The sequence below is a fragment of the Pirellulales bacterium genome, from assembly GCA_036490175.1.
Lineage (GTDB): Bacteria > Planctomycetota > Planctomycetia > Pirellulales > JACPPG01 > JACPPG01.
Genome location: DASXEJ010000272.1, coordinates 1 through 57,671, shown reverse-complemented (window position 1 = coordinate 57,671; position 57,671 = coordinate 1). Strand labels below are relative to the sequence as shown.

The window sequence follows — 57,671 nt, the reverse complement described above, 5'->3', positions numbered from 1 at the left end:
CGTACCCATGCGGCTGGAAGGTCGATGGACGCCATTGCACGGGATGTTCCCGTCGCGTCCCGCTCCGCGCGGCAACCACACGCACCAAGCTGTGGAAGTTAAAGGAGAAACACATGCGTCGTCGACCGTCGTCTGAGTTGTCACGTGGAGGGTTTACCCTCGTCGAGTTGGCCGTGGTCATCGTGATCATCGGCGTTTTGGCATCGTTCGGCGTGCCGCGCTTCCTGAAGTCGGTCGAGCGTTCGAAGGCCGCGGAAGCGTTCAACTACCTGTCGGCCGTTCGCGACTCGCAGGAACGCTACCAATCGCAAAACGGCACCTATGCCAGCGCGATTCTCAACCTCGACATCAGCTTTCCCGCCCCCCAATATTTCACCGTTGCCGATCCCGTTGCGGGCAGCACGGGCAGCCTCGAGAACTCGTGGAGCTCGACCTTGACGCGTAGCGGTTCATCGTCGGGTTACGGCGCCTACACGGTGATCTTCACCGAGTCGGGTTTCGACACCACGAACAGCACCATCCCGAATGACATCAATCCGAGCGGTGCCACCATTTCCGGTAGCGGCAGTGGCAGCGGCAGCGGGAGCTAGTCCTGCTGTGCATTGCTTAGTTTGAGTCGACGGCTCCGAGGGCGGCTGATTCGTCAGCCGCCCTCTTTTTTCGCCCACGTGACAGTCGGTTGAGTTTCAGATGCTGGAATTCAAAGCACATACCTTGCCTTACGCGAGAGTGGTCTGTGAAAGCGCTGCTGGCCAAATTCATGCCCTACAAGGGCCTCGGCCTGTATGTCGGCGAGGATGAAGTCTTCGTCAGCAAGGTGGTCAGCACACCGCTGGGCCTGGTAGAACTTGCGCGTCACAGCCAGAAGTATGCGGCCGATCAACTAGACGACGTTGTCGCGCAACTTCTCAAGCCACTGGTCGATCCCAAGAAGCGCGGTGTTCCTGTGGCCGTCGGCGTGCCGACGCGGCGGGTTTTCTTCTCGACGCGACCGCTAAGCGCCAGCGGAGCAGCCAATTCGGCGCAAACCGTCCTGCGAGAGATGCTGCAATCCCCCAATGTCTGTATCGACGAGCTGTCGGTGCAAGTCGTCAAGGGCGAGTTTGGCAAACGCAAGTTGGCCAGCGTGGTCTCCTGCCGCCGCGAGTATCTGTTCGATCTATTGCAGACGCTGCGCGAAAGCAACGTGCAGCCCTTCCGGACAGAGCCGGCGCCGTTTGCTTTGCTGCGGGTGGCGATCACGAAACGTCGCGTGCGCAGGTCCAAGCCGGCGCTGCGTTTGTTTTTGGGCCAGCGCGAGGCGCTGGCCGTGGTCACCGCCGGCACGATGTGCGTGCTGTGGAAACCGTTCAAATTGGTCAGCGGCAACGAGCTACCGGCCCTCTGCTCGGCAATCCGCTCCTGCCAGACGTTGGTCAGCCATTTTGGCATCGATGCGCCGCTTGATATCGTCGTCGTACACGGCCGCGCCGATCTGCGCGGCGAGCTCACGCGCGACGAATTCGCGCAGAAGGTCGGAGCTACGGTCTCATGGTGCGAGGGGCCCGAGCTGACCGGCGAAGCCGTGGCCTATGGACTGGCTGTGGGCTGCCTGGGTGAGCAATCCAGCGAAGTGGTCGACCTGTCGCAATCGCTGACGCCCAGCCCTTCGTTGTGGCAGATATTTCCCCTGGGCGAATGTGCCGTGCAGGTCGCGCTGGTGCTGTGCATGGCGTTGTTCATGCTAGGTCGATCGCACCACGCGCGCAAAGAAGTCGCGCCGCTGCGCGCCGAGCTCGCTAAACGATCGTGGGCCGTTCCGAAGCAGCAGGCGGACCTGCTCAAGGAACAACGCGATCTGACGCAGAAGGTCGACGCGATTCAGAAATTCGTCGGCAGTCGCGTGTTGTGGACCAGGTACACGTACGACATCGCCGGCCGGCTGCCCGAGAACGCCACGCTGACCATGTTCCAGGGGGTGTGCGAACTCGACGATCCCACGAAGGGCAAGACCAAGAAATCGTTCAGCGTGCGGGCCGAAGCGCCCATCGGCGACGACGGCGCCACGCCGAAGGAGATCGATGGTTTTTTAACCGCGCTGCGCGGCCACCCGATGTTGCAGCAGGACTTTCCCTTGGTCGAGCTGGCAGACATTAAATGCACCCAGCCGAACACCAAGGATAAAAAACCTACCGCCATGTTTACGGTCGTGTGCCTGCCGAAAGCCACCACAGGCGGACCCGCGGCGCCGAAGCCGGCCGGCAAGGAGGCGCACAAGTGAGCGTTTCCCCGCGCAAGCGTCGTCCTTCGGACAAAAAGAAGAGCGGCCGCCGCATCCAGAATGCCAACCAGTTGCGCGTGCTGTTAACCGGTGCCGTACTGGCCGTGGCCTATATGGGAATTTACGGACCGCTGAGCGCCCAGATCGACAAGAGCCGCGAGAACCTGGCCGTGGAACGAAAGCGGCTCGACGTCGTCCGCGATATCGACAAGCTGCGCGAACAATATAAGAGCTTCAAGGATCGTTTGCCGGCCAAGTCAGACACCAACGAATGGGTTCAATACGTGCTGGGTGGCGTGCGCAAGTTTCCCTTGAAGCTGCTGACGCTCGACCCCGACAAGGTGCGTGATGTCGGCCCCTACAAGGCCGTGGTTCTGCGAATCGATCTGGAAGGGGCCTTGCGCGACATCAACGACTTCTTGAAGTGGCTGGAAACCAACGACCGTTTCATCCGGATCGACTCGGTCAGCATTCAACCCGTCCGTAACGGAAAGGGAATGCTGATGGTGAGTCTGACCGTGGTGGGGATCATGGGTTGATATGTCAACAAGAGTCGCCAAGTTGGTGCCGATTGGCGTCGTGGCAGGCGCGATGGGTTATTTCTGCTGGTCGCACTTCGATGCGCCAGCGGTGATGGCGCCGCCGGCGAAAGCGGCCGCCAAGACGCCTGAGTTGACCGCGGCGCTGCTTTCGCCCCCCGCGGCGCCGGATCTCGAGCGCGATCCTTTCGCGCCGCCCACCGTCGAGATGCCGCCCGAGCCGGCGCCGCGCGCACCTGACAAGCAAGCGAAGGCCACGACCGCGCCAGGAGCGCCCGCAACGGCCGCGCAGGGCAACAAGCCGCGGCAACCAGGGGCGCCGGTACAGCGCATCGAAGGGCTGGTGCTGAGTGGAACGTACGTTCGCGGCAAACGCCGCATGGCCGTGATCAACGGCTTGCTGTACAGCGAAGGAGAGCAGATTACCCCGGCAGGGCCAACGGCCGTGGCGGCTTCCGTCGCGCGGGTGGAGGTCGATCGGGTGATTGTGAGCATCGACGGTCGCCACGCGGAACTGGCCTATGCCAGCCACGAGTCGCCGACCAAAGATACTCCGGCGCGGGCCTCGATCAAGGCCCACGCTCCGGCAGTGCATCCAGGCGGTGATCCGCCCGCAGTCAAGCACGAAGCCCCGGTCGAGAAGCACAGAATTGCCGCTGAGGAGCCGCCGCAGGAAACCGAGTCCGACGTCCACGCGCCCGCCTCGGGCGAGAAGCGAAAAGCGGCGGCGGATCGCGCCCGCGAACTCTTGGAAGCGACGCACTAAGGTGCACCATGCCCATAGCAGAACTTAATGACTCCTTGCCCACAGTCGTGCAGTTGTTGCTCGACAAGGGATTGCTCAGCCCGGAGCAGTCGGAGGAATTGCGCAACGCTCAGCCCGGCGAAGGGGGGACCGTCGAAACGTTGCTGGTCGAGAAGGGGCTGGCCACAGAGCAAGACGTGGCCGAGGTCTATTCCGAATACCTGGGCGCGCCGATCTTCGCGCTGCCGGAAGACGTGACGACGATCGATCGCACCGTGGCGCGGCAGCTGCCCGAGAAGCTGTGCCGCGACCAAATGATCGCGCCGATCGCGGTCGACGCGGAAACGATCGAGGTCGCCTTCGTCAATCCCGACGGTCTATTGATCGTCGACGAGATCGAGTTTCTGACGGGTCTGGTGGTGAGGCCGGTGATAACCGCGCGCACGGCGCTCGAGACGCTGATCGAGATTTACTTCTCAGCGAACAGTACGCACAAGGCGAAGAAGCGAACGATCAAGCATGACGCGGCGCCGGGCAAGCAGGCGGCCAAGCTCGGCCGGCCGATGGCGCCTGACGAGGTCGACGACGATGAGGATGAGTTTGCGGATGACGAAGAGGTCCTGAACCTGGATCAGTCTCTGCCGCCTGGCCCCGAGGGTCGCGTGATCCAGATCGTCAACGACATTCTCGAACAGGCGTTGAAACAGGGGGCCAGCGATATCCATATCGAGCCGTTCGAGGAAACGTGCCGCGTCCGCATCCGGGTCGACGGCGTGCTGCACGAATTGATTTCCCCGCCGCAGTCGGTCTATTTGCCAGTCGTTTCGCGTTTCAAGATTCTTGCCAAGATGGACATCGCCGAAAAGCGGGTTCCTCAAGACGGCGCCATCGGTCTGAGAACGGCGGAGAAGCGCATCGACTTGCGCGTCAGCACGGTGCCAACCGTGTGGGGCGAGAAGATCGTCATGCGTATTTTGGACAAAGCCGCCATTCCAGTGCAGCTTACCGGGCTGGGATTCGACGAGCGCCAATCCAAAGACCTGACCGAGTCGATCGAGTCGCCGCACGGCTTGATGCTGGTAACCGGTCCGACCGGTAGCGGGAAAAGCACCACGCTCTACGCCTGCCTGAACTTTCGCAACCAGCCCGACGTTAACATCTGCACGGTCGAAGATCCGGTCGAATACAAGTTCGACGGCATGAACCAAATCCAGGTGAAATCGCAGGTCGGCCTGACGTTTGCCAGCGTGCTACGCGCTCTGTTGCGGCAAGATCCCGACGTGATCATGGTCGGCGAGGTGCGCGATCAGGAAACGGCGCAAATTTGTCTGCGGGCCGCGCTGACCGGGCACTTCGTGCTGTCGACGATTCATACCAACGATTCGTTGTCGGCCGTCAGTCGTTTGCAAGACATGGGCATCGAACCGTTTCTGCTGGCCGCCACGCTGCGCGTGCTGGAAGCACAGCGATTGATTCGTCGGCTGTGCAAGGACTGCAAACAGCCTGACGAGTGCGATGAAGCGACCAGCCGCCTGTATGGATTCGACTCAGGACACGAAATCTTTCGCGCCAAAGGTTGCGACAAGTGCCGCGGTACAGGCTACCGCGGCCGCGTGGGCGTTTTCGAGGTGGTCCGCATCACCAGCAACATGGGCGAATTGATTCAAAAGCGCACGCCCCTGCCCGAGCTGCGCGAAGCCGCGCGCGGCGAAGGGATGAAGATGCTGGGGGACAGCGCATTGGACAAAGCGCGCCAAGGAATAACAAGCCTGGAAGAAGCCCTCTCGATCGCGATGGCCAAGGAATGATGGAAAACGAGCAACCGTGAAAACGGGACGTCTGGGAAGTGAAGCATTGCTACGACGTTGAAAGCGACAAAGTGTTTCTAGAGGTGAGATGTCGCCATGAACGAACGAAGACGTTTTGAAAGAGTGCCGTTCTTTTGCGATGTGTCGCTGACGGCATTGCCGGACGGTCCGACCTTCGAGGCGCACTCGTTCGACATCAGCCTGGCGGGCGTGGGGCTGGCCGCACCGCGGGCCCTGGCGCCAGGGTGCATGGTGACGTTGTCTTTCACGCTTCGCGATGGGTCGGGAAAAGAAACCGTGAACAAAGTCAGTGGCCGGGTCGCTCGTTGCGACGCAGACGCCGATGTCAATCGCTTGGGGGTGGAGTTTCTGGAACCCCTCAGTGCCTCGGCCAGCCCGCAACTGATGCGCCGCATCATGAAGATCTAGCAGCAGGAACGACAGCATATGGCATTTGAAGATTGGTTTATCGCCCGAGCGCGAGTGTCGAGCAAACCGCACAAAAAGATCAAGCTCGACGACAAGATGACGTTCTTTCAGCAGCTTTCCACGCTGGTCAATTCCGGCACGCCGCTGATGCAGGCTATTCGCATCTCGGCCGAGCAAAATCCCAGCTTGAAAATGCGGCAGGTTCTGGAGGAGATCGCCTCGAGCATTGCCGCCGGCAGCACGCTCAATGCCGCGGCCGAGCGCCACGGCGAGGTTTTCGAGCACCATTGGATCGGCGTGATTCGCACCGGCGAGATCACGGGTCAAATGGGTTCGGTGTTGTTGGAGTTGAACAAGCAGATTCGCGAATCGCGCGACACGCGCAAGAAGGTCGTCGGCTCGCTGATGTATCCGATGATCCTCATCGGCGTTGCCATCACCGCTGTGACCGTGCTGTTGTGGCTGGTCGTGCCGACGTTCGCCAAGATGTTTTCCGACATGGGGGCCGAGCTGCCCGGCATGACGCAATTCGTCGTCGACGCGTCGGGCTTTATCGTGGCTTACGGCCTGTACATCGTGCTGGCCGTCGGCGCCGCGATCTTTGGCATCCGGCAATATCTGAAAACCGAACAAGGACGCCGCCAGTTTTTGGGAGTGGGGTTAGGGCTGCCCATGGTCGGCGAATTGATCGTGCAAATGGCGATGTACCGCTTTGCCTCGAACATTGCCTTGCTGCTGAAAAGCGGCATTCCCATGTTAGAGACCATGTCGGTGCTGTCGGGAGTATTTCACGCCAACCCGATCTATCGCGACGGATTGGACCGGGCCCGGGCGCGCGTCGCCGGCGGTCGGCCGTTGGCCGTGGCGCTGGAAGAAACCGGCCTGTTCACCTCGATGATCACCGACATGGTGCGGATCGGCGAAGAATCAGGGCAACTCTTTCAAGTTATGGATCAGCTGGCTCCATTCTACAAGGAAAAGATGGAAGGTTTGATTTCCAAGGTCACCAAGCTGCTGGAGCCGATCATCATTGCCGGAATGGGTGTCACGATTGCCGCGCTGATGCTGTCGATTTACATGCCGATGTTCGAAATGGCCGGCAAGGTGCACTAATGCGAGATGGTTTCACAATCCAACGGCGCTGCCGGCGACTTGGCGTACAGCCACGGCGGGGCATCTCGCTGATCGAGATCGTGATGGTCACGGTGATCATCGGCATCCTGGCCTCGTTGACGGTCCCCTCGTTTCATCAGGCGTTGGAACAATCGCGGGCCGATATTGCGTCCGCCAATCTGCGCGCCATTTGGTCGGCGCAGCGGCTGTATTGGCTTGAGAATCGCACTTATGCGGTCGATCTGGCAACCTTGCAATCGCTGGACCTGCTTGATTCTTCCATTTCCGATCAGAACTTTTACACCTACGAAGTCGATTACGCTACTTCGACAACGTTCTCGGCCTCTGCGATGCGCGTGGCGAACCAGACCTGGAATGGCGCCTTCTGCATCGATCAGAGTGGATCGATGTCCGGCGTCCTGTCGGGTTCCGGGGTGACGAATATTGTTCTCAGCTATTAACGCAATGCGCTCGACCATGAATCGCAACACAGCATCTGCGACGATTGCCGCCAGCGCGCGACGGCACCAGCCGCACGCGCGATGGTGCCGCGCGCGCCGGTGGCGCAGTCAGGCCGGCTTCTCGATGGTCGAGGTCCAGGTGGCTCTGGTGCTGTTTGGCATTGCGCTGGCTGGGCTGGGCCCGTACATGGTTATGTATACGAAGCAGTTGAGAAATCTGCAGCAAAGATTTAGTCCACAGTCGGTCTACTACCTTGTTCCCACGGCCGATATTTGGACGCGCAAGCTGGGCGCGGCCGCGGCGCTGGCCGACCAGGATCCGGGAACGATACTGCCGGCCGACACGCAAACCCTGACCCAAAATACCGTGCAGATTCAGTCTCTCGAACGGTCGCTGACCAACCAGACCATCACAGCCTTCATCACGATACAAACGACGCAGCCATGACCAAGAGATACGGCCGCCATCGCCACCGGCGGGCATTCAGCATGGTCGAAGTCACGATCAGCACCGGTCTGGTGGTGCTGCTCTCGATGTTGCTGTCGAATGCCTGGATCGGTCTGGGGCGCCCGTTGCTGCAAAATGCCGCTCGTTGTCACATCGCGCAAGAGGCAGACCTGGCGCTGGCTTGCCTGTCGCTCGACCTGGGAGGTTGCTTGCCCGAAGGGACGGCCGGCGTGAAGCTGGCGAATCAGTTTGTCGGCTGGACTTACCCAGACAATGTCGAGCTTATGCTGTGCTTCGACTCGGCCACGGATCCCAACCTCGTGGCCGATTGGACTCTGCCGGACACGGTGGTTGTCTATGCCGTCGTCGGCGATACGCTGGTCCGATCGAATCAGGCGACCGGTGTGGAATATGTCGCTGCGCAGAATGTCTCGGGTCTGACCGTGGAAGACCAAAGCGGCGATCTGCGAATCATGCTGTCGTTTTTCTATCGGGGTATTTCGCAGACTTACACCATGATCGCCAAAAGACCATGAAGCGCAAACCGCACAGGCCCGGTTACGCGATGCTCTTGGTGCTCGCGTTCCTGGTTATGTTCTTCTCAGTATTGGCGTTGGCCTACAGCCAGCTCGGATCTTTGATTCGCGCCGAGACGGCACGCGCGCAAACGGTCACACGCGACGCGGGCTGCGTTCCGGCGTTGGCCCAAGCGTTGGAACTTCTGGAGACCGGTTATCCGCCGACTAATCCTTTTGTGTGCGGCGTGTCGATCAACACCTCCAGCGGTCCGCAGGCGTTTACCGTCACCTTCGCCACGCAGGATGTCGGCAACTGGTCAGTGCAGGTCGCGCCCACGGCCGACAACGAAAGCCCCGCGCCGATGCCGCTATTATTCACCTCCACGACGCCCCCCTCCTGATAGATGGCAATCGGGCACGCCCGGCCAGGGCTTATTATCCCAAGAAACAAACAGCATTAGTAAATTGACATCACCGATCAACGTGCAAAATGTGGGCGGAGAATGACATGGATCGCGCTGGGTCAGAAGAGCGGCGGACCGCGTCCGATCGACGAGGAGCGCCGACGAGCGTCTGGGATGCGACGTTCTTTCGCGGCGAACGCCGTCACATCCGACGCGCCTGCGACCGATTGCAGCGGCACATCGTCGACCGGTTTTCTCTCGCGACCATATTGCCAATCCTGGTGCTGCTGGCCTGCGCACTGGTCGATGGGTTTCTGACGCTCGAGCTGATCGAAGCTGGCTATCATGAAGCCAATCCTGTAATGCATGCGCTACTCGCCTGGGGGCCCGTGCATTTCTTGATCGGCAAATATGTGCTGGCCGCCGCTGGCCTGCCGCTGTTGGTGCTGTTCGGCACGCATTCGCGGATCCGCCACCTGGTGCCGATATTGGCCGCGCTGTACGCGCTATTGATCGCGTATCAAGTGGTCCTGCTGAGACAGTTGCAGTAGCCGCGGCCTCAGGCCAGCGATTGATACACAGGCGCCACGAATCGGGGAGCCGCCGGGCGCGCGGCGCGCTGCAAGCGCGCCAAGATCAGCCCGCTCGCCAGAACGCTGACGACCAATAGCGGCCAGCGATAGGCGAAGCCTTCGTCGGCTACGTCGCGCAGCGACCATTGGACCCAGTACCAGCGCGAACCCGCCACGGTCGAAGCCTGCTGCAAGCAAATGCCCAGTGCATTGTGTACGGCATGGAACAACATCCCCGGCAGTATGCTGCCGGACTGGATGGCCAGATACCCGAGCACGATCCCCAAGGCGCCGGCGATCAGCGATTGTTGCAAGACCGCGTGCGTGACCGCAAAGAAAATGCTGCTGACGACGATCGCCATTTGCGTGCGGCCGGTGCTATTGAGCCCCGACAGGATGAAGCCACGAAACGCCAGCTCTTCGCACAGCGCCGGAAGTACGCACAAGACCAACAGCAAAATGCCGAGATCGTTTCCGGCCGAAAACATGCGGCTCAGCTCAACAGCCAGGCGGTCGTCCAGCGGATAGATCCGCATGATGACGGCTTGCAGCACATCAATGGCCGGATGGATGACAATGGCCAGCATTACGGCCGCCAACGACATGCGTAGCGGCGGCAGCCGTAACGAGAAGGTTTCCCTAGGGCTGCGTGCCAGCAGCCGGGTCAGCAATAGCGCCGGCAAGGCTATGACGAGTAGCTGCGTGGCGACAGCCAGCCATTCCAAATCGCGCAAGCCCTCCGGCGCAGGGAGGCAGAAGCTGAGCAGGAAACGGAGCGTGACAATTACGAGACCGCAAAACAGCGCGCCGCCGACGCTGGGCCGAGGCCCGCGTTCGCGCACCACGTGTTTGAGCCACAGCCAGAGATTCCACCGTTCGCCGTCGCGAAACAGTACCGATTCGCTGCTGAACTGCCGGATCGCCCAGCGAATGGCCAACCAGCAGCAAGCCAGCGTGACAGAGCCAACAACAGGGCTGTACAGCAAAGCCACGGCATATTCACCCTCGAGCGCGGCGCGCAGCAGCAAGATCATGCCCGTCACGGGGATCAGGCTGGTCCCCAAGGTGAGGCCAATTTGCGGTGCCATCGAAAGGATCGACAGCGGCATCGTTACCAGCAATAGGGGCATCAGGTAGTAATGCCCTTCCTTCGTGCTGCGGGCAAATGCCGCCAGCGCCAGGCACAAGGCGGCAAACAGTATCGAAATAGGCACGAGCGCCACCAGGAGCCAGGCGAACGTGGCCACGGGCGGCGCGCCCAGCTCTGGGAAATGCCGCAAGACGATCGATCCGGTAACCCCCATGCTCGCCAGGTTCACCATCGCGGTCACCATGCTGATCAACGAGACGGTCAGCAGCTTGCCCCACACGATCTCGCAGCGTTCGGCCGGGCTGCAAAGCAAAGTCTCTAGCGTGCCCCGCTCGCGCTCGCCGGCGCACAGGTCGATGGCCGGACAGAACGCACCGGTTAACGCCCATAACACCAGAACCAGCGGCAGAATCTTCGACCACAACACGGCCGCGTGCTGACCGCTGTGGGCCAGATCTTGCGTGGCCAATTCAAACGGCCGCGCGGCGACCGGCGCGATGCGGCTATCGGCAAGATTGCGCGCGCCCAATTGGTCGCACCAGCGATCCAGCACGTTGGACACTAATTGGTAAGCAATCCGCGAAGAGTCCTTGGCGAGGTTCGGAAAGATCTCGATCTTGGGAATCCGTACAGGGCTGCCGGCACTGTCGCCCTCACCGTGGTGCAGAATGCTGGCGCGGAAACCGGCCAGTTGCTCGCCGAACCCTGCCGGGAAGACGACAACGACCTCGTAGTTTCCTGTTTGCAGTTCGCGGCGCGCCGCGGCTACCGGATCGGCCGTGGCAGTGTCGCCTGCCGAAGTATCGCTGGCCGCCTGCGACGGTCGCGACGTCAAGCGCAGCATTCGATGCGGCAGCAGCTTGGCGGCGAACTGGCCCTCTTCAATCAAGGGGGGCAAGTCGGCTAGTTCCGGTGCGCCTATAACCAGCACCGGAACATCCTGCTCGCGCAAGAATTGGCTGGCTTGAAAGAAGCTCATCGCCAGCAAGGGGTAGAGCAGAACTGGCAGCACGGCGATCATGAACAGCGTGCGGCGATCGCGCAACTGATCGCGGATTTCCCGCTGCAATATCAGTCTGACATTCGACCAGTTCATGACATCTCAGACAACGCCGCGATCAAGGCCATGACCCCAGCGTAATCGTCCGGCGCCGGCGGAAAACGGGAAATCTCGCGGAAAACAGGGCGCTGCCTGGCGACCCAGGTGCGACTGTAGGACTTGTTCCACCGGCAGCATCTCGGCGGCTGCCCGTCCGCCTAGCACCGACACCTTGGGGTCATTAGCTGCCGCGACTTGTGGCGGCAAGTGGCGGGCGCGATAATCGCTTGGCGAAGCTCTTGGACACTGCAAACCTTGATGGGCCCACAACGATGGCTGTGAAATACTTTGGCGTTGCGATGTTGTTTGCAATCATGATCTCTGCCGCATCGCGCGCGCAGGCCGACGAGCCCGCCTGGCGCCCGCTCTTCGACGGCAAGACGCTCAACGGTTGGAAGCAGCGCGGCGGCGCGGCGCAATATCGCGTCGAGGACGATCAGATCATCGGTAGCAGCGTCCCCAACACCGGTAATTCATTCCTCTGCACGGATCGCGACTACGGCGACTTCGTGCTCGAGTTGGACTTCAAAGTCGCCCCAGACCTGAACTCGGGCGTGCAGATTCGCAGCCAATGTTTCGACGAGCCTAAGGAACTTCAGCATGACGGCAAGACATTGAAGATTCCGGCCGGTCGCGTGCATGGGTACCAGGTCGAGATCGATCCCTCGGATCGCGCCTGGACTTGCGGCATCTACGACGAAGGGCGGCGCCTCTGGCTGAACGATCTCAAAGACAACGAACCCGCCCGCAAGGCCTTCCGCCAAAACGAGTGGAACGCGGTGCGAGTGGAATGCCGTGGCGATTCTCTCAAGACCTGGCTCAATGGCGTGCCGGCGGCCGATTTGAAAGACTCGCTCACGCCCAGCGGCTTCATCGCGCTACAGGTTCACGGCGTGGGGAATAAAACCGAGCCGAAAGAAGTGCGCTGGCGAAATATTCGCATCCAGGAACTGTAGAACGCACTTGCGCGCCAGATAACGGGCCGGTAAGCTACTACGTGCCAGCAAGATGCAATTCAATGGCGAACCGCCCGATTAACAGCGGGCTTTGTGGCCTCGAGGCGACATGCCTTTGATCGACAATGAGCACGCGGCAGCACTTTGTGGACGGCGCCGCGCCGCGCGGGTACATTCGTTCTGTTCGGGCTGGGTTGGGCCAGTGTCGCCTGACATTGTTTTCTCGACAGCGGCGTTTGCTCGACGTCTGCCAAAGCCATGTTTTAGAGCGGCGGCCGTTAAGCGACGCGAACATTCACGTCCAGGAATCTACACAGCCATTTAGGAGTAATGCCATGTCGACGCGCATCTGCCTGCTGGCCACCGCGTTTTTGGTGACGGCGTTCTTGAGTCCGAGTCATGCCGCGAATCTGACCGTGGGTATGAAGCGCGGCGCGCCCGAGCTGAAATCTGCCGGCCCCGCCACGTTCGCCCCGCAAGGGATTCTGCTCGTCGGCGATACGCAAGGCGCCTCGCTCTTCGCCATCGCCACCGATGACAAGCCGGCGGGCAGCCCTGCTCAGCCCTTGAACGTTGAAAAAATCGATGAGAAGATTGCCGCCTTGTTGGGCACCTCCACGGGCGAGATCTCGATCAACGATCTGGCCGTGAATCCCGAGACGGGCAGCACATTCCTCACCGTGGGGCGCGGTCGCGGGCCTGATGCCAAGCCGGTGATCCTGCGCGTCGACTCGGCCGGTAAGCTCAGCGAGTTCCCGCTCGACGACGTTTTGTATTCGAAGGTTGCGTTGCCGGACGCTCCGGAAGACAAGCAACGCCAGAACGTAACCACGGATATGCAGTTCACCGGCGGCCAGGTGCTGGTGGCCGGCTTGTCCAACGAAGAATTCTCCTCGCAACTGCGCTCTGTTCCGTTCCCCTTCACGACGGTCGACAAGGGAACCAGCGTCGAAATCTATCACGGCTCGCACGGCAAGTATGAGACCAAGGCACCGATCCGCACGTTCGCGGTTTTCGAGGTGGCGGGCGAGCCCACCATCATGGCGGCCTACACCTGCACGCCGCTGGTGAAGTTTCCGCTGGCCGAGCTGAAGCCGGGCGCCAAGATCAAGGGCAAGACCGTCGCCGAACTCGGCAATCACAATCGTCCCCTCGACATGGTCGTGTACAGCAAGGGGGGCAAGGATTGGCTGCTGATGTCCAATAACGCGCGCGGCCTGATGAAAGTCGAACTGGCTACGGTCGCCGAGATCGACGCCATCACCGCCCGCATCGCGGACACGGCCGGCCTGCCGTATCAGACGATCGAGGAATACAAGAAGGTCGAGCAACTCGATCGTCTGGACAAGGATCATGCGATCCTGCTGGTAGGCGCAGATTCCGGCGGCTTCAGCTTGCGGGCTGTAGAACTGCCGTAGGCAGCGACCCACGGAAATCTATCGTCGTCATTCGAGGCTAGCCAAATACGTGCCAGCCCGAGTAGTTGCTGCAATAAAAATTGGCACTGCCATGCATATTTGGCCAACTCGTTGGCAGGCGCTAGCCTTCTACGCGCTGGTTGGTATTGCCGTCGGCTGCGATTCCGCCACTGCGCCGCACAAGGAGCAGCCGGTGGCGGTCGATGCGGCGGCTGCACCGGCTGACGCAGAGACGAATGCCCAAGTTGAAGAGACGGTCGCGGCGCGCGATGCCGGCTTGCGCGATCCGGCGTTTCGTTTGAATTGGACCGGCGACGGTCCCACCACCAGCGTCGATGTCCTGAGACTCGCCGAGACCGAGCTCCGGGCGTTCGAGCAGCAGGCCACCTCGCGCCGGCCCGATGTCTTGCGCATCTATGTCTTCAACGGCGATGATGACGACGATATCCCGCCCGTGGCGGGCGACCTGGCCGTTGTCGGCGACGCGCTGCGATTCACGCCGCGCTATCCGCTCGCCAGGGGCCTGCGCTTTCGCGTCGTTTTAAATCGCGCGCTGATTGCCGATGGGTCGGCTGCGCAACCGGATGCGGAACAGACGTTTTACTTCTCCACTGCGGCGGCACGGCCCCAGCCCCCTACCCAGATCGAACAGATTTATCCCAGCAGCGATCAGTTGCCCGAAAATCAGCTCAAGTTTTATTTACACTTCTCCGGCCCGATGAGCCGTGGGCAGGCGTATCAGCGTATTCATCTGCTCGACGCCGAAGGAAAAGAAATGAAAGGGGTGTTCCTCGAACTGGGCGAGGAATTGTGGGACCCGGCCATGCGCCGCTTCACGTTGCTCTGCGATCCGGCCCGCGTGAAGCGCGGTTTGCTACCGCGCGAACAGTTGGGGCCCGTGCTCGTCGAGGGCCAGGACTATACGCTGGTCATCGATGACGATTGGCTCGACGCCAACGGACAGAAGCTGGCGGCCGCCGCACGCAAGGATTTCCACGTGCTGCCGCCCGACGACACTCCGATCGACTTGGCCACGTGGAAGATCACGTCCCCCAAGGCCAGCACGCGCGATCCGCTGGTGGTGCACTTTCCAGAGTCTCTCGAACATGCGTTGGTGAATCGCATGCTGACGGTGACGAATGCCGGTGGGGATGCCATTCACGGCACGGTCGACGTTAGCGACGGCGAAACCTGCTGGCAGTTCACGCCCGAACAGCCCTGGTCGGCCGGCGATTATAAGTTGGTGACAGACGTGGCGCTCGAAGACCTGGCCGGCAATGCCGTGGGCCGTGCATTCGACGTCGACACTTTCGGTCCGATTCAAAAACGCATCGAGACGGAAACCGCCGCGATACCGTTTACGGTCAAAGCGGGTGATTGAATTCGGACCGTGCAGTTTCTCCGGCGACATTCGTTGCCGGCAGCATAATACCGGCGCTACGGATTCGCGTCCTCGACGGCGCGATTGCTGGTAAAGATGATGCGTGCGCCGTCGGGGGACCAGGTGGCGTCCGAGTTGTAAGAACAGACACGCTGCCCGGGAATCTCTTGCGGACCCTCAGTGCCGGCTACGTCGATGAGATTCAGGCGCGAGGCGCCAGTTTCGTCTTTGACCCACAGCAGAATCTGCTTGCCGTCGGGAGACCAGCTGGGATGCCAGCCGATTCTTCCCTCCCAACGTTTGGCGTACGAGCCCTCTTCTCCCTTGGCGCTGATCGTGGCCAGCACACCCTGGTCATCGCGCTGTCCGATAAATACCAGTTGGTTGCCATCGGGAGACCAGGTGGCGCCGATGATGTGGTCGAACTCTTCAGACAAGATGCGCTTGCGAAACCTGGGCGTGACGATGTACAGGCTTGGACCGTCGTCGCGCGCGCTGATGGCCACTCGCGTTCCGTCGGGCGACCAGCGGCCGCGTTCGCCGGCGCAGAACCAGCGGCGGTCGGTGCCATCGGCGTTCATGATCCAGATGCCTACCTTGGCATTGGCGGGATTTCCCCGTTGCACGTCGAAGAGCAGCTTCGTGCCATCGGGAGACCAGGTCGGACAATTGCCCAGCCCCAGATCGTCTGCCATTTCCAACGGACTGTCGACGCGGGTCACGAAGACATGGCTCGCCGAACCCCCTTTGACCTGCATCGAGGCGTCGAAGGCCACGCGCTTGCCGTTAGGAGAATAGCTGGGCGAACCGTTCCAGATTTTGCCCGGCAGGGCCACGAATAACCGCACATCGGAACCGTCGGGCTTCATCGTAAAGATGGCGGCATTATTCGGCTCAACGGCCCACGTGTGCGCACAAAGCAGCGTCATCAACAGAGACAGACACGTAATAGCTGCCGCGCGTGATCTTGCTGTCGTCCTCATAGTGTCTCGCTCTGCTCCGTTACCGAGAAATATCGACCGACAAGGGACCGTCCGGCGACGGCTTGCCGAAACATGGCGGCGCACAGCAATGCATAAAGCGTGGTGAGAAGGACGAATCCGGCCATGACGCCGCGCGGCGTGGCGGGCTTGCGCGCACGACTGAGGGCAAAACCCGCCAGCGGAAGAATCTGCAAAGCGTGCAACAACAAGGCATGGGCCACGCGCAAGTCGCCCGACTGGGTACTCCAGTTTACGATCGGCAGCCCCGGCCCGCCATCTTGGCCAGCGACCGAATGCGCGCCGTTGCCGGCCATCATCACACCGACGCCGGCGGCCAGTATGGCACCGAAGATTCCGCAGCGAATGCCCCACAAATACGTGGTGGCCAGCGGTACGTTCCGGACGAAGAACAGGATTAACAGCAGCACGTCCAGCAGCGTGCTGAACGCGATCGCCAGCCCCATCATGCCGAAGACGTTTCCATCGAACTCCGAGTCATGGTTGAAATGCGATGTTTTACCCCGCGCCGCCTGGCCCGCTATGCACACGATCTCGGTCACCATCGCCACGACCGTGCCCCAGCGAATCAGCGCTTTGGCCCAACGTACGCCGGTCAGGTAGGGCATGAACCAGGCCAGCGTCCAAACATAGATCGCGATCGATACGGCAAACTTGCTGGGCTTGATCCAGACGTTCAGACCCAGCAGTGTGCGATGATCGAACACCATCGCCACGAGCATCAGCGCCAAGAGCGCGATCTGAAACCAACCCATGCGCGCCAACACGCGATCGCGCCGGTCGAGTTCTTGGCAGAACCACAGCATCTTGGTCTTCCGCCGCCCAAGGGATCGACAATTAAGAGGTCGACGCATTGTCCCCCACCGGTCGTGGCACGGCAACCAAATGCTCGCGGAGCACGGCGCCCTCGCTAGGGCAAGGCGACCGTCACCACCACGCCGCGATGATCCGACGGATAGGGTGCCACCACGATATCGGCGCGATCAGACTTTTCGCCAACAATCTGCGCCGCTTTGAGGTGGGTTTTGCGACCCCCCACGAACACGAAGTCGATGCGGTCGTGATGATCTTTGGGGTCATCCTCGGCCGTGGTGGTTGTCCAGGTGTAGCCTGGCGCGGCCAGCGGATCCGCGTGCAGTTGGCGATACGCGTCGACAAAGCCGGCCGCCATTACGCTGCGGGTCGACGGCCATTCCACCGCCACAGGACAGCGGCCGGCGCGCGCCACGGCAGGCGTCCAATCCAGCACCGAGGGCTCGTTGAAGTCGCCGGTGATGAACAGTGGAACATCCTGTGCGGCAACGGCGCGCACTTCGGCCAGCAGTCGTTCGACCTGGCCGCCGCGGGCTTTTTCGGCCGCCGCTACTGCGCCGGCCGCGTCATCGACAAACGGCGCGTTCTCGTACGGAATCTTCAACAGCTGATACGGCTGATAGGGAGTGTAGGCAAGATGCGCGTTGAAGAGCCACACGCGTCGCCCGTCGGGCAATTCGATTTGCACGCCCCACTCGCGTGGTGTGGCGCCGGCGATTGGATAGCGGCTGATAACCCCCGTGCGATCTCCCTGGTCGTGATAGTGCCAGCCGAGCATGGCGGCGACGCGCTGCGCGTTATCGGGGCGCTGGCCGTCGCGCTCGAGGCCGGCGGTTTCTTGCAGGCCCACAACGTCAGCCTGGGCCGCGCGAATGACCGCCAACGTTTGTGCCAGCGGCTGCCGGCCGGCATCACCACCATGCCACAAGTTGAACGACATGACGCGCAGCGATATCCCTTCGGCGGCGTGCAGCGGAATGCCGCCGGTCGCCAAGGCTAACGCGGCGAGGCAGATTGCAACAAAGACGCGTCGAGAAACCAATCGCGTCGCACGCGCGGCAGGACAAGTTGAGGCGCGGTTTTCGGGCATGCTGATCTTGACGTAGCGGCTTCAATCGGCGATCTTCGTACGAACGAAAGCACGGATGAGCATAGCGGATCGTTAGACTCGAAAACAATCTTGCCGCATCGAAGCAATCGACCGAGCCGCGGCACTCCCAGCGAGTATTAGGATGCCGGGAAGTGACGACTCGCAGAACGCCCTGCAGGCCGTTGCAGCCGTCTCGCCTGCGGCGAGAGGTGTAAGCAGAGAATCCCTTAGCGCATAAAGAAAGCCGCCAAGGGAGTTCGGGTGCCCCGGCGGCTTTCAGCCGCGGTCTCAGAGCGGATCCCGCAGCTACAGATTACTTTAGCCGCCCCGGCCGCGAGGCAACAATATGCCAACCGGCAGTCGACACCCATACAGCCAAATCAAAAAACCAGGCACTCGGCCCGGCGTTAACTTATAAAAGTGCGGCATTTAAGCCCGGCGACGCATAAGCCCGTCGAGAACGCCACGCGAATGCGCATCCTGCAAAAAAGAAACTTGCCGCATCATGCCAGCAGGTTCGTGACGACATTGCCGTGGACGTCGGTCAGGCGGAAATCGCGCCCTTGAAAGCGATAGGTCAGGCGCGTGTGGTCGATGCCCAGCGTGTGCAGAATCGTGGCATTGAAATCGTGAATGTGCACCGGGTCGCGCGTGATGTTGTAGCAGTGATCGTCGGTCTCACCGTGCGTGACACCACCTTTGATCCCGCCACCGGCCATCCACACGCTGAAGCAGCGGCCATGATGATCGCGGCCGTAATTGTCGGCGGTCAATGCGCCTTGGCTGTAGACGGTGCGGCCGAACTCTCCGCCCCACACGACCAGGGTCTCGTCCAGCAGGCCGCGCGCCTTCAGATCCTTGACGAGCGCCGCGCTCGGCTGATCGACATCTTTCGCCTGACCGCGAATCTGCTTGGGCAGATTGCTGTGCTGGTCCCAGCCGCGGTGCATGAGTTGCACGAACCGCACACCCCGTTCGACCATCCGCCGCGCCAGCAAGCAGTTGCGCGCGAAGCCACCATCGATGCCCGAGTCGTCGATTCCGTACATGTCGACAATGCTCTTGGGCTCGTCCGAAAAATCGGTCAGCTCCGGCACGCTCGACTGCATGCGGAACGCCATCTCGTATTGCGCGATGCGGGTGTTGATTTCGGGATCGCCGAAGGATTGCGCCGCCAGACGATTCAAATCGCCCACGCCGTCCAGCATGCGCCGGCGCGTGGCCGCATCGATGCCGGGCGGATTCGATATATACAGCACCGGATCGTCGCCCGATCGAAAGCGCACGCCCTGATGCTGCGTGGGAATAAAACCGCTTCCCCACAACCGCGAGAACAAGGGCTGATCCGTCTTGTTGCCGCTTCCCTGCGAGATCATCACCACGAACGAGGGCAGGTTCTGGTTCTCGCTGCCCAGGCCATAGCTCAGCCACGAGCCCAGGCTGGGGCGACCCGGCTGTTGCGCACCGGTCTGGATATAGGTCGTGGCCGGATCATGATTGATCGCCTCGGTATTGAGCGAATTGATCACGGCAATTTGATCGACGATCGTGGCCGTGTGCGGCAGCGCTTCGCTAACCCACGTGCCTGACTGGCCATGTTGCGCGAACTTGAACATCGGCGCGACGCAGGGAAACGACTTCTGCCCCGAGGTCATACCTGTGATCCGCTGCCCCTGGCGCACGCTGTCGGGCAGTTCCTGGCCGTGGAACTCGGCCAGCTTCGGCTTGTAGTTGAACAGGTCGATCGCCGACGGGCCGCCCGACATGAACAGAAAAATGACCTGCTTGGCGCGCGGCGCAAAGTGTAATAGCGGCAGCAGGCCATGTGTGGCGAGACTCGGCTGCGCCGGCGCGGCGGCGAACAACTCGGGATTCAATAGCGATGCCAAGGCGGCGGTGCCAATGCCCGTGGCCGTGCGACCGAAAAAGTGGCGTCGGGTGAGGAGCAATTCGTGTTCGCGATGTTGATTCATTTTTCTTGCTCTACTTTCTCGCTCTAACCCTTGGTCACGGTCTCGTCGAGATTCAAGATCATGCTGGCCACCGTGGTCCAGGCGGCCAGCTCGGCGACGTCCAGATTCTGGTTGCGCGGGCTTTCTCCCACGGTCAGCAATTTTTCGGCCGTGGCTGGGTTCGCGCGGTAGGCGGCCCACTCTTGCTCGAACGCGCGACGCAATATGGCCGTTTCCGCAGAGGATGGCGGCCGGGCCGTGGCCAGCTGAAAGGCGAAGGCAATTCGCTCTTCGGTCGTGGCGGGCGCCTCGACAAGAATCCGTTCGGCCAACTTGCGCGAAGCTTCGACATAGGTCGGGTCGTTCAACAAGATCAACGCTTGCAGCGGCGTGTTCGTGGTCGAGCGGCGGACCAGGCACGTCTCGCGATCCGGCGCGTCGAACGTCACCAAAGTCGGCGGCGGCGAGGTGCGCTTCCAGAAGGTGTACATCGTGCGACGGTACAAATCCGCGCCGTGGCTCTGCGTGTATGTCTGGGCCGTCCAATTCGAACCGTCGGCACGGAAGGCCAGTTCCTCCCACAAGCCGGCCGGCTGATACGGCGAGACGCTGGCGCCGCCGATCTTCTCATTCAACAATCCGCTAACGGCCAGCGCCTGATCGCGAATGAACTCCGCGTGCAGCCGCGTGCGCGGGGCGCGGGCCAACAGCCGGTTCTCTGGATCGCGAACCAAGAACTCCGACCGCACGGTCGATTGCTGGCGATAGGTGGCCGAGGTGACGATCAGCCGCACGAGGGCTTTGACATCCCAGGCCGAGGCATTGCCGGCTGTGGACGGTGTGCGAAATTCCACGGCCAACCAATCGAGCAACTCGGGGTGGCTGGGGAGCTCGCCTTGCAGGCCAAAATCTTCGGCCGTCTTCACCAGCCCCGTGCCGAAAAACATCTGCCAAAGCCGGTTGGCCGCCACCCGCGAGACCAACGGATGCGCCGGATCGACCAGCCAGCGTGCCAGCCCTAGCCGGTTGGCGGGCGCGCCGGCCGGCAGCGGCGGCAGAAACGCGGGCACGCCCGGTACGACCTGGTCGCCCCGTTTGTCGTATTGGCCGCGGACGAGCATGAACGTATCGCGCGGCTTTTCCATCTCTTGCATCACCATCGAAGTGGGAATCGCCTTGTCTAGCGCGTCGCGGCTTTTCCGCTGCTCGGCCAGCTGTGATTTGAGTTCCTTGATGCGCGGCGAGACGTTATCCCGATAATACGTCCGCAGCTCCGATTTCTGCGCGTCGCTGCGATCCGCAGCCGCGATGGCCAGCACGCCGCGCACCGCATCGGGCAGCGTAGCTGGTTCGAACGGATCCACGGCATCCGTCACCAACACACGCAGACGTCCGATTTGATGCTGGGCGAATTGTGATTGAAACTCCAGCGTGACCGACAGCCGCGTTTCTGGCGTTAGTGCTAGGGGCTGCTCGAGCGCGAACGTGGCCGTGTGCGGCTTACTGATTTCGGGATGGATGGCCCAGCCGGTTTCCGGTTTGTCATCAATAGCCAATTCAACGCCATATTCCTTCTGGCTGAAGTCGGCCTGTGCGGCTTTGAACTTCACGGCTTGCATCGCGTTCGAGCCCTGGTCGAGCGCCAATCCAAATCGGCTCAGGACGAAGTTGCCATTGTTCGAGCGGCCAGGGCCACGCGCGGTGAGGCTGTCGTCAGCGAGCACTTCCAGGCGCACGCCCGTAATTGGTTTTTCGCTTGCCGGCGGCGCGCCCACGGCCGCTGCGCCGCCGAGCATAATCGTATACACGTCGGCCGCCGGATTCGGTCCGGTCGCCAGGTACGATCCGTCGTCGAGTCGTGTAAATGTCGCGCCGCCTTGCGCGGCCACGCTTTCCGGTTGCACAGCGCGCCACACAACGGGGCCGCGCGCACTGTTTTCCGTTTCCCATGCCAGCTGGGCCGCGTCGACATCGGTCAATGGGCCGGCCAGGTCTGCTTCGGTTTTGCTGATCCCGGCCACCAGGTCATCGAGCTTTTGCCGCTGCTCGTCGTTGGGCAGCTTGATGAAGGGGGGCGAATTGCCGGTCCGGCCATCGAGGCCGTTTTCCGGCAGGTTGTTGAAAAACGCGTACAGCCGGTAATAGTCGCGCTGCGTGACCGGGTCGTACTTGTGGTCGTGGCACTGCGCGCAGGCGACCGACATGCCCAGGAACACGGTGCCGGTGGTGTTAACACGGTCAACGATATACGCGGTGTGATATTCCTCGGGGATCGCGCCCCCTTCGAAGTTGATCATGTGGTTGCGGTTGAAGCCGCTAGCGATTTTCTGCGAGGTGGTCGCCCCTTCCAACAAATCGCCGGCCACTTGCTCGACCGTGAAGCGATCGAAAGGCAGATTGTCGTTGAACGATTGAATGACCCAATCGCGCCAACGCGTCATGTCGCGTCCGTTGTCGATGTGATAGCCGTTGGTGTCGGCGAACCGCGCCGCGTCCAGCCAATCAAGCGCCAGCCGCTCGCCAAAGTGGGGCGAAGCCAGCAGCCGGTCGACGGCCTGCTCATAAGCGTCCGGCCGATTATCAAGCACGAACGCCTGCACATCGGCCGGCGTCGGCGGCAGACCGGTCAAATCGAACGACAGCCGGCGCAACAATGTCGCGCGATCGGCTTCGGGCGAAGGCTGCAGCCCTTCCTTTTCCAGCCGTGCCAGGATGAACCGATCGATGGGGTTGCGCGGCCAGGTCGTGTGCGCGACCGTCGGTACCGCGGCGCGGGCAGGTGCGATGAACGACCAATGCGCCTGATACTCGGCCCCTTCGGCCACCCAGCGGCGCAGCAAATCGCGCTCGTGGGGACTGAGTTGCTTGTGGCTATCCGGCGGAGGCATGAGGGCCGCTTTGTCGGTGGCAAAAACCCGCGCCACCAGTTCGCTCTCGTCCGGCTTGCCGGGAACAATGGCGATGGCTCCCGAAGCGGTCGGCTTGCGCGCCTCGGCGGCAATGTCGAGCCGCAATTCGGCTTTGCGCTCGCGAGCATCCGGGCCATGACATTTGAAGCAATTGTTCGACAGGATCGGCCGGATATCGCTGTTGTAAGCCAAAGGCTTGGCGGCGGTGTTCTCCGCGGGTTGGCTGGGGGCCGGGGCCTCGTCGGCGCTGGCCTCTTGCCACGAACATGCCCATGGCATCGTGGCCAGAATCGTGATCCAGAAAAAGCGAGAGCGCATAGCGCGTGATCCTCGACTATGGGCAGGAAGGCATTCGCGGTGGGGGAGGCCCTCGGCGGACAAACAACCCCCGAAGAGCCTCTACCAGCAGTTTACTCGGGCAGCAGTCCCCAACTCAACCGTACGGTTGCCAGCATTTGGCTCTTTTATTCAGTCAACTTGGGTGCCCCGGGCGAGCGTACCCGACGATGCTGTGAAAGTTTGGGTCTATCGACAATTCACAGAGTCGTCGACAGCTAAACGGCATGGTTGGAAAAGCCAATCATGGCACCCAAACAAGGGTCCGTCGCAAAACGCTGCTGGCCAGCGTCTAGGACGCACTTTCTGCTACCCGTCGGGCCAGCTTGCGGGCCGAGGTGCTGAGCGGGAAATCGGCCAACGCGCGCGGCGCCACCCAGCGCGTCTCGGCATGCGTGGGGTGCTCTTTCACGGCGCCCAGGCAGTCCGCTTCGTAGCAATCGAGCGTGATCCGGAACCTGGTCACACTGTGGCGAATCGTCATCAACAGGCGTCCCGGCGCGACGCGCCAGCCTGCCGAGCGGGCTACGCCGTCGATCAGCGCCTGCGATATGTTCGCGCTGCCGGCCGGAAGCGCGAATCGCGGAAAATCCCACAGGCCAGCCCAACGCTCGCCCGCCTGGCGACGCACGAGCAGGACGTTCTTTTGGCGCCGCACGACGACGGCGGCCTCGCGCACTTCTTCGATCGTGGGGCGCGGACGCACCGCGGGAATTTGTTCGGTCAGTCCCTCGCGATGCGTCGGGCAGAGCTCGGCAAGTGGGCACTCGTCGCAGCGGGGGTTGCGCGGTGTGCAAACCTGGCTCCCTAACTCCATCAACGCCTGGTTGAAGCGTCCCGTATCGCGCCGCGGCAGCAGTGTTTCGGCCGCGCCCCACAGAATCTGTTGTCCGCTGCTGGAAGTGGTCACCCCTTCGTAAGCCAATAGCCGGGCCAGCAGCCGGACCGTGTTGGCTTCCAGAATCGGATGAGGGTCGTCGAACGAGATCGACAGAATCGCGCCGGCCGTGTAGCGCCCGATGCCCGGCAGGCGGCGCACCTCGGCGATGTCGCGCGGGAAGACGCCGGCATGCCGGTTGCGCACCACCTGCGCGGCGCCGTGCAGTTGCCGCGCGCGACGGTAATAGCCCAACCCCTCCCACAGCCGCAAGACTTCCTCTTCCGCGGCGTTGGCCAACGCTTCAACTGTAGGGAACCTGGCGACAAACCGCTGAAAATAGGGGACGACGGCCGCCACCACCGTTTGTTGCAGCATGATTTCGCTGACCCACACCAGGTAGGGATCGCGCGATCGACGCCAGGGGAGATCGCGCGCGCCGCGGTCGTACCAGGCCAGCAATCGGCGCCGTAGCGCCGTGCGCCAACGCGGCGCGGCAAGCTGCGTCAGCGACTCGGCGTGCAGCGACGTGGTATGCAGCATCACGCGCTGTAAACCGGCGCGAGGCCTTCCTGCGCCGCCGGAACCTTTGCCAGCCGGCAGGCGCACAGGTTGTTTTTGCTTGCCGGCAGATCGGGTGGCGCGCTGCTGGGTCCGTGGCGAGGCCGCCTTCCCTGGCGCAGGGGCCGCACGGCGCTTACCCGTCGTATCGCGTCCCGACGGCTTGGCTGCGCGAGGCATCGGAATCCTTTTCCAATGGTTGATTGAATCCGCCCTCCAGGCGGCATGCGCCGCGAGCCCAGGTTAGTATAATCGGGTCGCTCACGATGATGAATGACGGATCAAGCGTGTTGCTCCGCGGCGCGCGGCCCCATGGCGGGAAAAGAGCACGCTTTGTAATCTGTTGTCGATTCGCCCTGCCACCAGCCTCAGATCGGAAGTTTGTTTGTCTGCAAAACGGCGTCCGCAACATAATTCCAAAACGGGCCGCGCGCATGGCCCTGCGCCGGCACCCTCGCGCAGCGCGCGGCCGACGCTCTCGGTACGTCGCACGGGCAATCCAGGCGAGTACGAGCTGATTCATCCGCATTGTGCCGAACAGCGTGCGGAGGACCTGGAAGAAGTCCACCAGATGATCGACGGCGGCGAACTGGACATCGCCGTCGACGAGCTGCGCTGGCTTTTGAACGGTTGCCCCGAATGCCTGGAAGCACACAAGCTGCTGGGGGAGTTGGCGCTGAGCGAAGGAGACACCCGCCTGGCGCGGGCCCATTTCGGCTATGCGTTTGATCTGGGTATGCAGGCCGTGCCCGTCGAAGGTTTGAGGGGGACGTTGCCGTTCAGTTTGCCGGCCAATCGAGGATTCCTCACGGCCGCCAAGGGGCTCGCGCTCTGTCTCTACGAGTTGCACGAACGAGACCGCGCCCGCGAGGTCGCTGAGCGATTGATCGCCGCGGACCCCACCGATCCGCTCCGCGCCCGCGACTGGCTGTCGCAGTGGCCCAGCGAAGATGGCGAACGACCCGCCCAAGACGGCGCGGCGTCTTAGCGGGCCGTACGCGCACCCGATCATCGGGTGCGCGTGTCATGCCCCAGCGTGGGCATGCACAGCAATGTCGACCCAGCCGACAAGTTCACGCACGCAGATATCCCACCCGCCGCTACTTGCCTTCGGCAGAGCTGTCCTTATCGGCGGCGTCTTTATCGGCCGCTGCGTCCGTCGCCTCGACCAGGTTACCCGTCTCGGGATCAATGTGGGCCATGGCGCCGGTGTAGTCGATTTCGGCCTTTTCGCGCATGCCGGCGGCCAGTTGCGCGAAGACGCTATTCGTGGCGGCGGGCACCAGCTCCTTGCGCACGTCGCGCCAGGTATTCTTGCCCGGGCGCAGCTCTGTGCATTTAATCAAGTGTACGCCTAGGTGGGTTGTCACCGGGGGGCTGATCTCGTCTTTGTCCAGGGCGAAGGCCTCCTTGGCGAACTCTTCGGGCATCACGCCATGCCGTGTAATGAAGCCAAGGTCCCCGCCCTTCTCGCGGCTGGGACCGCTCGAGTATTTCTTCGCGGCATCCTCGAAGGTCGTGATATCGCCAATGATTTCATCGCGGATCGAATCGGCGCGAGCCGATAGCGAATCGACCTCATCGGGCGTTAGCGCCCCGTCGGGGCGCAGCAAGATGTGCGACACACGCAGCTCGGTGCCATCGAATTGCTGGCGGTGTGCGTCGAAGTACTTTTCCAGCTGTTCATCGGTGAGTACGCCGCGCAGGAATTTATTACGGCGCAGCTCCCATTTGACTTCGTCACGGTAGGCGGCCGCCGTGAACCCGGATTCGGCGCGAATGACGGCCAGATCGGTCCCTTGCTTTTGCATCTCTTTTTCTCGTTCCGCGATCGCCTTGTCGATCTCGGCGTCGGTGACCGAAACCTTCTGGCTGTCGAGATACAGCTCGACGAGCCGGCGGTTGATGACCTGAGACAATGCCTGGGCTTCCAGCCCCGGCAGCGCCGCCTTGCTGACCGGTCGGCCGTGCAGGGCGACCTTGACCAGCCGGTTGACAGCCGCCACGTCGACGGGCTTGCCAGCCACCTTGGCGACAATGGTGCCCGGCGGTTTCAGGGCACTGACGGCGATCATTTCGGCCCGGGCCACATCAGCTTGCCCGTGCGCGACCGCCGGCAGGACGATCGTCGGAATCAATAGCGATAAGCACCAGCGAGACATCATCATTCTCTTCTCTCTTCGCCCGATAGAAACTCAACTTCGCGCGACACGCGGCAGGTATCGCTGCCGTGGCGCGAGGCCCTCGCGCCGTGTGATGCATACCACCCTGCCTGCCGGCAATCGCTACGGCAGCGCGATATCGTGCAGCTCGTACGGCACGGCCACGTCCAGCAGCACCGCGGGAGTCTTGTAGACAAACGTGTGATCCGTAATCTCTTCGACGTCAAACAAATAGGCCACGCCGACTTCGTTTTCGCTTTGACGCGTGGTTTCCAATCCGGCGGAATTGATTTTGTCCTTGGCGGCTGTCTCTAAGTAAGCCTCGTTGTGCAGCACCCAGGTGCGGTGCGATTCGAGGGCCTTGCCCGGGTTATCAAAAGCCACGCGCACGCGCACTTCCCACACCAGGTTGTTCTGCCGCACCTGGTCCAGAATCACCTTGACGCCTGCCCGCCGCTCTTCGGCTTTCGCCCCGGCTTTCAACTTTTCGAACCGAAATGTTTCGATCGGTCCGGGCAAGATCACGTCCAGGTTTCCTTTAAGGCTGGCGATCTTGGTCATCGCACGCGGCGGCAACGAGAATGTCAGGGGCACCTGCACCGATGCTTCGCCCGGATTCACGGTCGATTCCAATTCGGTGTTGGGCGCGGCGGCTAGCGTGCCGCCGGTATCACCAATGGCCGTGATGGCGTCGCCGGCCTGGGTGATGGCAATCGGCACTAGCCGCGGTTCCCAAGCAACGTCTAATTGCAACTTCAGTGCTTGGCCGTTGGCGTCGCGCAGGTCGCGGCGGGCCGTGATGTCGGTCGCTTCGATGCGAAAGGCGCCGGCATATACGCCGCGATTATAACGCGGCACTTCTCCGCCCGAGCGATTCACCAGCGACAGCCCCGGTTCGCCCGAGTACTGATAGATGGTCATGCCGGCCTGGTCGAGTATCTGATCGAGCGCCGACCAAAACGGCGTCTTCTCCAATTCCAAATCCAAAGTTTTTGCCGCGGCCTGCTGGCCAAACTGCCCGCGATAATCCAGCAGCTTGTTGCCGGTCTGCTTATCGATCGCGGCAATCACCTCGGGCAGCGGCAGCGCCTTGCCCGCGATCGTGACCTCGCGCGAACGGACCTCTTCCTCGCCGCGCAACGTTTCGAGGCGCACGCGCACGCGCCCCAAGCGAAGTTGCACTTCGGCGCTGGCGTCTGTCGGGGCGGGCAGCGCATCAAGGGCCGCTGATCCCACTTCGAGTAGCTTTTGCTCAGCCTCGTCACGCCGCGCCTTCTCGGGCGCATCGAGCTGCCGCACGAGTTTGCGAACCGTGGCCGGCACGTCGCTGGCCGGCGCATCGGCCTGGGCGGCCAATAAACAAGTAGCCAAGAAGCAGACGACGGGATTGACCATGGATCGTCCTTGAACTGCCAGAAGAAAAGGTGGCCGACGGCAATCGCCACGCCCCGGGGCCGAACGGCCACGAGGGGATCACCGCGGCAGACACCTTTTGATTCTACGCCCGGACCCCAGCGGTCGCTATAAGCGGTCCGCCGTGCTAGAGAGCCACGACCGCGGGTGGCGTTCCTGTTGGTCACGCTGTGAGGATTGTAGGCCCCCCGCGTGGATACGCGCCTGCCCGGCTGCAGGAGCGAAAAGCGGTGCGTCTCTGGGCGATTGCCCTGCCCACTTTCGCGAGCGCCGGCATGTTGTGGCGCGTGCGCGCCGGCGACTACAATGGCGGCCGGGGATCGGCCGGTTGCGCGGCCGAATCCGTATCACGAGGTTTGCCTAGCGCTGGTGAATCCCTGCGCGCGGTCGCGACATCTTCATCATCGCGCGAGGCAGACATCGCGATGCGCTCCTACTATCAATGCCGCCGGCCGTGCCATGCGCCGGGGTACGTTGCCTGCCGTGGCAGGAGAACTTCGCGCTATGAGGGGAATTGCATGTTGAACGGCTTGATCATGGACTATCAACTCACGATTCCCACCATGCTGCGCCGCGCCGAGCAGTTGCACTTCGATCGCGAGATCGTCACCCGCCTGCCGTGCAAAACCCGGCACTGCTACACCTACGCCGACATGGTCGAGCGGACCAAACGCCTGTCGTTGGCATTAAAACGGTTGGGCGTGCAAAGCGGCGACCGCGTGGGCACATTCTGCTGGAACCACTATCAGCACCTGGAAGCTTATTTTGCCATTCCCTCCGCCGGCGGCGTGTTGCACACGTTGAACCTGCGACTGCACCCCAACGATCTGACCTACATTGCCGGGCACGCCGGCGACAAGATTGTTTTGGTCGATGACGTGCTGTGGCCGCTCTTCGAAAAGTTCAAGGACAACGTTCCCTTCGAACACATCGTCGTCGTGCCGACGACCGGCAAGCCGACGCCGCCCGGCACGCTCAATTACGAAGACCTGCTGGCCGCTGAAGATCCGGCCCGCTTCGAATACCCCGATCTCGACGAGCGGCAGGCGGCCGCCATGTGCTACACCTCGGGCACAACGGGCAAGCCCAAGGGCGTGTTGGCCTCGCACCGCGCTCTCGTGTTGCATTCGATCGTCAATGGCCTGGCCGACACGCAAGGCATTTGCGAGAGCGATGTCACGCAGGCCGTGGTGCCGATGTTCCATGCCAATGCCTGGGGGTTGCCATTCTGCTGCTTGCTGGTTGGCGCCAAACAGGTTTTTCCGGGGCCGCATCTTGATCCGCAAAGCTTGCTTGAGCAGATGGTGGCCGAACGCGTCACGGTCACGGCCGGCGTGCCGACGATCTGGCTCGGCATCCTGCAGATTCTCGACAACAACCCCCAGGCCTACGACTTGTCGAGCGTGCGCGCCATGGTCGTGGGGGGCTCGGCCGCGCCCCCCAGCATGATTCGCGGCTTCCAAGAGCGGCACAATCTGAACATAGTCCACGCCTGGGGCATGACCGAGTTGTGTCCGATGGGGACGATTGCCAATCTGCCGCAGCGACTGACCGGTGCCTCGGAAGAAGAGAAGTACAGCTTCCGCGCGAAGCAAGGCCGGCCGGTCCCCTTGGTCGAAGTGCGCGGCCGCAACGAAAACGGCATCATTCCCAGCGACGGCCAGACCATGGGCGAGCTCGAAGTGCGCGGACCGTGGATCGCTAGCAGCTACTACGAATGCCCGGAAGGAAGTGTCTCGTTCACCGAAGATGGCTGGTTTCGCACCGGCGACATCGTGGCCATCCACGCCGACGGTTGCATTCAATTGCAAGATCGGGCCAAAGACGTGATCAAATCGGGGGGCGAATGGATCAGCTCCGTAGCGCTGGAGAATGCCCTGATGGGGCATCCGGCCGTCGCCGAGGCGGCCGTGGTGCCGGTCGAGCATCCCAAGTGGGCCGAGCGTCCACTGGCCGTGGTGGTGCTCAAACCCAATCAGCAGGCCAGCCCGCAGGAACTGATCGGTTTTCTGGCGCCGCAATTCGCCAAATGGTGGTTGCCAGAAGATGTCGAGTTCGTCGACGAGATCCCCCGCACTTCGGCCGGCAAGTTTCTGAAGTCTGCTCTGCGCGAGCGTTTTTGGAATTACTACTCGAACAAGGGGGCCTGCGGCGTCGTGGCGCCCCACGCGGCCAAGCCGGTTTCGGCCTGAGTCACGACCACTGTCGTGGTGCTGCATAGAATTCAGAAGAGTTTAGCGGTGGCGTTGGCGGGTGGAATGCTCGTCGGGCGGCGATGGGTGCAAAAGGTGCGAATCCCAGCCGAACAATTTTGCCAAGGAGTATCGTCATGCCTCAACCCGTGATCGTCGACGCCGTACGGACCCCGTTTGGCCGCAAGGGGGGCGCGTATCGAGACATACGCCCCGACGCCCTGTTGGCCTTGGCCCTGAAGGGGCTCACCGAGCGCGTCGGTTTGCCGCCGGCCAAGATCGAAGACGTGGTCACGGGTTGCGTCACCCAGGCCGGCGAGCAGGGCGCCAACATCGGTCGATTGGCCGTGCTGTTGGCGGGCTTTCCCGTCGAGGTGCCAGCCGTGACCCTCAACCGCATGTGCGGATCGAGTCAGCAGGCGATTCATTTTGCCGCCCAACAGATCGGCGCCGGCGACGCGGCCTATTCCATTGGCGCGGGCATCGAGCACATGACGCGCGCGCCGATGTTCAGCGATATCGGCACGCTCGACAAGATGAACCCCGAGCTGTTCCAGCGCTTCGACCTGATCCACCAGGGAGAAAGTGCCGAGCGCATGGCCGACAAGTACAAGATCACACGCGCCGACGTCGATCGCTATTCGATGGAGAGTCATCGCCGCGCGTCGCAGGCCGCGCACGACAAGCGCAACAAAGAGATCCTGCCGACCGACGGGATCGACGGCGCCGGGGCCAAGGTGACTCTCACGCGCGACGAGGGCATCCGCGACGTACTAGATCCAGCCAAGATCGCTTCGCTGCCGACGGTGTTTCGGCCCGACGGCGGCGGCGTGGTGACGGCCGCCAACAGCAGCCAGGTGTCCGACGGTGCCGCCGCGGTGCTGGTGGCCGATCGCGAAGTCGCCCTCAGCGATGGCTTCAAGCCGAGGGCCCGATTCCTGGCACGCGTGGCCGTGGGTGACGATCCCACGTTGCAGTTGGCCGGCGTGATTCCGGCCACAGTCAAGGCGCTCAAACGCGCCGGGCTAACCATCAACGACATCGATTGGATCGAGATCAACGAGGCCTTCGCCAGCGTCGTGCTCGGCTGGGCCAAGGAGATCAAGCCGAATATGGAGCGCGTGAATCCCTGGGGCGGAGCCATCGCTCATGGACATCCACTGGGCGCAACGGGCGCCGGCCTGATGGCCAAAATGCTGGTGGGCTTGGAGGCCACCGGCGGCCGGCTAGGCTTACAAACCATGTGCATCGGCCACGGCATGGCCACGGCCACGATCATCGAGCGCATTTAGCCCTCGCTGCGACCATCGCAAGGCGAACCGGTGCTACGCGACCGGCTGCGACGGCGCATAGATCCCCACCTCAATGTGATGGCCGTCCGGATCGCGGAAAAAAATCTGCTCTCGGCCGGTCTGGGCCACGGTGTTTTTGCGGAACGGGATGCCGCGCTCTTCCAGTCGCTTTTCCACGGTGGCCAGGTCGTCGACCTCGAAGGCCAGGTGGCCATCGCGCGTCTGGATCGGGCCGCTCGGATCCGGAACCGATTCGTTCACGATCAGGTGAATTTGCAAACCGTAGTTGAACAGCCACGCCCCCTGAAAGTCGAAGTTCGGCCGCAAGATTTCCTGAAAGCCGAGCACGTCGCGATAAAAGGCCTTGCTCTCTTCCAAGTGCTTGGTGAGACGGCCCACATGATTCAAGGAACGAATGGGGAGTGCGGTGGTCATCGTGGCCTCGCTGGTCCAAAAGCGGTACGGGAATGCAACCCGGGGACGATCATATACGTCGACGCGCAATATAGTCACCCGCCGCGCGCGCCGCGAGCTACCGCCCGTTTCTCGACGAGCGGTCTTGGCAATTCGCAAGGTCGGACACGCCAACCGTGGCACACGGGAATCGGCACGAGGCGCAAGGTCGGCGGAAGCCACGGAGACGCCCCAGAATCAAACCCTGCGAGAGCGCAATCGCGCATTGCCGTTGCCGCAGCCCGTTGGGCTGACACTGTCACTGGTATGCATGCTGCCAGCTATGACGATTTTCTCGACTGTGCCGATAATTCCGCCGATAAGACCCAACGGCGACCTACAAATTCCTGAGGGGGGATTTTTGACATGAAGCGCTTATTGCTGGGCATTGGCCTGGCCTGCCTGGCTTTGGGCAGTGCCGGCTGTTGCTGCTGGGAAGGCAGCGGCTGGACGCCTTGCCCGTGGCCTGGGTGCGGTTGGGAACCGGGCTGCGGCTGGAACGGCGGCAGCGGCTGTGGCTGGGGAGGTTGGTGTGGCTGGCCTTGCAATCGACCGGGTGGCTGCGGCGAAGTCTACTGGGGCGATTGGTGCACCGGCAATCCGCACTGCTCGACGTGCGACGACTGTGCCAATTGGGTAGGCCCGCCGACACCGGGCGGCAACGGTCTGCCGCCTGAAACCTACTCGCGTGCACATCCCTACGGCAATCAAGTCGTGCGCGACGTGCCCTCGCGATCGATGGACCAGAACGCGCCGCAGATGGCGCGCAAAACTCGTCCGCCGCAACGGTCGCAGCAGATGGTGCGCCGCGCTCCGTCGTCGCAGGGCGCTCCGCAAATGACGCGTCGTCCGCCGCAAAACACTCCCCAGATGGTTCGTCCGGGCAATAATCGACAATACCCGGCCGGCCGGCCCTCTCCGCAGATGGCGCAGCGTAACCGACCGCAAGAGTACGAAGGTGCAGTCCAGTACCTGGGTACCACCGATCGGCTGGTCAAGCCGGCGACTTTGCCATCGAGTCGTTCCGCCAATCCGTCCACCGTGGCACGCCGCGGCGAACCGACCCTGGCCGAGCCCGACGATCAAGTCGAAGAAGAATCTCCGTCGCAAGTGCGGCGCACTTCGCAGCGTCAGTACGTGCGATAACGCCCAGCAGATTTGCTGATTTACTCGCCAGACCCGAGCGCCGCGCTTCCCACGCGGCGGCTCTGGCCTGGCGATTTGCTTTGGCGTGCGCCTGGCGTACACTGGCGCCTCGTCGTCATCGCATCCCCGCCCCACGGCACTCTCGGCAGCAAACGCTATGGCCATCAGCGGCGTGCAGGCATTGCTCGAAATGCTCGCCAATCTCGGCGTGCGTTATTTGTTCGGAAATCCCGGCACGACAGAGCTACCGCTTTCAGACGCCTTGGTAGCGGATCGCCGGATTGAATACATCCTGGGTCTACAGGAAGTGCCCGTCGTGGCCATGGCCGACGGCTATGCCCAGGCCTCGCGCTCGCTGGGATTTGTCAATCTGCACATCAGCTGCGGACTGGGGAACGCGATGGGCATGCTGTACAACGCCCATCGCGCCGGCACACCGCTGTTGGTGACGGCCGGCCAGCAGGATCGCCGGCTGATGTTCGAAGAGCCGATTCTGTGGTCAGACATGGTCCGCGTGGCCAAGCCGTGGATGAAATGGGCGGCCGAAGTGCAGCGGGTCCAGGATCTGCCGACCGCGATTCGCCGCGCCGCGCAAGTGGCGCTGACGCCGCCGACCGGCCCGGTGTTCCTCTCGCTGCCGATGGACCTGCAAAGCGAAATCGCTGAGCTAGACCTGACTACGGCCAAGCCGCTGGACGTGCGCGTCCGCCCGCCCGTCGAGGCACTGCGGCAAGCCGCCGCCGTGCTGGCCGGGGCCCGCAACCCGGCGATACTCGTTGGCAGCCGCACCACCGAGGGGGATGCCGTGGCCGAGCTCGTGGCCGTGGCCGAACAGCTGGGCGCGCCGGTGATGTCGGAATCGGGCACGACGCACGGCCGCCTCGGCTTTCCGGCCGATCATCCCCTCTCGGCCCCCGGTATGCCGATCTGGTCTCCCGAAGTGCGCGCGCGACTGGCCGATCACGATGTGATCTTTGTCGTCGGCATGGATTTGCTGCGCTTGTACGTATACTTCGAACCGTCGCGCGCGATCCCCGAGCATATCCGCATCGTGCACATCGATCAGGACCCCTGGCAGTTGGGCAAGAACTATCCGGTCGAGGTCGGTCTGTTGGGCGATTTGAAAGTCGGGCTCGCCGAGCTGAGTGCGTTGTTGCGCACGACCATGTCGGCCGCGCAAGTCGAGCAAGCCAAAAGTCGCGCCGCGGCGATCGCCGAGACGCACACTCGCGCACGCACGGCGCTCATCGAAGAGGCGCGCACCCAGCGCAGCGCGCGGCCGCTGACGCCACTGACGTTGATGTCGAGCGTGGCGCATGTGTTGCCGCCCAACGTGGCCGTCGTCGAAGAGGCCGTGACCACAACCGGCACGTACTTGGAGCGTCTTGCGGCCTTGAAAAACACGACCGGCTACTTCGGCCATCGCGGTTGGGCCCTGGGGTGGGGCCTGGGCTGCGCGATGGGAGTGCAACTCGCCTGGCCCGAGCGCCCCGTATTGGCTCTCTTGGGTGAGGGAGCGTCGATGTACGGCATTCAAGGGCTGTGGACCGCGGCCCGCTACCGGCTGCCGGTCACGTTCGTCATCTGCAACAACGCGCAGTACCAGATTCTGAAAGTGGGCGCGCAGCAGATCGGTTATCCGGCAGCCCGCGCCGGGCACTTCGTCGGCATGGATCTGGCCGAGCCCGAGATCGACTTTGTCGGCTTGGCTCGTTCGCTTGGCGTGGAAGCGGCGCGGATTACCGATCCGGATGAGTTGGAGTCGAAGCTCAAGGAATCATTGGCCGGCGATCGACCGCGACTGTTCGACGTGCCAGTGCAGCGCGGCAGCCCACCACGGCTGAACTACGGATAAGGCTCACTCGCCGAGTATTTCCGGGCGATGCGATCTCCGGTGCCAGGGTGACCGGTCACGGGGAGTATCCGGTCTCTTTGGGGTACCATGCCCACGCAAAGCGTGGGCATGCTGTAAAACCACAATAAGTTCACATGTCCACGCGATACGTGGACATGGCACCCGACCCGCCGAATACTTCTGAGTGATTCGTGTTCGGTTTCTGGCGCGCGTCATTACTGTCGAGCGGCGCCTGGTTGTGGGACCAACGGTGGGATCGTCGAAGCGGGCGCTTTGCCGTCGGGCGATTCGATCATGCCCACGAGCGCCGGCACGGCGGGCGCCGCGAACGGACCCATTTGCCCCAGGGCGCGGGCCGCGGCCTGGCGGACATCCTCGTCCGGGTCATCGAGCCGTTCCATTAATGTCGGCACGGCGTCCTTGCCGGCGGCTCCCATCCGTGCCAATGCCCGGCCGGCCTGCGCGCGGACGCGTGGATTGGCGTCCGACAGCGCGGTGATCAGCGTCGGAACGGCGCTTTCGCCGATGCGGCCCAACGCGTCGACGGCGGTTTCCTTGACGCCCCAGGGACGATAGATGGCCTGTTGCGTGATCGACGGAGTCGCGTCCAGCGCCGGCTTCTGCGCCTCGACGGTCGCCTGAATCTGGCGGATCTCGTCGGTCGTGGGCTTTTCTTTAACGGCGGCAATCTGGCCGCAGCCGGCGCTCGTCAGCGCCGCCGCGATTGTCACGGTCGCTAGCACCGCCACGGCGCTCGGCTGCCTGGCGGCGAGAGACCAACCGGTCAGACCCAGGCCGTGCGCCACGGCTTGAGCAAGTCCGCATGCCGGATAGCTTGGGCGAAGGCTTTGTTTTGGGATCATGTTCGCACCCCTCGTAGTGAGGTTATTTAGGCAACGCATTGCTTGACCGAAGCCGGGCGCCCGGGGTGACCCAGTAATTCTTCGTTTCGTTGTTTAGGCTGGCAAGCAGCCGCTTGCTGACCTAGCCAGCAGGCTCGCCTTGGCTTGCTGCGAACACCGGCCGGAACCTATGATGAAGGAACCAGCTTCGCACCATTGAAGCGTGGCTCACCGCGCGTTCCCGCCCGCGTCGCCCCCGCCGCACGCCATTGGATCCAAGGACGTAATCTCGTGAAAACTCGTTTTAAGTTTAGCATTTGCCTCGCGTTATTGATCCTGGGCGGACGATCGATTTCGGCCGCGGAAAAGGGAGAATCGTCGCAGCCCGGACAGGGGCCGCTGCATAGCTACGTCAAACAGCCTGACGCCAGCTACCGCTGGGTCAAACGCCAGGAAGGCAAGGTCGGCAAAGCGACGTGGGCCGAGTTGATCCTTACTTCGCAGACCTGGAAAGACACAGTCTGGAAACACCAGCTGTTCGTGATCCGTCCCAGTGAAGTCGAGAACGAGGCGCAAGGCATCATGCTGATCGATGGCGGTGCCTGGAGCGACGACCTGGCCAAGCCCGCGGCGGATGACAAAGGGGGCAAGCTGCCGTCCGAGGCGGCGATCTTGGCGCAGGTTGCTGAGCGCGTGAAGAGTCCTGTCGCGGTGCTAAAGCAAGTGCCGAACCAGCCGATCTTCGACGGACTGACCGAAGACGGCGCGATCTCTTACACGTTCGAGCAGTACATCAACACGGGCGATTCTTCCTGGCCGCTATTGTTGCCGATGGTCAAGAGCGCGGTCCGCGGCATGGATGCCGTGCAGGAATTCGCCAAGCAAGAGTGGTCGCTCGACATCAAGAACTTCACGCTCACAGGCGCTTCCAAGCGTGGTTGGACCACTTGGCTCACCGCATCGGTCGATCCACGCGTCAACGCTTTTGCGCCGATGGTCATCGACATGCTCAACATGGGCGTGCAGATGAAGCACCAGGTGGCAACGTTCGGCGAATTCTCTGAACAGATCCAGGACTACACCAATCGCGGCATTCAGCAACAGAACGACAGCGACGTCGGGCGCATGTTGCAGGCGATCGTCGATCCCTACGCCTATCGCGCGCTGTTGACGCAGCCCAAGGTGATCCTGCTGGGCACGAACGACCGATACTGGCCGCTCGACGCCTTGAACTTGTACTGGAACGGCCTCGCGGGCGAGAAGCACATTCTGTACGTGCCCAACAACGGCCACGGGTTGAACGACTTTACGCGCATCATCGGGACGGTGTCGGCTCTGCACCGTCAGGCGGCGGGCGGCAAGCACCTCGCCAAGCTGACGTGGGAATTGACCGACAACGATGAGCGCGCGACTCTGAACATCAAGGCCGACACCAAACCGGACAAGGTTTCAGCCTGGGTGGCCACGGCCGCCACCCGCGATTTCCGCGAGTCGAAATGGACCAGCCACCCGACGGAGCTGGTCGAGGGGGCCTACCAGTACAAGCTGGAACGGCCGAAATCAGGCTATGCGGCGGTGTTCGGCGAAGCGGTGTTCGACACGGATCATCAGCCTTATTTCCTGTCGACCAACGTCAAGCTGGTGAAGGCCAAGGACGCTGCGGACGATACTGCCAAATAGGCGTTTGGCTAATTCCGGCCCTTTTGCGCCGCCGACTTAGGCGCGGCTTCCGCCGCGGGCGGTTTTTTCTGTGTGCTGTGCCCATTCGAGACGAGCGCCAGCAATTGCTCGGTCTGTTCCGGCGATAGCGCGGCTAGCGCCTGCTGGCTGGCCGTAGTGCGGATTTCGGCGATTTGCTGCATGACTTCCTGCGTCCCCAGTTCGCGGCTGCGGCGCTGCAAATCCTGTGTCGCATCATGCGCGGCCTTCAATATCTTGTCGAGTTCGCGACGCTGCCGCTTCGTGAGCTGCAAGTTGTTCATGAAACGTGGTAGTTCGAGCAATATCGAATCTTTGCCCATCGTCGCGGCGCGGCCGATCGAGTCGATGGTGCTGCGGGCCGTCGCTTCGACAGCGGTCGCCGCCTGACGCGTATCAGCCGAGGCACGTACCACCGCCTTCATCACGCCGCGCATCGCGTGGTTCAACACCTGCACGCGTTGCGCAACCCACTTCTGGGCTGCCTTGGGCATGCGACTTGAGTCAAGCGCGCGATGCATCTCCCGGCCCGCGTATGTCGAGAAGTCGGTGAGGCTTTTCCTGGCGCGCGCCTGAACCGCGACCGCCGCTGCGTCCGAAGCGGCTTTCTCTTTGGCCGATACCGGCGCCTGCAACGCGACATTCGAATCGTGCGGCATCAGCCCCCAGGTCAACCCGGCGATGCTGCACCCCACTACCACCAGTACGCCGTACACAAAGTACGACAGATTAGCGCCGGGCATGGGCATCCGCGGGCGGCGCAGTGACCAGATGCTATTCTTTATGTCGAGATCCTCGGCCGAGTCGAGTTCCTCGAGCCGCTCGACGCCAATCCGGGTAAAGTTCTCTTCCTCGCAACGATTGAGGACACGCACGCGGCAGCAACCGCCCGACCAACTGAGCGCGGCGATGTCTCCGTCTTTGATCTCTAGAGGAATCTCCGACTGAATGCCGAAGCCGCCGGCGGATTGATCGATCAGGCGGACCGGATAATCCTGGCCGTGAATGCGCAGCTCGCCGTGATCCTGCCCGAGAGGAATGGCAAGTCGCATTGCTCGACGTTGTTCGGCGCTGACCATAACGCGCGGCGGTTTCTTGTGGAGTATCGTCGCTGTGACACAATATTTCCGTCCCACAAGCCTAGCACGGAAAACAACGTCCCTTCCGGTTGTAACGACGGACGCTGCTGTAACGTGGCAGGCCCTGCCCTAAGCGGTCCTTGCGCAGGAAAGATCGAGCCGCCGCGTGCCTCGCTAGAAACGAAAAAAAGCGGGGCGGTCCGTAGACCGTCCCGCTTGCGATGTGCCGATGGCATTTCGTACTGCACTCAGGCCGCCGGTTGAATCGTCGTACGGTCGAAGCCCGCCACGTTGTTGTCGCGATTCGTTTCGTTGACTTCCCGATGGCTGTCTACGAAGACGAACAGCTTGCCGAACTCGCTGTGGGAATCGGCTCCCATTTGGAAAGCGGTGACCGGCAGTCGCACGTCGACGTGGCTCAGGCCGCCACTGGCGAGCGAAGCGACACGTGTCTCGGACAGTGGCAGGTCCGATGTCAGGTTGGCACCGTCGGCAGCCACCAACGCCACGTTGAACTCATGGTCGACGGTTGTCGACCCGGCGTTGCGGAACGTGACACGGTAGCAGGGACCAATCTGGCGGCTGGCATCGCCATTGTCGATCAGCCGGACATCGACGATTTGCAAGTCGATCCCTGACGTGGCTGCGATCGGGGTCGTAACGGCAGGAGTCGCCGGAGCGTCCGCCACCATTGTCGATCCGCTGTCGACGCCACCACCAACCCCGCCACTAGATCCACCACCGGCCCCGCCTCCGAATCCGCCACCCAGCGGCAGCAATCCCAACAGTCCGCCAAGTCCGCCTGAGTAGGAGCCACCCGGATACGGATTGCCCGAAGTCGGAGGTGTCGTGGTCACGGGCGGCTGAACGGGATTCACGGGACCGACGGGGTTCGTCGGGCCGACGGGGAGCCCGGGACCGACGGGACTTATTGGGCCGATCGGTTTCACCGGGCCAATGGGGTTTGTCGGGCCGACAGGGAGTCCGGGGCCCACGGGGCTTATTGGGCCGATCGGTTTCACGGGACCCACGGGGAACACAGGGTACACGGGCCCAATGGGCTTCACTGGGCCCACGGGTTTCACTGGACCAACGGGGTACACAGGGTTAACGGGAAACACGGGCTTCACCGGTCCGACAGGGAAGACAGGGTATACGGGACCGATCGGGTTCACCGGGACCACGGGATTTACGGGCCCAATCGGGAAGACGGGTTTCGTCGGTAGCAGTGGGGCCGACACCGTCGTGACGGGGACCTTATTAATGGTGGTGTTGGCCAACTTCAATTTGTTCGACGTCAGGTTCTTGGGGGTCAATTTTCCGGCCGTCGCCGCCGACAGGCTGCGCGACGAATTGCCCACGTGGGCCATGGCGCCGCCACCCATTCCGCCCAACCGGGCTGCCGCAGCCGGGTTGGCAGCCATGCTGAAAACAGCCGTGGCGAACAACATGCAGACCGTGTTTCTCAAGTGCGCGAACATTGGAACCTCCCTTGCAAGTTTAGGAACCCTGGTACTTCATCCATCCAGGTATCACTAGCGCAAGGTGTTCCAGGGTGTTACAGAAAAAAGCTGCGCTCGGGGCGGAACATGTCCCGGCCGCTACAGGCCGCGGATCGCGGTCCCGCAAAGAAACGAGGGTGCCAAGGGGGAAAGGCTTGCGGGCGGCCCGGCGCGGGCTAGATGGAGTCCCCGGGCTTAAGCGCGGGGTCCGTTTCTTCCGGCGGCCCCTCCGCTTTTGTCGTGCCAAACCACCGGCGCACGGCCGCCCAGCCTTGACCCAACAGCTCGCCCGTGAGCAGGCCTTCGGTAATCGTCGCCTTGTCGGTCGAGAAGTTCTGCCAAACGGCATCGATATACGGCGCGCTCGATTCGCGCAGCGTGGCGTACAGCCCTCGGTTGCGAATCTCGGTCAGCGCCGATTCGTAGTGATCGATCACATGCCGGTCGAACAATTGACCCGCCACGCGCACGCCCGAAAGTGCGCCGCGGGCCACGGTCTGCATCTTCGTGAGGGCAAACAACGTCATGGCGCCCGAGATCGCCAGCGGGCTAACATGCTCGCGCTGGGCAATCTCTTGGATGTCGTTCCAGAGGCGCCCGAGCTCGGCTTGCGGGATCACCGTGGCGGGATCGATCGAACGTAACGATTCGCGCGTTTGGTTGATCGTCTCGCGCAGCCCGTCGACGGACAATGGGGGCGTGTTGAAGGCATTGGCCGTGGTGCTCGACGCCTTGGCCACGGCGTCCAGTAGATCGTCGACGTGATGGATCGTGCTGTTGTGGTCGATCACGCCTTCGCGCTTCAGTTGATCGGCCAACTCGCCGAGATATGCCTGCGAGCCATAGGCAATGTCGCTGACCACGGCCAATAACAGAGCCGGCGAGATATGAAACGTCGCCAGGTTCGCCATGTCGATAAAGTTGCCGACCGCTTTGCGGGCCACGAAGTTCTGCACATCGGCGGAGCCTGTCGCAGCGGACGCGGGGCGCGCCGTACCGCCGACGTCCTCGGCCAGGAAGTCGAGCATTTGGCGGATCATGACCGAATAGCTTTGCGAGTTCTGAAACGCTTGCGGCACCAGCAATGCCGCGCTCTCACGCGCCGCGCCGGCCACCACGGCCGTCGTCGATCGCAAGGCCCGCTCGGGTAGCGAGAGCGTATAGCGCAGATACTTGGCTATGGCGGCGTAGCCCGGATCAGGCGTCTCGCCGGGTGTCTCGTCGGCCGGGTCGGGCATGATGGCTCACCATTGCTGCTGCATGCGAAAGCGCTAGCGGCGACCGCCGCACGTGGCCCGCCCAGATGATCCTGCTGCGCGCTCTCTTATGGCTGGGCCGACAGCTTGGCGGGCAATCCGCCCCAGATGACTTGTGGCTGCCGCCCCTCGTAGCCGACCAGGTTCTCGGTGGGGTTCTCCACAATGCTCCCCAGAATGATCACGCGGTCGTGTACGTTAATGGCGGGCTGGGCCGGACGCCAGCTGACGACCGTGACGACTTTGGGGAGGCCGAACAACACGATTTTCATGCCGAACAGGCTGCCGACCTGCGACATTTCCTGGACCGTGCCGGCCAGCGCGATGCCGGGATCCTTATGATGTCCTGGTTCGAGCTGAAAGCCGGCCAAGCGGCCGATCGCTTCGGCCGCCTTTTGGTCGGCGCCGGCTGTCGCCAGCAGGCCTTGCACCGTCTCGCGTTGACTCCAGGCACTGGTATCGCCTTTGGAAACAAACGTGACGACTTCCGCCAGGTGGCAAAGCTTGGCGTACAGGTCGGGCGTCATCTTGGCAATCGGCTTGCCGCCGCACGCGTCGCACGGCGCGCGGTGATCAGCGGCTTGCTGAACCTTGGGGCCCCCCGCTTCGCGAACGCCGGTGACGACGGGACGCGCGCCTTGGCCAGTTCCGTTGCAAACAGAGCACCGCCAGGCGGCCGAGACCTCGTTCACGGCCAACGCCAGGTCTTCGGCCGAATAGGCCGAGAACTGTCGCGGACCAAGACGAACTCCCTGCGGCGGAGGCGGGTTGGCCGGCGCTTCGGCGGATGGCGGCGCGCCGGGCTGCGCCTGCGGTAGAGGCGCTTCGTTCATCGGCACCGGATAAGCATCGGCCGGCGGCACAGTCTGTGGCGACGGCATTATCGAGGCGTCTGGCGGCGCCGCCGAGAAGGGCGGCGCTGAAAAGGGCGCAGTCGATGAAACAGGAGCCGATGTAGAACCAGGCGCCGGCGAAAATGGGGGCGCGGTGTCGAATGGCGTGGGTCCACCGGCAGGTTGCAAGTCTACCGTAGGGGGTTGGTCTGGCTGGTTCAGCAGATCTTCGAGTCCGCGCTCGTGACGAGGCGGTTCCAATCCGGCGTCATCTTTCCCAGGGAACAGCCGCGGTAAGGGGGCCGTGACCCAGGGAGGCAGTTTGTTGCCAATGTGCAGAAAGTCGTACTGCGGCCCGCCAAAGCGCAACAGCCCCAAATATCCCAGCGAGAGACCAAGAATGCCCCCGCCGACAATGCCGATGAGATGCGCAAAGATTCCGGGCTGCTTGCGGCGCTGCGGCGGTTGGACGTCGATCGTCTCGGCATCGAAGTCGACCGGCTCGGCCGGCCGCGGTTGCCGTGCCCCGGCGCTCGCCCTCAGGCTAGCGCCCGAGGGTGCGACCGGTATCGCCTCGGGCGGCGCAAAAATGCTGCCAGCAAGCACATCCTGCACCAGGAACTGCGCATTGCACAACGGGCAACGCATCTGATCCTTGGGCTGCGAAGCTCCAGGAATCAGAAAGTCGCCGTGGCAGGAGGCGCAAGACGAAATGCGGGACATGAAGGACTCCGGCTCGGACCATATCCGTCCTCAGTCTATCAGCGGTAGTTGAAATCCGCCTATAGCGGCCGTGCCCGAGCTTTTACCGGCATTCCCAGCGAGGGCCGACATGATGAGCGTGGCATGAGGACCACGCTAGCATCCCCCTCCTTTGCGGTATCCCGTAGTAACCTTCTGGCGATCCGCCGCAGGCGCCAATCGTTCGCCGAGGCGTAGCCGAAGGCCTCGCTGAGACCGAGAAAGCGCGGCGCACTGACGGGCCGGCGGAGCATGGTCGTTCGAGTTGGCGGGCGCCGGTGGCGCAATGCGGTTTACCTAAAGGGCGCGCCCATGGTCACACGTTCGTGTACGACCGTGCGTGACGTCGCGCCAACGCTTTGAAGCTTGCCGCATCGTCGCTCTCGCGCGCCAGAACGAATGCGGTGTACGGTAGGTAACGTGCGCGTGAACAATCGCGTCGTGAATCTGCCCACGCGCCGTTGCCGATCAAAAATTTCCGGATCCGACACCACGACGGGCGGATGGACCCGGACGCGAAGTTATGAGGGCTGCGACCGAACAGTGCGGCCGCGGCGCAGCGAGGCGCTGCGAAACGAGGCGCGAAAATGATCGACGCCCGAAGCGTGTATGGCCCTTTGCGTGCGACGCATCGGGGGATGAATTCCTGTTAGTTGAAAACCACCATGCGAAAAAGAAAGCGCGCAGAATGGACTTGAATTGTGCTCCGCCGAGTTGCTAGAATTCGCGAATCTATTTTCGCAGCTCACTCGTGGTTGGCGCTTTATCGGGGTACCGCCATTCGGCGGAGAAGCGGCAGGCCGGGCAGGCAAAGCGCAGCGGGAGACACACGGCGGAAACAACGCAGAGGAGGCAACGGCACGACCCACAGGTCTTGTCGGCTATGCGTTCGGTCGAGATCCGTCAGTTGATGTGGTGCATCAAGCAATAAGGTGACGCCTGCCACACGCACGGCGCGCCGGTCTTAGCGTTGCGACTTTTTCTCAGTAAAGGCTGACCAGTTCGGCGTGCGCCCGCGCACACTGCGCCGCTATTGGTTGGCCGGTGCTGGTTGGCATTGGGCCTGCGCCCCTGCTGACAGATAAAAGTGCTGCGCATCGATCCGGTGCTTGTCTTGCGGTCGCGTTTCGTGGCGGGCCTCGCCTTGCTGATTTGCGAGCTGCTCCTGGCAAGGGAGCAGACGTCGGTGTGAGGCGTGGCACGCACATCAAACGCCCTTCCCGCGGGAGGCGCCGTATGGCGAAGGTGTTAGTTGTCGACGACGAGGCGGGCTACCGAGCCAGTCTGAAGTTCTTCCTCACTCAAGCTGGCAACGAAGTCGTAGCCGTAGCAACGGCTCTGGATGCGGCCAATCAAAGCACGGATTTTCGGCCCGATGTTCTGGTGGCGGACTGGCTGATTGGCGACCGCAGCACCGGCGCCGACCTGGCGCGCGTGCTACGCAAACGGTTTCCCGACCTGCGGATCATTTTCATCACGGGGCTGGGCGCCAGTATGGTGCGGCAGCAGATCGAGGACTTGAACGTCTTTCAATTGCTCGAAAAACCCTTCGAGCCCCGGCAACTGGTCGACGCCGTGCGGCAAGCCGTGGAAGGAATCACCGACCACGGCCCCGTCGGCTCGTAGGCCGTTATTTCCACGCGATTTGTCCGCTACCGAGCCTTGGTTCGGCTCAAGACGTTTTGCAGGAACCGGGCATTGTCCGCGTTCGTGGCCCGTTCGCCGGCGATCCAACTCCACCACAGCGGAACGCCTAACGCCACCACGCTCCCCTTGCCGAATCGACCCAGGGCCGCAAAGCCTTCGCCATCGGGCGCGCCTTTGATCAAGTACGTGGCCGTGGCCCCCTCTTCGACCTTTACGGGCGTCAGCCGGTGCACGCGCAACGACGTCACCCCCTCGGTGAATTCGGAACGAGGTAGATCCTTTGCCTTGCCGATCACTACCTCGTCCTGCAATTCCGAATCGCGCATCTGCAGCCCACATTCGGCCAAGATACGATTCGCCTTCGGGACCGAGCCGCCCATGAAATGGCTGGCGGCAATGACCACGTGGCCCCCCTGCACGATGAAATCTTTTAACCGGGCGTAGTCCTCCTCGTGAATGCCGACGATACCCCCGCCCGAGAGGAAAATCACGTCATACTGCGACAAGTCCAGATTGCGCAGCACCGGTCCCTGCCCAAGGTCCAGATAATCTGGGTCCAGATTGCCCGTCTCGACGATCTCTTTCCAGGTGTCGAAAATGTGGCTATCGGACGTCGAGAACTTTTCGAACGGAGTATTGGCCACCAGGATCCGGATCGATTCGGCGGCCCGCGGCGCGACGGTTACGGTGACCCGCGGTGACACGGATTCGCCGCCCACGTGAAGCCGGAGCAAGCCAGCGAAATTTCCCACCTTCTCGGTATCAACCGCAACCATCACGTCGCAATAGACTCTCGATCCCAGGTTGCTGTAAGTATGCGTGCCGGTCTTGACGTCGAGCACTTTCAAGAATGCAGGTGCTTCGGCCCGCGCGTCAATGCCGTCGGCCGAATCCCCTTTCATCAAGACCCGCACGCTACCTTCGGCAATAGCGCCCTGGCGAACCGTGCCGAAGTGCAGGGCATCCGGTTGAACCTTGACCTGTCGATCGTCGGCCGCGCGAGCCGGCATGGCCAGAACGAAGGTGACCAAGGCGACCCCCGCATAGCCAGCGCGAGCAGGCGACGAGCAAGCAGATTTCATCATGAATGTCTCCCCCGATTGAGCTTTTCGCGACGCGACCTTTAGCCTAGCCATTCCGACCCCGGGTGGCGACGGATTCCAGGAATTGCGAAGACGAGAAGTCAGCCATTTATTTGGCTCGGTGAATCGCGCGAGAGAATGCTGCCAGTCCCCCCCGTTTTTTGCCACATTCTGGGGAGGGTGCAGGCGTGGGACGCGGAACCTGTCGGTTTTGCTCGCGCCTCGCCAGACGGAACTGCCGCATGGACACGCATCGACGCGGCTTTATACAATGGTGGGTGTGACTGTCCCCACCCGCGCGGGCGTCCACCTGCGCGCGCATCCCGCCAGCCAATGCTTCGACTCATGCAGCCTTGCGATTTGCCACGTCTGCGCCTGCCGATCACGATCATCGGCCTCGTTGCCGCGACGATCGCGCTCGGGGCAGACGTCTCTGCGGGCGATGGCAAGTTTTTTGCAGAGAAGCTGCAACCGTTTCTGGCCACATACTGCACCGGCTGCCACGGCGGCGACGAGCCCAAGGCCGCGCTTTCGCTCGACGGCGTCGCCGACGCTGCGGCCCTGCGGAAGGATCGCGAGCACTGGGCGCAAGTCGTCGAATACCTTGAAGCCGGCATCATGCCCCCCGAGGATCAGCCGCAGCCCACGGCCGACGAAATCGCCGCGGTCAACTCCTGGGTCATCGGCCAACTGGCCACGTTGGGAACGACCGGTCATCGCGACCCGGGGCGCGTGACGATTCGCCGCTTGAATCGGGCCGAGTACGACAACACGATCCGCGACCTGGTAGGCGTGGCGTTCAAGCCGGCCGAAGATTTTCCATCGGACGACGTGGGCTATGGCTTCGACAACATCGGCGACGTGCTGTCGATGCCGCCGATCCTGCTCGAGAAGTATCTGGCTGCTGCCGAGAAGATTGCCAGCGAGGCGATCGTCACGCAATGGCCCCCTGACCCAACGACACGTCGCTTCGCGGCCGGACAAATGCGATCGACCCTGACGGGCGCCAAAGGGGCACCGGCCGGCCGCCTGAACACCGAGGGAGAAGTCTTCGTCGAGCCAACGTTCGCGGCCGATGGCGAATATATTGTCCGCTGCCGCGCCTATGCCGAGCAAGCCGGATCAGAACCGGCGCGGATGACTTTGCGGGTGGCCGGGCAGGATGTGTTCACGTTCGACGTCAAAGCCGTGGCCGACAGTCCGGCGGTTTTTGAAACGCGCACCCATATCACGTCCGGCAAGCAGCGCGTGGCTGCCGCGTATATCAACAACTTTGTCGATCTCGAAGAGCCCGATCCGGCACGGCGCGACCGAAATCTGATCATCGAGTGGATCGAAGTCGATGGCCCTTACGGTGAGATCGGTCCGCCCCCCGCGCCGCACCGGCGGATTATCTTTCGCGAACCGGCGGGAGACGAGGAAGCCTGCGCCCGGGAGATTCTGACCCGCTTCGGCAGCCGTGCGTATCGCCGCCCGGTCACGTCGGAAGAGGTGGAGCGACTGACTCATTTCTATCTGCTGGCTCGCGCCAACGGCGACTCGTTCGAGGAGGGCATTCGGCTGGCCGTACAGGCGGCGCTCGTCTCGCCTTATTTCCTATTTCGGGTCGAACTCGACGCTGGCAGCGGCCGCGATCTACCGGTGCACCAGATCGATAACCATCAGCTTGCCGCGCGGCTGTCGTACTTTTTGTGGAACAGCATGCCCGACGAAGAGCTGTTTCGCCTGGCCGAAGCGGGGCAACTCTCGCGCGACGAGGTGCTCGAAGCGCAAGTCAAGCGGATGCTGGCCGACCCAAAGTCGCAGGCGCTCGTGGAAAACTTCGCCGGGCAGTGGCTGCAACTCCGCAACCTGAGCCTGGCGTCGCCGGATCGCAAACGATTCAAAGGTTTTGACAACGAGTTGCGTGCGGCGATGCTGCGCGAGACCGAGATGTTCTTCGCCAGCATCGTGCACGACGATCGCAGCGTGCTCGATTTGTTGGACGCCGATTACACCTTTCTCAACGAGCGGTTGGCCAAGCACTACGGCATCGAAGGTGTCGAGGGGAAAGAGTTCCGCCGTGTGGCGCTACCGGATCGTCGCCGCGGCGGCGTGATCACGCAGGCCAGCGTACTGACGGTCACCTCGAACCCCACGCGCACCTCGCCGGTGAAACGTGGCAAATGGATCATGGAGCAGATCCTGGGAACGCCCCCTCCTCCACCCCCTCCGGGCGTGCAAGAGCTGGAACAGGTAAAGCTGGAAGGGACCCTGCGTCAGAAAATGGAACAGCATCGCGCCAACGCGAGCTGCGCCTCGTGCCACGCCCGCATGGACCCGCTGGGCTTTGCCTTGGAGAACTTTGACGCCGTAGGCGCCTGGCGCGATCGTGACGACGATCACGAGATCAACGCCTCGGGCACGCTGCCCGGCGGCAAGAGCTTTTCCGGCGGTGCCGAATTGCGGGACATTCTCAAGGCCCGGCCCGAGCTGTTTGCTCGCAGCCTGGTGCGGAAGATGTTAACCTACGCCCTGGGCCGCGGGCTGGAGGCTTACGATACGCAGGCGGTGTACGACATCACCAGCCATTTGAAAACGCAAGAATACAAGTTCTCGTCGTTGGTGTTAGATGTTGTAAGAAGCGAGCCCTTTCAGATGCGACGCGCGCAAGGAGTCGAATGATGCCTGGCCACAATCATCTCTCGCGACGTACCGTGTTGAAGGGGTTGGGAACGGCCCTGACTTTACCGCTATTCGACGCGGTGTTGCCGTTGCGGGCGCGGGCCGAGGCGACGGCACTGGCGACCTTGCCGCGACGGCTGGCATTCGTCTATGTCCCGAACGGTGTCCATCTGCCGAACTGGTCCCCCACGACGACCGGCCGTGACTTTGAATTGCCGCCGACGTTGGCGCCGCTGGCGGCGCATCGTGAACAGGTGACGGTTTTCAGCGGGCTCGCCCAAGACAAAGGGCGCGCCAATGGCGACGGCGCCGGCGATCACGCCCGCGCGCTGTCGAGCTTTCTGACCGGCTGCCAGGCCTATAAAACCAACGGCGCGAATATCCACATCGGCGTTTCGGCCGATCAAGTGGCCGCTCAACAAGTCGGCCATCGCACGCGGTTTGCCTCGCTCGAACTGGGTGTCGACCGGGGCGCGCAATCGGGCAATTGTGATTCGGGCTATAGCTGTGCGTATTCGTCCAACATGGCCTGGCGGTCGGCGACGTCGCCGCTTCCCAAGGAAGTCGACCCGCGCCTGGTCTTCGAACGTCTCTTCGGCGCCCGGCCGAGCACCGAGACCGAGCAGGCCCGCGCGAATCGGCAGCAGTATCAAAAGAGCATCTTGGATTTCGTCCGCGAAGACGCCAGCCGGTTGAAGTCACAACTGGGCGCCACCGATCAACGCAAAATGGACGAGTACCTGACCGCGGTGCGCGAAGTCGAGCAGCGGATTACACGTGCCGAGCAGACAGCCACGCGCGAGCTACCGAAATTCGATCGGCCCGATGGCATCCCGCAGGAGCATGCCGAGCACATGCGGCTGATGAGCGATCTGCTGGTGTTGGCGTTCCAAGCCGATCTGACGCGCGTGGCGACCTTTATGTTTGGCAATGCGGGCAGCAATCGCAGCTATTCGTTCATCGGCGTGCCTGAGGGACATCATGATCTGTCTCATCATGGCGGCGACAAAGAGAAGCACGCCAAGATCAGCCAGATCAACAAATTTCACGTCGAGAATCTGGCCTACTTGCTCGACAAGCTGCACTCGGTTCGCGAGGGAGACGGCACGCTGCTGGATCAGGCGATGATCGCCTACGGCAGCGGCCTGGGAGACGGCAACGCCCACAATCACGACAATCTGCCGGTCTTGGTCGCGGGGCGCGGCGGCGGCACCATTCAAGCCGGCCGGCACGTCAAGCTCGACAAGGAAACGCCGCTCAATAATCTGTGGCTGTCGCTACTGGATCGCATCGACGCGCATGCCGACCATCTGGGCGACAGCACCGGCCGCGTCGAAGATCTGTAATTGGCGCTCGCACTTCTCCGGCTCTGATCTCTAGGCGCTGGCCGTGCGCGCCAGTAGTTTGACGAACGTTCCCACCGGGTGCCATGCCCACGCTGGCGTGGGCATGCCGAACGGACTACGGATTCGACAATGACACTCCCACATCGCAAGCGGCTCGTTCATTTCGACTCGCCCGGCGATGTGCATTGTCTGACGTTTTCTTGCTTTCATCGGTTGCCGCTGCTTTCAAAGCCGCGCAGCTGTCAGTGGTTTGTCGATGCATTGGCCCTCGCAAGACAACGTGGCCAATTTGACCTGTGGGCCTTTGTAGTTATGCCCGAGCACGTACATATCGTGATGCGCCCAAAGCAAGATGTAAAAGTTGCGCAAATACTATCAACAGTTAAACAGTCGGTTTCGAAAAAGGCCCTGCGTTACCTGGCGGAAACGTCGCCCGATTTTCTTGCGATGCTCGAAGACGTTCGGCCGAGCGGACGAAGATCGTACCGTTTCTGGCAGCGCGGCGGGGGCTACGACCGCAATCTCCGCAGCCTGCGCGATGTCTACGAGAAAATCGAATATGTACACAACAACCCGGTGCGGCGCGGGCTTGCGACGTCACCAGAATCGTGGAATTGGTCCAGCGCGCGAGCCTGGGCCACGGGAGAAAACGAGCCCTTGGAGATCGACCGTGATCGTCTCCCGAGCCTGATGCCGCTCGATCTTTCTCAACGGTTTCCTTGAATTCGTCATGCCCACGGCGAGCGTGGGCATGGCACCCGCGGAACTCGACAATCTATAAGTCGCGCTCGCAACTTACATTGTCTTGTCTCTAGGCGCTGGTCCTGCGCGCCGGTAGTTTGACGAGCGTCCCCGCCGGCTGAGTGCCCGGCGGATCAATCACAGTCTTTGCTCAAGGCGGCCTTACATCATGCAAATCAAGGACCAGGTCATCGTCGTCACCGGAGGCGCCCATGGCATCGGCCGCGCGCTGTGCCGGCGCTTTGCGGCCGATGGTGCGCGGGGCGTTGTGGTGGCCGATCTCGACGAGGCCGCCGCGCAGCAGGTCGCCCGCGACATTGGCGGACTGGCCGTGCGGACCGACGTTTGCATTTCGGCCGATTTGCAATCACTGGTCGCCCGGACCACCGAGAAGTTCGGCGCGATCGATTTGTTTTGCTCGAACGCCGGCATCGAGACCGGCGGCGGCATCGACGCGCCCGACGGCGACTGGCAGCGCATTTGGCAGATCAACGTGATGGGCCACGTGTATGCCGCGCGGGCCGTGCTGCCAGGCATGATCGCGCGCGGACGCGGTTACCTGCTGCAAACCGCATCGGCCGCGGGATTGCTGACGCAGATGAGTTCGGCGCCGTACTCGGCCACCAAACATGCCGCCGTGGGCTTGGCCGATTGGCTGGCGATCACCTACGCCGACGCCGGCATCAAGGTCTCTTGTCTGTGCCCGCTGGGTGTCCGCACGAACATGCTGATGGGCACGGACGATCCGATCGCCGTGTTTCTGCGCGAGGGGGCCGTCGATCCAGAGCACGTGGCCGATGCCGTGGTGAAGGGGCTCGCCACCGAGCAATTCCTGATCCTGCCCCATCCGGAAGTCGCCGAGTTCTTTCGTCGCAAGGCGGCTGACTACGACCGTTGGCTGCGCGGCATGCAACGGTTGCGGGCCAGCCTGCCGGGGATGCCAGAGCACAAGGCTCCGTCGCAGTCGTAGGCGCGGCGGCTATTCGGTGGGGCCACTCCAACTGTGGTCCCACTTGTCGTAGAGCGACTCCAAGAACGCTTCCCACTGTTCGCGGGTACGCGTCTTGGGAAAAATTTCGGGCGCGACCGGGCTTTCGGATCCAGAGATGGCATCGAACTGACCGTCCGAGCGAATGCGCCCGATGCGCGAGATGCGGTGCGTATTCAGCAGCACAGGATCGACATACACGCGTCCGCCCGGGCCAAGATACTCCTGGCCGCGAAACCCGTCGCGGATTTTCATCGCGTCGTCCGTGCCCGCCTTCGCTACGGCTTGCGCCCACAGGTGTACGCCCAGATAGGCAGATTCCATCGCGTCGCCGACGACCCGCTGTTGGCCGTAGCGGGCCCAGAATCGTTCCAGGAACTTCTGATTTTCCGGCCGGTCGGTGCTTTGGAAGTAGTTGCGCGCTACATAGTCGCCGACCACGTCCTCGATCTTCATGCTGCGCAATTCTTGCTCGCCGATCGAGAACGACACGACCGGCACCTCTCCCGGTTTGATCCCCGCGGTCCGCAGCGCGCGGAAGAAGGCGATGTTGCTGTCGCCGTTGATGGAATTCAGTATGACGTCGGGCCGCGCTTCCTTGATCTGGCGGATGACGTCGGCGCAATCGGTCTCTCCCATCGGAATGTAAGCCTCGCCGACGACTTCGACCCCCGAACTTTTCAGCTTCTTCAATTCATCCTTGACGATCTCGTTGGCGGCACGCGGAAATACATAGTCGGAACCGATCAAAAAGAATCGCCGCCGATCCAGAAAGGCAAAGCACCATTTCACGGCCGGAATGATCTGCTGGTTGGGTACCGCGCCGATATAGACGACGTTGGTTGATTCCTCCAATCCCTCGAACTCCACGGGATACACGAGCAGGTTGTCGTTGGTCTCGAAGATGGGGAGCACCGTCTTCCGGCTGGCCGAAGTCCAACAGCCGAAAACCGTGCAGACGCCCTCGTCTTTGATCAGCTTCTTTGCCTCGGCGGCAAAGGTGGCAGAGTCCGAGCGGCCGTCGCGCACGATGGCTTCGATCTTCCGCCCCAGCAGGCCTCCCTGTTCGTTCAGTTCGTCGATCGCCAACAGCGTGGCGTCGACGACGGCCGATTCGCTGATGGCCATCGTGCCGGTCAGCGAGTGCAGCACGCCCACGCGGATCGGCGCCAGGGGGATCACGGGTAGCGCCGTCGCGCCTGCGCCGTCGGCAGATTCGTGATGTTTGTTGCGATGATGAACCAGTCCGGCAATTCCCATCATGATGACGACCAACGACAGCAGGCCGATCATCGTTAGTTGCCAGTTGCGCTCGGCCCGTGATTGGCCCCGCCCTCCCCGTGAAGATATCGGGCGGCGTCCGCGCCAGCGACGCATTCCGCTGGGCCGCTCGAGCGCCGCCGAGGGATGTTCTCCTTCGAGGAACGTCGCCAGATCGTCGGCCAGCGCTTGCGCCGAGGGATAGCGGTCCTTGGGCCGCTTCTCCAGGCACTTCATGCAAATTTGTTCGAGAGCGCGCGGCACCGAAGGCTGCAACAAGGATGGTTTGGTGGGCGCGTCCGTGACGACCTGTCGCATGGTCTCGAAATTCGTCGGCGCCGAAAACGGCGGTCGACCCGTCAATAGCTCGTACAGTAATGCACCCAAGCCATAAACGTCGACCGTGGGATGAATATCGGCCGTGGGGTCTTCGACCTGCTCGGGCGCCATGTAGCAGGGCGTTCCCAACACGACGCCGGTCTGCGTCAAGCGCACGTCTTCTTGCAGTTGCCGCGCCAGGCCAAAGTCGGTGAGCTTGGGCGTGCAATCTTGCAACGAGGCGTCCGCCGGTCCCGCCATCAGAATGTTGGCGGGCTTCAGATCGCGATGCACGATTCCGCGCTGATGTGCATAGTCGATCGCCAGCGCCACCGTCTCGATCAGCAATGCCGCGGTGGTCGCATCGACGGGCTTGCTTTCCAGCCGGCGATGCAGGCTAGGGCCGTCGACAAACTCCATCGAGAAATACGGTGCGCCGTCGCACTCGCCGATGTCATAGATCTGCACGATGTTGGCATGGCCGAGCCGCGCGACGGCTTCGGCTTCGGCGTAGAATCGCGCCCGGTCGCGCGTGCCCGCCTGCTCTCCCGCCAGGATGGTCTTGATGGCCACCAGGCGATTCAGATTCGTTTGCCGCGCCTTGTAGACGACGCCCATGCCGCCGCGGCCCAACTCGCCGACGAACTCATAGCCGGGCACGTTCGGATAGTTTGTCTTGGTACGCGGACTGGCCTTGGCGACTTCGCTCGAGGGGTCTGATTCGGCGGTCGCCGGCTCGTTGAGAGTTTCATTGACCGAGCCCGACGGACGATCGGCCAGTTCGAGATGCTTGCGCAGCTCGTCGGCGAGCTCCGGATGTTGGCCGCACAGTTCTTCCACAGACAATGTTTGCCCCTGCTCGCGGAGCGAGTCCCAGCGAGAGAGCAAGTCTGTGATGCGAGAGTCGGTCGTCATGATTGCTGTCTGTTCGGACCGCTGCGTTTGGTGACGACTATACTCGACTCGATCGCAAATTGCCTGCCTCGAACACTCCTGAGCGGACCGCCGCGTCGCGTGTCGCTGGGGACGGCATCGCAGAGAATCCGCGCCGCCCTTCTTGGGAATACGCACCTCATGCAAAGGTAGCCCATTTTTGGCCGCAGTTGCCCCCAGGCAGGGGATGATCAAGCACCACTATAGCCGTTAACACCCGAATCCAAGGTCGTACTGGGGTGATTTCGATGCCACCGCAGCAGGGGGAGCTTCCTGTGGCCGCGCATTACGATCGCGGGTCGAGGCTCTAGTACAGATTCGGGCCGGCTGAAATTCGATGCCGGGCGCGGCGCTCCAAAAACAGCTATCGTCCCCGGCCGAGAAACCGCGGGACGATAGCCTCATGGAATCTCACAAGCCGGGCGCAGTAGACGCGCAGCGCCCCCGTGCGGCAATGCTGCTGAACAAGCGCTGCACGATGGTCGCAGGCTGACCGTAATCCACGGTACCACTCGCCACGGGTGCCACCGGCGACCGGTGCCCGCGGGCGACTGTTGTTGCCCCAGCCGTGACGGCAATCCGCCGGCCTTACTTGGTGGTCTGCTGCTGACCGCTTTCCAGGTTGGCTTCCAGGACCTTCGCCTCGTCAATGACTTCGGCGGCGGCGTGCTCGGCCTTCTTCTTATCGATCGAGACCGTGGCGCTGCCGGTGTCCTTGTTGTAGTTCACATGCAAAATGCCGGCGCCAACCAGCACCGCGCCCAAAACGCCGAGCATCACTATGCTTCGTATCATGTCGGACCTCCTTGTCAGTTCTGTTACAATCCATCCTCGCGGCGGCGCTCCGCGCGCAAACCGCTGGCGAACTGGCTTCACGCGACGAAAATCGTCGCGCCGATCATGGGCAGCTTGCCAGGCGCGGGCCGAATTGTGCCCAAATATCCCAGACGCGGCAAGGCGAATTCCGCCCTGTGCCAGCAGGCTAAACCACGCCGGCGCGTGCTAGCAGAACGATCTGCGCGCCATCGTCTCTTACAAGGCCGTTTCCGGCACGGCACGTGGCGCGGCTGCGTCCTTGATCTCGGCCGCATCGACCCCCAGTTCGAAATCGACGATCTGTGCTTGCAGCTCTTTGAATACGAAAGAGACCGAGGCGAACGTCTCCCCCTCTTTTTCGGGCAGCTTGTAAAAGATCCGCAGCTGATGCGCGGCTTTGGCCTCAACCCGGCGCGCGGCGTAATCGATCTGTTGCGGGAGTCCCTCTTTGGCCACGAATGTCTCTGCCAAGTCTGCCATCTTTTCTTGCGGTGTGACCTGCTGCAGCGCGGGATCGACCAGTGAGAATGCCTTGGGAGTATCGCCCCGCAGCAGCGCGGTCAGAAACTCTTCGCCGCGCCGCTGGTAAAAGTCGCTCTCCGCGGCCGGCACCCACCAATCGTCGGGAAGCTGGGGCGAGGTGACTGTGAATTCCTCGACGAGATTATTGACGAACACTAACCGCGACTTGGCCGTGCCTTGCGCGAATTCCACGGTTCCTTTCGTGTCGAGCTGTTTGCCGTTGGGACCGAGACGCGAAAATGTCGAGAAATCGGTACTGCTCAGCTTCTGAAATGGGCCGAGGTTTTTGTTGATCGAGGCGATCCAGGCCGCCAACAGCGGTTCGTCGACCTTCGCTCGCAACGACGGGGCGAGTAGCGCCTCGACTTGCGCTGAGTTACCCGTCGAGATGGTGGTAAAGAATTGGTCTTGGTGCTTCGCGCCCGATTCGAACGAGAAATAGAAGATTCCGCCGCACATTAGTCCACACGAGAGAAACCCTAGCACGAGCGCGATCAGAATCGTTTTGAGCATGACAGGCTCCTTCCTAGGATCGTGACGGGCGGCCGTGCAATCGCGGCACACGACTTTTTGCAATGTCGGCGGTCGCTAGTGCTGCGTCAAATCCAAATGTTCGGGTGCCATGCTCACGCTTGCGTGAGCATGCTCCTTCTGTAGACACGTATTCTCAGGATGCTTCGGCATGGCCACGACGAGCGTGGCCATGGAACCCCAACCCGAAATTTAAGCGTTGACGAGGCACCAGTTCAGCGGTCGCTAGTTCATCCGGCTACTGCCCGGTTGTCGCCACTGGCTCGCGGCGCGAGCTGATTGTAACCTATGCGATGCCAAGCCGCCTGTACGTCGCAGCATGCCCCAGGAGCTTTTCACCGATGACGACATTCTGTCGCACGCAGTTCTGCCTGAGCGCTCTGCTGATAGGGGCCGCTTTGTTTTGCAAACCTGCCACCGCCGCCGATCAACCTATGAACAAGCCTGAATTCGCCATCGCCATCCACGGCGGAGCCGGCGTCGAGCCAGACAAGCTTTCGGGCGACGAGAAACGCCACTACCACGACTCCTTAGAAAAGGCCTTGGATGTGGGCCGCAAAATACTGGCCGCTGGCGGCACGTCGCTCGACACGGTCGAGCAGACGTTGCGTGCGCTCGAGGACGATCCGTTGTTCAATGCCGGCCGCGGCGCGGTTTTTAATAGTGCCGGCCACCACGAGCTCGATGCCTCGATCATGGACGGTGCGACACATCAAGGAGGCGGCGTCGCGGGAGTCACCACGGTCAAGAATCCGATTTCGCTGGCCCGCCTGGTAATGACCGAAACGCCGCATGTGCTGTTGCTGGGCGTAGGAGCAGAAAGTTTTGCCGACGAGATGCGCGATAAGCCCCAGATCGAGCGCGTGCCGAACAGTTACTTCAGCACCGATGATCGCCGTCAGCAGTGGCAAGAGGCCGTCGAAAAAGAAAAGAGAAAACGCCAGGCCAAAGCCCACAAAGGAACGGTCGGCTGCGTGGCGCTCGATAAGCACGGCAACCTGGCAGCCGGCACGTCGACCGGCGGACTAACGAACAAACGGTGGGGCCGCGTCGGCGATTCGCCAATCCTGGGCGCGGGCACTTACGCCGACAACGCCACCTGTGCCGTCAGCTGCACGGGCACCGGAGAGTATTTCATCCGTAACAGTATCGCCTTTCACGTGGCCGCTTTGATGCAGTACAAAGAGTTTCCCTTGGATAAGGCCGTACACGTGGTGATCGACGACGTGCTACAGCCCGACACCGGTGGGCTGATCGCCGTCGACGGCCAGGGGCACATCTCGATGCAATTCAACACGACCGGCATGGCCCGCGCCGCGACCGACTCCGCCGGCAAGGTGGAAATCAAGTTGGGGAAATGAACTGAGGAAATGATGAAGGCGGAATGATGAACGGTCTGGCGCACGAAGCGCCCTGAGACGGCAGGTCACTCTGCAATGCACTCGGTTGGACAAGCCAACCGTGGCACCCACGATCTTTGATTTCTTCCCTTGAAATCAGGCCAGCACTTACGGCATACTCGCCTCTTAGCCGATTTCGGCCTGAGTGCGTTGCGGTTTGTCAACGACGATTGGCGCCA

The 57,671-nt window shown here is 62.3% G+C and carries 46 protein-coding genes; 27 read left to right on the top strand and 19 right to left on the bottom strand.

Going from position 1 to position 57,671, the window contains the following annotated elements; translation table 11 throughout:
• Positions 1–113 precede the first annotated feature (113 nt).
• The 12 genes from VGG64_20580 to VGG64_20525 all read left to right on the top strand — a co-directional run bounded on the left by VGG64_20580 (position 114) and on the right by VGG64_20525 (position 9,276).
• Positions 114–590, top strand: a complete 477-nt coding sequence (locus tag VGG64_20580; protein HEY1602011.1) for a type II secretion system protein — start codon at positions 114–116, stop codon at positions 588–590.
• 146 nt (positions 591–736) lie between these two features.
• Positions 737–2,260 (top strand): hypothetical protein, encoded by a 1,524-nt coding sequence (locus VGG64_20575; protein HEY1602010.1) that lies wholly within the window; start codon positions 737–739, stop codon positions 2,258–2,260.
• Positions 2,257–2,799, top strand: a complete 543-nt coding sequence (pilO, locus tag VGG64_20570) for a type 4a pilus biogenesis protein PilO (GenBank protein HEY1602009.1) — start codon at positions 2,257–2,259, stop codon at positions 2,797–2,799. Before VGG64_20575 ends, pilO begins: the two co-directional genes overlap by 4 nt.
• A 1-nt stretch (position 2,800) precedes the next feature.
• Positions 2,801–3,565 carry a hypothetical protein gene (locus VGG64_20565; protein ID HEY1602008.1) on the top strand — a complete coding sequence of 255 codons (765 nt, stop codon included), beginning with the start codon at positions 2,801–2,803 and terminating at the stop codon, positions 3,563–3,565.
• 8 nt (positions 3,566–3,573) lie between these two features.
• The gene (locus tag VGG64_20560) at positions 3,574–5,352 is read left to right on the top strand and encodes an ATPase, T2SS/T4P/T4SS family (protein HEY1602007.1); all 1,779 of its coding nucleotides are present in this window, start codon (positions 3,574–3,576) and stop codon (positions 5,350–5,352) included.
• A gap of 96 nt (positions 5,353–5,448) precedes the next feature.
• The gene (locus VGG64_20555) at positions 5,449–5,781 is read left to right on the top strand and encodes a PilZ domain-containing protein (protein ID HEY1602006.1); all 333 of its coding nucleotides are present in this window, start codon (positions 5,449–5,451) and stop codon (positions 5,779–5,781) included.
• Positions 5,782–5,799: 18 nt separating this feature from the next.
• Positions 5,800–6,894, top strand: a complete 1,095-nt coding sequence (locus VGG64_20550; protein HEY1602005.1) for a type II secretion system F family protein — start codon at positions 5,800–5,802, stop codon at positions 6,892–6,894.
• Positions 6,894–7,355 carry a type IV pilin protein gene (locus VGG64_20545; GenBank protein HEY1602004.1) on the top strand — a complete coding sequence of 154 codons (462 nt, stop codon included), beginning with the start codon at positions 6,894–6,896 and terminating at the stop codon, positions 7,353–7,355. The genes VGG64_20550 and VGG64_20545 overlap by 1 nt, the downstream gene beginning before the upstream one ends.
• A gap of 16 nt (positions 7,356–7,371) precedes the next feature.
• Complete coding sequence (locus VGG64_20540; GenBank protein HEY1602003.1) at positions 7,372–7,803, top strand: prepilin-type N-terminal cleavage/methylation domain-containing protein; 432 nt, start codon at positions 7,372–7,374, stop codon at positions 7,801–7,803.
• Positions 7,800–8,339: a hypothetical protein gene (locus tag VGG64_20535; protein HEY1602002.1), complete on the top strand. Its 540-nt coding sequence runs from the start codon at positions 7,800–7,802 to the stop codon at positions 8,337–8,339. The genes VGG64_20540 and VGG64_20535 overlap by 4 nt, the downstream gene beginning before the upstream one ends.
• Positions 8,336–8,722, top strand: a complete 387-nt coding sequence (locus VGG64_20530; GenBank protein HEY1602001.1) for a hypothetical protein — start codon at positions 8,336–8,338, stop codon at positions 8,720–8,722. The genes VGG64_20535 and VGG64_20530 overlap by 4 nt, the downstream gene beginning before the upstream one ends.
• A gap of 107 nt (positions 8,723–8,829) precedes the next feature.
• Entirely contained in the window at positions 8,830–9,276 is a 447-nt protein-coding gene (locus VGG64_20525) for a DUF5658 family protein (GenBank protein HEY1602000.1), read from the top strand.
• Positions 9,277–9,284: 8 nt separating this feature from the next.
• On the opposite strand, the gene VGG64_20520 is transcribed toward VGG64_20525, so the two are convergent.
• On the bottom strand, positions 9,285–11,483 hold the full coding sequence (locus tag VGG64_20520; GenBank protein ID HEY1601999.1) for an ABC transporter permease subunit/CPBP intramembrane protease: 2,199 nt from the start codon (positions 11,481–11,483) through the stop codon (positions 9,285–9,287).
• Between the two features lie 302 nt (positions 11,484–11,785).
• Between VGG64_20520 and VGG64_20515 the strand changes: the two genes are divergently transcribed.
• The 3 genes from VGG64_20515 (at position 11,786) to VGG64_20505 (ending at position 15,241) form a co-directional block, all read left to right on the top strand.
• Positions 11,786–12,442 (top strand): DUF1080 domain-containing protein, encoded by a 657-nt coding sequence (locus VGG64_20515; protein ID HEY1601998.1) that lies wholly within the window; start codon positions 11,786–11,788, stop codon positions 12,440–12,442.
• A 335-nt stretch (positions 12,443–12,777) separates the two neighbouring features.
• On the top strand, positions 12,778–13,860 hold the full coding sequence (locus VGG64_20510; GenBank protein ID HEY1601997.1) for a hypothetical protein: 1,083 nt from the start codon (positions 12,778–12,780) through the stop codon (positions 13,858–13,860).
• A gap of 91 nt (positions 13,861–13,951) precedes the next feature.
• Positions 13,952–15,241: a hypothetical protein gene (locus VGG64_20505; protein HEY1601996.1), complete on the top strand. Its 1,290-nt coding sequence runs from the start codon at positions 13,952–13,954 to the stop codon at positions 15,239–15,241.
• Positions 15,242–15,297: 56 nt separating this feature from the next.
• On the opposite strand, the gene VGG64_20500 is transcribed toward VGG64_20505, so the two are convergent.
• The 6 genes from VGG64_20500 to mutY form a co-directional block, all read right to left on the bottom strand.
• Positions 15,298–16,224 carry a hypothetical protein gene (locus tag VGG64_20500; protein HEY1601995.1) on the bottom strand — a complete coding sequence of 309 codons (927 nt, stop codon included), beginning with the start codon at positions 16,222–16,224 and terminating at the stop codon, positions 15,298–15,300.
• Complete coding sequence (locus VGG64_20495; protein HEY1601994.1) at positions 16,221–17,048, bottom strand: hypothetical protein; 828 nt, start codon at positions 17,046–17,048, stop codon at positions 16,221–16,223. The genes VGG64_20500 and VGG64_20495 overlap by 4 nt, the downstream gene beginning before the upstream one ends.
• 104 nt (positions 17,049–17,152) lie before the next feature.
• Complete coding sequence (locus tag VGG64_20490; protein ID HEY1601993.1) at positions 17,153–18,145, bottom strand: endonuclease/exonuclease/phosphatase family protein; 993 nt, start codon at positions 18,143–18,145, stop codon at positions 17,153–17,155.
• Between the two features lie 503 nt (positions 18,146–18,648).
• Positions 18,649–20,118, bottom strand: a complete 1,470-nt coding sequence (locus tag VGG64_20485; GenBank protein ID HEY1601992.1) for a DUF1501 domain-containing protein — start codon at positions 20,116–20,118, stop codon at positions 18,649–18,651.
• A gap of 23 nt (positions 20,119–20,141) precedes the next feature.
• Positions 20,142–23,324, bottom strand: coding sequence for a PSD1 and planctomycete cytochrome C domain-containing protein (locus VGG64_20480; GenBank protein ID HEY1601991.1), 3,183 nt, complete (start codon positions 23,322–23,324; stop codon positions 20,142–20,144).
• A gap of 310 nt (positions 23,325–23,634) precedes the next feature.
• On the bottom strand, positions 23,635–24,960 hold the full coding sequence (gene mutY, locus VGG64_20475; GenBank protein HEY1601990.1) for an A/G-specific adenine glycosylase: 1,326 nt from the start codon (positions 24,958–24,960) through the stop codon (positions 23,635–23,637).
• A gap of 205 nt (positions 24,961–25,165) precedes the next feature.
• Here mutY and VGG64_20470 point away from each other — a divergent pair, with 205 nt between their 5' ends.
• Positions 25,166–25,768: a hypothetical protein gene (locus VGG64_20470; GenBank protein HEY1601989.1), complete on the top strand. Its 603-nt coding sequence runs from the start codon at positions 25,166–25,168 to the stop codon at positions 25,766–25,768.
• A 112-nt stretch (positions 25,769–25,880) separates the two neighbouring features.
• Here the strand turns inward: VGG64_20470 and VGG64_20465 are convergent, their stop codons facing one another.
• Both VGG64_20465 and VGG64_20460 read right to left on the bottom strand, forming a co-directional pair.
• On the bottom strand, positions 25,881–26,942 hold the full coding sequence (locus VGG64_20465; protein ID HEY1601988.1) for a peptidylprolyl isomerase: 1,062 nt from the start codon (positions 26,940–26,942) through the stop codon (positions 25,881–25,883).
• Positions 26,943–27,065: 123 nt separating this feature from the next.
• The gene (locus tag VGG64_20460) at positions 27,066–28,337 is read right to left on the bottom strand and encodes a hypothetical protein (protein HEY1601987.1); all 1,272 of its coding nucleotides are present in this window, start codon (positions 28,335–28,337) and stop codon (positions 27,066–27,068) included.
• A gap of 536 nt (positions 28,338–28,873) precedes the next feature.
• On the opposite strand from VGG64_20460, the gene VGG64_20455 reads away from it, so the two are divergent.
• Positions 28,874–30,547 (top strand): long-chain fatty acid--CoA ligase, encoded by a 1,674-nt coding sequence (locus VGG64_20455; GenBank protein ID HEY1601986.1) that lies wholly within the window; start codon positions 28,874–28,876, stop codon positions 30,545–30,547.
• A 137-nt stretch (positions 30,548–30,684) separates the two neighbouring features.
• Positions 30,685–31,839, top strand: a complete 1,155-nt coding sequence (locus VGG64_20450) for a thiolase family protein (protein ID HEY1601985.1) — start codon at positions 30,685–30,687, stop codon at positions 31,837–31,839.
• A gap of 33 nt (positions 31,840–31,872) precedes the next feature.
• Here VGG64_20450 and VGG64_20445 read toward each other — a convergent pair whose 3' ends face one another.
• On the bottom strand, positions 31,873–32,274 hold the full coding sequence (locus VGG64_20445) for a VOC family protein (GenBank protein ID HEY1601984.1): 402 nt from the start codon (positions 32,272–32,274) through the stop codon (positions 31,873–31,875).
• Between the two features lie 384 nt (positions 32,275–32,658).
• On the opposite strand from VGG64_20445, the gene VGG64_20440 reads away from it, so the two are divergent.
• Entirely contained in the window at positions 32,659–33,438 is a 780-nt protein-coding gene (locus VGG64_20440) for a hypothetical protein (protein HEY1601983.1), read from the top strand.
• Positions 33,439–33,595: 157 nt separating this feature from the next.
• Positions 33,596–35,293: a thiamine pyrophosphate-dependent enzyme gene (locus VGG64_20435; GenBank protein ID HEY1601982.1), complete on the top strand. Its 1,698-nt coding sequence runs from the start codon at positions 33,596–33,598 to the stop codon at positions 35,291–35,293.
• A gap of 215 nt (positions 35,294–35,508) precedes the next feature.
• On the opposite strand, the gene VGG64_20430 is transcribed toward VGG64_20435, so the two are convergent.
• Positions 35,509–36,156 carry a HEAT repeat domain-containing protein gene (locus VGG64_20430; GenBank protein HEY1601981.1) on the bottom strand — a complete coding sequence of 216 codons (648 nt, stop codon included), beginning with the start codon at positions 36,154–36,156 and terminating at the stop codon, positions 35,509–35,511.
• Positions 36,157–36,426: 270 nt separating this feature from the next.
• Here VGG64_20430 and VGG64_20425 point away from each other — a divergent pair, with 270 nt between their 5' ends.
• Positions 36,427–37,815, top strand: coding sequence for a PhoPQ-activated protein PqaA family protein (locus VGG64_20425; protein HEY1601980.1), 1,389 nt, complete (start codon positions 36,427–36,429; stop codon positions 37,813–37,815).
• Between the two features lie 8 nt (positions 37,816–37,823).
• Here VGG64_20425 and VGG64_20420 read toward each other — a convergent pair whose 3' ends face one another.
• The 4 genes from VGG64_20420 to VGG64_20405 all read right to left on the bottom strand — a co-directional run bounded on the left by VGG64_20420 (position 37,824) and on the right by VGG64_20405 (position 43,226).
• On the bottom strand, positions 37,824–38,885 hold the full coding sequence (locus tag VGG64_20420; GenBank protein HEY1601979.1) for a hypothetical protein: 1,062 nt from the start codon (positions 38,883–38,885) through the stop codon (positions 37,824–37,826).
• Between the two features lie 275 nt (positions 38,886–39,160).
• Positions 39,161–40,393: a hypothetical protein gene (locus VGG64_20415; protein ID HEY1601978.1), complete on the bottom strand. Its 1,233-nt coding sequence runs from the start codon at positions 40,391–40,393 to the stop codon at positions 39,161–39,163.
• Between the two features lie 197 nt (positions 40,394–40,590).
• Positions 40,591–41,652, bottom strand: coding sequence for a hypothetical protein (locus tag VGG64_20410; protein ID HEY1601977.1), 1,062 nt, complete (start codon positions 41,650–41,652; stop codon positions 40,591–40,593).
• An 86-nt stretch (positions 41,653–41,738) separates the two neighbouring features.
• The gene (locus VGG64_20405) at positions 41,739–43,226 is read right to left on the bottom strand and encodes a hypothetical protein (GenBank protein ID HEY1601976.1); all 1,488 of its coding nucleotides are present in this window, start codon (positions 43,224–43,226) and stop codon (positions 41,739–41,741) included.
• 1,254 nt (positions 43,227–44,480) lie between these two features.
• On the opposite strand from VGG64_20405, the gene VGG64_20400 reads away from it, so the two are divergent.
• A complete protein-coding gene (locus tag VGG64_20400) occupies positions 44,481–44,870 on the top strand; it encodes a response regulator (GenBank protein HEY1601975.1) in 390 nt (129 codons plus the stop codon).
• Between the two features lie 26 nt (positions 44,871–44,896).
• On the opposite strand, the gene VGG64_20395 is transcribed toward VGG64_20400, so the two are convergent.
• Positions 44,897–45,976 carry a hypothetical protein gene (locus tag VGG64_20395; GenBank protein ID HEY1601974.1) on the bottom strand — a complete coding sequence of 360 codons (1,080 nt, stop codon included), beginning with the start codon at positions 45,974–45,976 and terminating at the stop codon, positions 44,897–44,899.
• Between the two features lie 342 nt (positions 45,977–46,318).
• Between VGG64_20395 and VGG64_20390 the strand changes: the two genes are divergently transcribed.
• The 4 genes from VGG64_20390 (at position 46,319) to VGG64_20375 (ending at position 51,694) form a co-directional block, all read left to right on the top strand.
• Complete coding sequence (locus tag VGG64_20390; GenBank protein HEY1601973.1) at positions 46,319–48,637, top strand: DUF1592 domain-containing protein; 2,319 nt, start codon at positions 46,319–46,321, stop codon at positions 48,635–48,637.
• A complete protein-coding gene (locus tag VGG64_20385; GenBank protein HEY1601972.1) occupies positions 48,637–49,983 on the top strand; it encodes a DUF1552 domain-containing protein in 1,347 nt (448 codons plus the stop codon). Before VGG64_20390 ends, VGG64_20385 begins: the two co-directional genes overlap by 1 nt.
• A gap of 129 nt (positions 49,984–50,112) precedes the next feature.
• Positions 50,113–50,706 carry a transposase gene (locus VGG64_20380; protein HEY1601971.1) on the top strand — a complete coding sequence of 198 codons (594 nt, stop codon included), beginning with the start codon at positions 50,113–50,115 and terminating at the stop codon, positions 50,704–50,706.
• A 187-nt stretch (positions 50,707–50,893) separates the two neighbouring features.
• Positions 50,894–51,694: an SDR family oxidoreductase gene (locus VGG64_20375; GenBank protein ID HEY1601970.1), complete on the top strand. Its 801-nt coding sequence runs from the start codon at positions 50,894–50,896 to the stop codon at positions 51,692–51,694.
• Positions 51,695–51,703: 9 nt separating this feature from the next.
• Here the strand turns inward: VGG64_20375 and VGG64_20370 are convergent, their stop codons facing one another.
• The 3 genes from VGG64_20370 to VGG64_20360 all read right to left on the bottom strand — a co-directional run bounded on the left by VGG64_20370 (position 51,704) and on the right by VGG64_20360 (position 56,074).
• Positions 51,704–54,205, bottom strand: a complete 2,502-nt coding sequence (locus VGG64_20370) for a transporter substrate-binding protein (protein HEY1601969.1) — start codon at positions 54,203–54,205, stop codon at positions 51,704–51,706.
• 606 nt (positions 54,206–54,811) lie between these two features.
• Positions 54,812–55,018: a hypothetical protein gene (locus VGG64_20365; GenBank protein ID HEY1601968.1), complete on the bottom strand. Its 207-nt coding sequence runs from the start codon at positions 55,016–55,018 to the stop codon at positions 54,812–54,814.
• Positions 55,019–55,255: 237 nt separating this feature from the next.
• A complete protein-coding gene (locus tag VGG64_20360; GenBank protein HEY1601967.1) occupies positions 55,256–56,074 on the bottom strand; it encodes a hypothetical protein in 819 nt (272 codons plus the stop codon).
• A gap of 359 nt (positions 56,075–56,433) precedes the next feature.
• Between VGG64_20360 and VGG64_20355 the strand changes: the two genes are divergently transcribed.
• A complete protein-coding gene (locus VGG64_20355; GenBank protein HEY1601966.1) occupies positions 56,434–57,453 on the top strand; it encodes an isoaspartyl peptidase/L-asparaginase in 1,020 nt (339 codons plus the stop codon).
• Positions 57,454–57,671: the final 218 nt, after the last annotated feature.

Excerpts from the sequence above, each read along its gene's own strand:
- VGG64_20580 (HEY1602011.1), top strand. The coding sequence starts at position 114 with ATGCGTCGTCGACCGTCGTCTGAGTTGTCACGTGGAGGGTTTACCCTC.
- VGG64_20565 (HEY1602008.1), top strand. The coding sequence starts at position 2,801 with ATGTCAACAAGAGTCGCCAAGTTGGTGCCGATTGGCGTCGTGGCAGGC.
- VGG64_20560 (HEY1602007.1), top strand. The coding sequence starts at position 3,574 with ATGCCCATAGCAGAACTTAATGACTCCTTGCCCACAGTCGTGCAGTTG.
- VGG64_20555 (HEY1602006.1), top strand. The coding sequence starts at position 5,449 with ATGAACGAACGAAGACGTTTTGAAAGAGTGCCGTTCTTTTGCGATGTG.
- VGG64_20550 (HEY1602005.1), top strand. The coding sequence starts at position 5,800 with ATGGCATTTGAAGATTGGTTTATCGCCCGAGCGCGAGTGTCGAGCAAA.
- VGG64_20545 (HEY1602004.1), top strand. The coding sequence starts at position 6,894 with ATGCGAGATGGTTTCACAATCCAACGGCGCTGCCGGCGACTTGGCGTA.
- VGG64_20540 (HEY1602003.1), top strand. The coding sequence starts at position 7,372 with ATGAATCGCAACACAGCATCTGCGACGATTGCCGCCAGCGCGCGACGG.
- VGG64_20535 (HEY1602002.1), top strand. The coding sequence starts at position 7,800 with ATGACCAAGAGATACGGCCGCCATCGCCACCGGCGGGCATTCAGCATG.
- VGG64_20530 (HEY1602001.1), top strand. The coding sequence starts at position 8,336 with ATGAAGCGCAAACCGCACAGGCCCGGTTACGCGATGCTCTTGGTGCTC.
- VGG64_20525 (HEY1602000.1), top strand. The coding sequence starts at position 8,830 with ATGGATCGCGCTGGGTCAGAAGAGCGGCGGACCGCGTCCGATCGACGA.
- VGG64_20520 (HEY1601999.1), bottom strand. The coding sequence starts at position 11,483 with ATGAACTGGTCGAATGTCAGACTGATATTGCAGCGGGAAATCCGCGAT.
- VGG64_20515 (HEY1601998.1), top strand. The coding sequence starts at position 11,786 with ATGTTGTTTGCAATCATGATCTCTGCCGCATCGCGCGCGCAGGCCGAC.
- VGG64_20510 (HEY1601997.1), top strand. The coding sequence starts at position 12,778 with ATGTCGACGCGCATCTGCCTGCTGGCCACCGCGTTTTTGGTGACGGCG.
- VGG64_20505 (HEY1601996.1), top strand. The coding sequence starts at position 13,952 with ATGCATATTTGGCCAACTCGTTGGCAGGCGCTAGCCTTCTACGCGCTG.
- VGG64_20500 (HEY1601995.1), bottom strand. The coding sequence starts at position 16,224 with ATGAGGACGACAGCAAGATCACGCGCGGCAGCTATTACGTGTCTGTCT.
- VGG64_20495 (HEY1601994.1), bottom strand. The coding sequence starts at position 17,048 with ATGCTGTGGTTCTGCCAAGAACTCGACCGGCGCGATCGCGTGTTGGCG.
- VGG64_20490 (HEY1601993.1), bottom strand. The coding sequence starts at position 18,145 with ATGCCCGAAAACCGCGCCTCAACTTGTCCTGCCGCGCGTGCGACGCGA.
- VGG64_20485 (HEY1601992.1), bottom strand. The coding sequence starts at position 20,118 with ATGAATCAACATCGCGAACACGAATTGCTCCTCACCCGACGCCACTTT.
- VGG64_20480 (HEY1601991.1), bottom strand. The coding sequence starts at position 23,324 with ATGCGCTCTCGCTTTTTCTGGATCACGATTCTGGCCACGATGCCATGG.
- mutY (HEY1601990.1), bottom strand. The coding sequence starts at position 24,960 with ATGCCTCGCGCAGCCAAGCCGTCGGGACGCGATACGACGGGTAAGCGC.
- VGG64_20465 (HEY1601988.1), bottom strand. The coding sequence starts at position 26,942 with ATGTCTCGCTGGTGCTTATCGCTATTGATTCCGACGATCGTCCTGCCG.
- VGG64_20460 (HEY1601987.1), bottom strand. The coding sequence starts at position 28,337 with ATGGTCAATCCCGTCGTCTGCTTCTTGGCTACTTGTTTATTGGCCGCC.
- VGG64_20455 (HEY1601986.1), top strand. The coding sequence starts at position 28,874 with ATGTTGAACGGCTTGATCATGGACTATCAACTCACGATTCCCACCATG.
- VGG64_20450 (HEY1601985.1), top strand. The coding sequence starts at position 30,685 with ATGCCTCAACCCGTGATCGTCGACGCCGTACGGACCCCGTTTGGCCGC.
- VGG64_20445 (HEY1601984.1), bottom strand. The coding sequence starts at position 32,274 with ATGACCACCGCACTCCCCATTCGTTCCTTGAATCATGTGGGCCGTCTC.
- VGG64_20440 (HEY1601983.1), top strand. The coding sequence starts at position 32,659 with ATGAAGCGCTTATTGCTGGGCATTGGCCTGGCCTGCCTGGCTTTGGGC.
- VGG64_20435 (HEY1601982.1), top strand. The coding sequence starts at position 33,596 with ATGGCCATCAGCGGCGTGCAGGCATTGCTCGAAATGCTCGCCAATCTC.
- VGG64_20430 (HEY1601981.1), bottom strand. The coding sequence starts at position 36,156 with ATGATCCCAAAACAAAGCCTTCGCCCAAGCTATCCGGCATGCGGACTT.
- VGG64_20420 (HEY1601979.1), bottom strand. The coding sequence starts at position 38,885 with ATGCGACTTGCCATTCCTCTCGGGCAGGATCACGGCGAGCTGCGCATT.
- VGG64_20415 (HEY1601978.1), bottom strand. The coding sequence starts at position 40,393 with ATGTTCGCGCACTTGAGAAACACGGTCTGCATGTTGTTCGCCACGGCT.
- VGG64_20410 (HEY1601977.1), bottom strand. The coding sequence starts at position 41,652 with ATGCCCGACCCGGCCGACGAGACACCCGGCGAGACGCCTGATCCGGGC.
- VGG64_20405 (HEY1601976.1), bottom strand. The coding sequence starts at position 43,226 with ATGTCCCGCATTTCGTCTTGCGCCTCCTGCCACGGCGACTTTCTGATT.
- VGG64_20400 (HEY1601975.1), top strand. The coding sequence starts at position 44,481 with ATGGCGAAGGTGTTAGTTGTCGACGACGAGGCGGGCTACCGAGCCAGT.
- VGG64_20395 (HEY1601974.1), bottom strand. The coding sequence starts at position 45,976 with ATGATGAAATCTGCTTGCTCGTCGCCTGCTCGCGCTGGCTATGCGGGG.
- VGG64_20390 (HEY1601973.1), top strand. The coding sequence starts at position 46,319 with ATGCAGCCTTGCGATTTGCCACGTCTGCGCCTGCCGATCACGATCATC.
- VGG64_20385 (HEY1601972.1), top strand. The coding sequence starts at position 48,637 with ATGCCTGGCCACAATCATCTCTCGCGACGTACCGTGTTGAAGGGGTTG.
- VGG64_20380 (HEY1601971.1), top strand. The coding sequence starts at position 50,113 with ATGACACTCCCACATCGCAAGCGGCTCGTTCATTTCGACTCGCCCGGC.
- VGG64_20375 (HEY1601970.1), top strand. The coding sequence starts at position 50,894 with ATGCAAATCAAGGACCAGGTCATCGTCGTCACCGGAGGCGCCCATGGC.
- VGG64_20370 (HEY1601969.1), bottom strand. The coding sequence starts at position 54,205 with ATGACGACCGACTCTCGCATCACAGACTTGCTCTCTCGCTGGGACTCG.
- VGG64_20365 (HEY1601968.1), bottom strand. The coding sequence starts at position 55,018 with ATGATACGAAGCATAGTGATGCTCGGCGTTTTGGGCGCGGTGCTGGTT.
- VGG64_20360 (HEY1601967.1), bottom strand. The coding sequence starts at position 56,074 with ATGCTCAAAACGATTCTGATCGCGCTCGTGCTAGGGTTTCTCTCGTGT.
- VGG64_20355 (HEY1601966.1), top strand. The coding sequence starts at position 56,434 with ATGACGACATTCTGTCGCACGCAGTTCTGCCTGAGCGCTCTGCTGATA.